The following is a 54,805-nucleotide window of genomic DNA, read 5'->3' as shown; positions in this document are numbered from 1 at the left end:
TCGGTCCAGTGGGTTCGGTGGTCGCCCGCGCACTCGACACAGATGTGAAGCAGTCGGTCGCGAACCTGGCTGCATTGAAGTGAGGGCATCTCAGGATTCCTGAAGTAGCTGTCGGACAATCTCTTCCAGCCCCGCACCGTGTTCTCGGTGCGGGGCTGGTGTGTTTGTGTGGGGTTAGGCGATGTGGGGGCCTGCTCGGGCGTGGGATTGTCGGGGTTGTCGGTAGGGGTCGACGGTGGCCGGGGGTACGAACCAGGGGTGCTGGTCGGCGGCGATGAATACTTCCCAGTCGCTGTGGTGGAGGAGTCGGTGGTGGAATCCGCAGAGGAGGACGAGGTTGTTCATGTCGGTGGGGCCGCCGTCGGCCCAGTGCCAGATGTGGTGGCCTTCGGTCCAGGCGGCGGGTTTGCCGCAGCCGGGGAAGGCGCAGCCGTGATCGCGGGCGGTCAGTGCGCGTTTCTGTTTCGCGGTGACGGTGCGTGCGGTGCGGGCGAGGTTGAGTGGGTTGCCGTTCTCGTCCATGACGATGGCGGTGAGTAGACAGTCGCAGGCCAGTTGGCGGGAGGTGTTGCGGGAGAGGGGCCCCATCCACGGTAGCCATCCGGCAGTGGTGCTGTCACCGAACAGGTCGCGATACGCGCCACGGTCGGCGGCCGGGCTATCTGGGTCGCCCTGGAAATCGGACTCGGCCGTGTCGGGGTGGATCGGGTTTCCGGTGTCGATGTCGACCAGATCGCCGCCGCCACCGTCGGCGTTGGCGTCGTCGTTGTCGGATTGTTCGGCGGCGCGGGTGGTTTCGTCGTCGGTGATGTCGTCTTCGTCGCCGTGGCTCTGGAGGTCGGTGAGGTCCTGCAACCGGATGTGCAGGTTGACGTGTGGCTTTTCGCCGCCTTCGGTGGGCCTGTTGCTGGAGGCGAGGTAGCGGTCGAGGATGTGCCCGAAGGCGTCGGCTCTGCGCTTGGCGGGGCTGCGGTCGTCTCCGGCTCTTAGTGTCTCGGTGCCGTCGGCGGCGGGGTGGGGTTCGGTGAGCGGGGAGAGTGCGGTGAGGAGTTTCTCTCCGGTGGTCGCGTCGAAGTCGCCTTTGAGCACCAGCCGCCCGTTCAGGGTTGTGGAGGCGAAGAGTTCGTTGCGGTCGGTGTCCTCGGCGGGTGGTTTGTCGTTGCCGAAGCTGTCCTGCAACCTGGTGATCGCTGCACGAATCCGGCTGGTGCGCGCTTCGGGTCCGGTGGCGGCGGCGATCAGAGCTTTACGTGCGACATCGCGACCCTCTTCCGACAGGTTCTTCGGCGGGGTTTCGGCGAAGGTGAGGATCAGGGCGGCGTGGTCGACGGACATGACGCCGGTGTTCACGGCGTCGGCGATGTCGGGGAAGTTCTTCATGCCGCGGGCGAGGGCGACGATCTTGGTGGCTTTGGACGGTGAGAGCAGGGTGGTGGAGGTCAGCCAGCCGGCGGGTCCGGGGAACCCGAGCTTCTCTCGGCTGACGCGGGTGTCGATGTCGGCGACCAGGGCAATCCGGCGGGCCTCCAACAACTGGATCTTGTGGGAGACATCAGCAGCGTCGGCGAGAAGTTCGCTCTCGCTCAGTTGCCAGATCTCCGTGGTCACGGGGATAAGTGTATCGAACGGGTGTTCGATGCGCAATGATGGTGCAATCGAAAACTATTGCTGTGCAGAAGGATTCGGGATACGGAACCTGTCGGTTGCCCGTGATAAGGCCGCAACGTCAGTCGAGTGAGGATCGCCCGGGACCGCTGAACTCGAACGTGGCGGCGCGCAGTGGCCTCGATGTAGGGGTCGGCCGGCAGTGCAGGTGAACATCCATTAAGCAGATGCTGCGTCGCCGCCACAGAGGTGCGTCGACACCTGACACAGTTGCGCGAGATGTAGAGCAGACCCTTACTGCTGTCGTGTCTTTCGCAGCCACCACAGTCCTGCGATGGGTAGCACCACCGGGATGAAGACGTAACCGGATCCGAAGTGCGACCACACCGTCGGTTCCGGGAAGTCCTGGGGCTGGATGTAGCTGAGGGTGCCGATGCCGAGGACTCCGATGAGTTCGATGATGCAGGAGACCGTCACTACTCGTCGTGATGCCTCGGTTGCTCGTGCCAGTCCGACCGTCGCGATGATGTAGACCACCGCTGCAAATGCCGAGAGCAGGTACGCGACCGGGGCGTTGTCGAATCGGGTGGTGAGTTGCACGATCGACCGCGATGTCGCGGCCACGGCGAACACGGCGTAGACGGCGATGAGGAAGCGTCCGAATCCGGTGCGCGTGGCTTGCTGAAGTTTGTCAGGCATATCCGGCCCAAATCTGGCTCAGTCGCAACACCATGGCTGCGAGGGTGAGGACGGCTACGAGGAGTACCGCGGTACCGCCGCGGGAACGGTCGCCCAAAGACCACCACGTTCCGAGTGGGAGCAGGAACAACAGTCCGACGAGGTACGACCCGAACGTGAGCCGGTGAATGTCGCGATCGGAGGCGAACATCATCACGAACCCGATCACTGCCTGCAGTGCAACGACGCCTTCGGTAGCCGCGATCGTCCAGAACAGCGCGCGGTCGGCCTTGTTCTTCAGTAGAACGGGCCTGTTGGTGGCGAGCTTCACGAGCACCCAGATCCCCACTACCAGGGACAACACGTACAACAAGCCGGTGACGGCGCCGATCATCGAGTTCCTCGTCATGCTGCGGTGGGTGGATGGACTTCCCTTCACAGTAACCGCGTAACACCACGTCAACACTGTGAGGCCCTTGAAACACGACGTTGTTCCGAGCGTGACCAATCGGAAATCGACGAGGCCTGTACTTGTTCCATGGCCGCAGAGGATCTGCCCTCTCGTCGGACATGACGGTTTTCTCGGGTGGACATCGGTGTCCACCGCATCCAGCCCGCTCTGCGAACCTCAGGAGACGCACGTGTCAGATCTCGACCAGTCCATCGCCGAGAACATCAAGAAGTCCCTCGAGGAGATTCCGCATCCCTCACTTCCCAAGGGCAGCAACATCTACGGCTCCACCAAGATCTTCCCCGACTACAAGGCGGAGAACGGCGAAAGCTACTTCACGCTGGTGCACGGCATCGCCCACGAGTCTTCGGTATCGTTCGTCGCGGTACTCCAGGCGACGCGCGCCCTGCGCAAGGGTTTCGAATCGGCCATGTACTTCTACGGCCCCGGTGCCATCAATTGCCTTGCTACACGCGGTTTCCCGACCACCGGAGACTCGGGCTTCCCGGGTGAGCAGAACATCAACGACTCCCTCGCGACGTTCATCGCCGAGGGCGGCACCGTGTTCTGCTGCCGCTTCGGACTGGCCCTGCACGGGGGTCGTGAAGAAGATCTCATCGAGGGCGTCATCCCGGCCCACCCCCTGGACGTGCAGGACGCATTGATCCATTACGCGCGCAAGGGTGCCATCATCAACTCGACCTACATGGTCTAGGAGACGACTATGTCCATCTCTACACGCGTGGACCTGGCGTTGCTCGGAATCCGAGGAGCAACGCCGGTGTCCAGAACTGCCGGTGCCGGCCCGAGTGACGATGGACATGTCCGCATCGATGGTCTCGGCGCTGCCATCCCACGTAACCCGCTCAGTCCGTACGTACTCGAAGAGGGACGGGTTCTGTTCGACGGCAACGACATCGGTCTCGATGTCCGAGCTGTCGACCGCCCGAAGTTCTACGACCTCTCCACCTCCGACGGCATCGCGTACGAGAAGATCGCTAAACTGCACGGAACCAGTGTTCTGGCCACGACCGTCGTCCAGACGTGCATCCGCTACGACGCCGATCAACGATGCCGCTTCTGTTCCATCGAAGCGTCTCTGGACGCGGGCGACACCATCGCCGTCAAGACGCCCGCGCAGCTTGCCGAGGTGGCGGAGGCAGCGGTCCGGCTGGACGGGGTGACCCAGATGGTCATGACGACGGGCACCTCGGCCGCGAAGGATCGCGGTGCCCGTCATCTGGCCCGTTGTGTGCGTGCCATCAAGGCTGTGGTCCCGGAACTACCCATTCAGGTTCAGTGCGAACCGCCCGGGGACTTGCAGACCATCCAGGATCTGTACGACGCCGGAGCCGAATCCATCGGCATTCACGTCGAATCGCTCGACGACGACGTGCGCCGTAGATGGATGCCGGGCAAGGCATCGGTCTCGATGGACGAGTACCGCGCGGCATGGAAAGAAGCGGTGCGGGTCTTCGGGCGCAACCAGGTCTCGACGTACATCCTGGTCGGTCTCGGCGAGGATCCCGATGAATTGGTCTCGGGTGCAGCAGAACTGATCGAGATGGGTGTGTATCCCTTCGTCGTTCCGTTTCGGCCGCTGGCAGGCACGTTGGCGGTGGACGTCGACCGGGCGACTGCTCCCGCTGCCGACGTCCTCGAAAGCGTCACTCGACGCGTCGCCAAGGAACTTCAGGCAGCGGCGATGCTCGGGTCCGATCAGAAGGCAGGCTGTGCGGCCTGTGGTGCGTGCAGCGTTCTGCAGAACGCGGGAGGGTGACATGTACAGCGTCGTAGAGGGTACCGATCTCGCCGGATTGTCGGGTGCTGCAGTCACTGTCGTGCAACCGGAGTTCATTGTCCAGCCGTGCAGCGGCACAGCAGAACTGAACGCGTATCGGACCCTGCGTAGGGAGACGTTCGTCTCCGAGCAGGGCTTGTTCGCTGGTACCGATCACGACGACGTCGACGACGATCCCCGCTGCGTCGTTCTCGTGGCCACCGATCGAGACGGCACCGTGCTCGGCGGGGTGCGCCTGGCACCCTGCACGGCAACGGATCTGGGGTGGTGGGCCGGCAGTCGTCTGGTGGTCGCCGCGTCGGCACGCACATCCGGTGTGGGTCCAGCGCTGGTGCGTGCGGCCTGTGCTCATGCCGAAAGTCGCGGCGTGCTGCGCTTCGACGCGACGGTGCAGAAGCGCAACGAGACACTGTTCACCCGTCTGGGCTGGATCAGGCGCGGAGACGTCGAGGTGGCCAACGCCCCACACGTGGCGATGTACTGGCCCATCGACCGAATCGAACGGCTGGTGTCGTCGACCAAGGCGATGCTGGCCGGTGTCCTTGCGCCACTGAAAGCGCAGCCACTCGGGCTCGGTGCCAAAGGATTTCGAGGCGACGACGGGGTGCCGGTACCGGGGAGCGACATGATCGCCGCCTGCGATGCGATCATTCCCTCGATGGTCGACCGCGACCCGGAGTGGGCCGGCTGGTGTGCGGCCCTGGTCAACCTCAACGACCTCTCGGCGATGGGTGCCTACGCAGTCGGCATGCTCGACTCCGTCGGTGCACCGACCCAGTCTCGACTGACCCGCATCATCCGCGGCCTCGCCAATGCGTCTGCGGCCTGGCAGGTTCCGGTGCTCGGCGGTCACACCCAGGCCGGGGTCCCGTCATCGCTGTCGGTCACCGCGCTGGGTCGCACGGCGAACCCGGTTCGGGCCGGTGGCGGCAACGTCGGCGATCGGTTGACCCTGACGGTCGACGTCGAGGGTGGTTGGCGTCGTGGATACCAGGGCCAGCAATGGGATTCGACGTCTCGGCGCAACTCCGCCGAACTGACGACCATGGCATCGTTCGTTGCCCGTACCGCACCCAAGGCCGCCAAGGACGTCTCGATGGCGGGACTGGCCGGGACCACCGGAATGCTCGCCGAGGCAAGCGGAACCGGTGCCGTATTGGACATCTCCTCGATCCCGAAGCCCGACTCGGCGTCGATGGGCGAATGGATCACGTGTTTTCCCGGGTTCGCGATGATCACCGCGGACCGTCCCGGTGCACTTACTGCACCGTCCGGACCTGCACTGTCCGCAGAATGCGGAGAGCTCAACGATATTCCGGGCGTCGCCTTGCGATGGCCCGACGGAATCACCACGCGCGCGGTCACTTCGACGGTGACCGGATTGGGAGAAGCATGAACGACATCACGATCTCCGTGGCCGCAGCCGAATTCGGCCGCGACATGGAACAGGGCTACGCCACCATCGCCGCACTGCTCGAGGAATCGCGTAATCGCGGTAGCCAACTTCTGGTGCTACCGGAAGCGTGCTTGGGTGGGTACCTGCCCAGCCTCGGTGGCGGCGACGAGACCGAGGAATCGCGACAGCGTCGACTGAAGGCGCTTCCACCCGCTCTGGAACTCGACGGCCCCGAGATCAAGCGGGTCATCGACATGGCAGGCGATACCGTCGTCACGTTCGGATTCTGCGAGAAGGACGGCGATACCCGCTACAACGCTGCCGTGACGGTCGACGGCAGCGGCATCCTCGGCTCGTACCGAAAGGTGCATCAGCCACTCGGCGAAAACCTCTGCTACGCAGCGGGAGACAGCTACTCCGCATTCGACACTCCGGTCGGCCGGATGGGCATGCAGATCTGCTACGACAAGGGATTCCCCGAGGCAGCCCGGGAACTCGCGCTCGACGGAGCCGAGATCGTCGCGTCCATCTCCGCATGGCCCACGGCACGTACCGCGACGACCCCGAACATGGAAGAAGACCGGTGGAAGCAGCGCTTCGACATCTACGATCGCGCTCGCGCACTGGAGAATCAGATCATCTGGGTCGCGGCGAATCAGGCCGGCACGTTCGGGTCTCTGAGGTTCGTCTGCAGCGCCAAGATCGTCGGGCCCGGTGGTGAGATCCTCGCGGGCACAGGCGTCGAGCCGGGTTTGGCCACAGCCACCGTCGATGTCGAGGCGCTCATCGGTGCCGCACGTGGCGGCGGCATGTACAACCTCCGCGATCGACGGCCCGCGGTCTATCGCACCATCACCAAGGAGACCGTTCATGCCTGAGATGTCGTTCGTGGTGCGGTGGCCCGACGGACGCGAACAGTCCTGCTACTCGCCCTCTTTGGTGATGCACGACTATCTGACGCCAGGCCAGGAATACCCGGTGGCCGAGTTCGTTCAGCGAACGTCGGAGGCGCTGACCGTAGCGAGCGATCGAGTTCTCGCCAAGTTCGGTATGCGGTGCACATCGGCCGCGCAGCAAATGGAAGAGATTCACGGTGTCAGCGCGTCGTATCAGGCCGGTGCCGTTCGCATACTGAGTATGTCGGGAGCTGAATTGCTATGACCGAGCACCACAGCGCAGTAGAACACCACAGCGCAGTAGAACACCACAGCGCAGTAGAACACCACTCCGTGATCGTCATCGGCGGCGGGCAAGCGGGCCTGTCCATCAGCTGGCACCTGACGCAACGCGGTATCGAACACGTCGTCCTCGAACGAGACACCATCGCGCACGAATGGAAGGACTCGCGCTGGGACAACTTCACCCTCGTCACCCCCAACTGGCAGTGCGCGCTTCCCGGATACTCGTACGACGGTGACGATCCCGACGGGTTCATGCAGCGCGACGAGGTATACGCCTTCGTTCGACGCTACGCCGAGAGCTTCGATGCGCCCGTCCGAGAGCATGTTTCGGTGGAACACACGCTTCAGGGCTCGAACGGCGGCTTCGATCTACAGACTTCCGCCGGCCCCATGCACGCCGATCAGATCGTCGTTGCCGTCGGCGGCTACCACATCCCGACCATTCCCCGTTTCGCCGAGAAGCTTCCCCGTGACATCGTCCAGATCCACTCCTCGGAATACCGCGGCTCCCATCAGTTCCCGGAGGGAGATGTTCTGGTCGTCGGTACCGGTCAGTCCGGTGCGCAGATCGCCGAGGATCTGCACCTCGACGGTCGGCGCGTTCACCTGGTCGCCGGCACCGCACCTCGCGTCGCACGCTTCTATCGGGGGCGAGACTGTGTCGCTTGGCTGCACGACATGGGCGTCTACGATGTCTCCATCGAAGATCAACCCGGTGGCGTCGGCAAACGCGAGAACACGAACCACTACGTCACCGGCCGTGACGGTGGTCGAGACATCGACCTGCGCGCGTTCGCGACCGAGGGCATGCAGCTGTACGGCCGTCTGCTGGGCGTCGAGGACGGGGTCCTGCAGTTCGCACCGACCCTCGAAGCGTCCCTCGACGCTGCCGATCGGGTGGCCGAGAGCATCAAGGACAACATCGACGCGTACATCGAGCGCGAGGGCATCAGCGCGCCCACCGAGGAGCGCTACGTACCGGTGTGGCGTCCGGAGTCCGAGACGACCGAACTCGATCTCGCTACCACCGACATCACCGCTGCCGTGTGGTCGGTCGGGTTCCGTACCGACTACCGCTGGCTGAAGGTCGGGGCGTTCGACGGCGAGGGCCACCCGACGCACAACCGCGGCGTCACGTCCGTTCCCGGCTTGTACTTCCTGGGCCTGCCGTGGCAGCACACCTGGGGTTCGGGGCGCTTCGCCTCGGTGGCCCGGGATGCTGCGTTCCTGGCGGATCAGATCGGCCTCGAGATCAGTGCCGTACAACCGCAGAGTCAGATGGTCTGACTCGACGTGGCCCCCATCAAGATCGGTGCATTGGCAGCACATTTCGGAAAGGATGTCGATCGGGCCGTACTGAAGATCACGACGATCATCTCCAGTGCGGCCCGAGAGGGCATCGACCTCTTGGTGCTGCCCGACGCATCCCTCGGGGGTTACATCAACAGCCTGAGCAATCCGGACCCGTCCGAGTTGCCGCCCACTCTCGATCCGGACGGTCCGGAGCTGGCCGCGATCATCGCAGCAGCGGGTGCGATGACGGTGTGCATCGGGTACACCGAACTGTCGAAGGGGCTGCGGTACAACGCTGCTGCGTGCCTGACGGGTGACGGGATTCTCGGCAGTCACCGGAAGGTGCATCAGCCGCTAGGAGAATCCTTGGCCTACGCTGCCGGAGATCGGTTCGAGGCCTTCGATACACCGGTCGGACGGATGGGCATGCTGATCGACTACGACAAGACGTTCCCGGAGTCGGCCCGCACGCTTGCCTTGGACGGCGCGAGAATCATTGCGGCGCTGTCGGCGTGGCCGGCCAGCGTCACCGATCGCGCGTCGTCGCTACCCAACGACCGGCAGTCGCGACTGTTCGATCTGTACGACGCTGCACGCGCTGCAGAGAACCAGGTGGTGCTCGTCTCGTCCAACCAGACCGGGGTGATGGGATCCTTGCGCTTCCTCGGCCAGGCGAAAATTGTCGGGCCCGGTGGAGATGTGCTGGCCAAGACGTGGTCCAAAGGCGGTTTGGCGGTGCACGAGATCGACGTCGATGCCGAGGTGGATCGGGCTCGGAGGGGTCTGCATCACCTGGCCGAGCGACGCGTCGACGCCTACCCGAACTTGTTGCAGGAGAAGCCGGATCGATGAAGATCGCCCTGTTGACCTACTCGTCCAAACCGCGCGGCGGCGTAGTGCATACATTGGCTCTGGCCGAAGCGCTGGCCCGCGCCGGCCAGGATGTATCGGTGTGGTCGCTGGGCCGCGGCGGCGACAGTGAGTTCTTTCGTACGGTCGACCCGGCCGTCACCGTGCGGATGGTGCCATTTCCTCAGCAGGAAGATGAGCCTCAGCGGGAGAACGAGAGTGTCGGTCAGCGAATACTGCGGTCGATAGACGTTCTGCAACAGGCGTTCACACCGGACAACTACGATATCGTCCACGCTCAGGACTGCATTTCCGCCAACGCCGTCGGTCGCTGTATCAGGACCATCCATCATCTCGACGAGTTCACCACGCCCGAGCTCGCGGCATGCCACGAACGAGCGATCACCGCGCCCTACGCGCGAATCTGTGTATCGGCAGCGGTGGCGAGCGACGTTCATCAAGGATGGGGACTCGAACCCACGGTCATCCCCAACGGAGTCGCAGCCGAGAGATTCACTGCTGCAGCGCAGTCCGGTCGAACTCACTGGCGTGACGAACTCGGCCGATACGTGCTGGCCGTCGGCGGTATCGAACCACGCAAGGGCAGTCTCGATCTGCTCGACGCATTCGCAGGTCTGCCCGAGCGCAACGTGAAACTGGTGTTCGCGGGCGGCGAGACGCTGTTCGACTATCGCGATTATCGGACCGAATTCGATCGTCGCGCAGCAGAACTCGGTATCGAGCCGGTGATACTCGGAACCGTCGACGACGACGAGCTGCCGCACCTCGTGGCGCAGGCCGCTGTGCTGCCGTTCTTCTCCACGAAGGAGGGCTTCGGCCTCGCTGCCATGGAGGCGCTGGCCGCGTCGATTCCGGTGGTGGCGCGTGATCTGCCGGTACTGCGAGAAGTGTTCGGAGACAGCGTCACCTACGCGTCGTCCGTGGCGGCCATGTCGAGCGAACTGGAACGTGCCCTGCACGAGCCGCGGGATCCACTACCGGGACTGGCGCTGGCGCACAGCCTCACCTGGGACGAGGCTGCGCGTCGGCACATCGAGTTCTATTCCTCGCTCTTGTGACGGCCCCGTTTGTTGCGTTCGAGCCGATGAGGCTTGAGCTTGTGAAAACCCTTGACCCTCAGTGAGCGAACCGACTTCAGGTAGAACTCGGAATCGGGACGCAGCTCCTCCGTCATGACCGTGTCGACCAGCGTCGTTCCGGGATAGGCAGAACTGGTCAGCCGCGCGGCCATGTTGACCACCGAGCCGTACAGGTCACCGTACCGGGCCAGAACCGGGCCCCAGGCCAGCCCGACCCGCAGGTCCGGCATGTCTTCCTGCTCGTTGAACGCGTCCTGGAGGTCGAGAGCGATGTGGGCGGCGTCCTCGGGTGTCTGCGCGCTGAACATCACCTCGTCGCCGACGTTCTTGATCACCGAACCACGTCCGCGCGCAATGATATTGGTGGCCAGAGACTCGAACTCCTCGAGCAGCGTCGTCAACTCGCCGATGTCGAGCCGACGTGTCAGGCTGGTGTAGCCCACCATGTCGGCGAACCCGACCGCCATCGTAGGGCTTTCGGTGGAGTCGTCGGGCGCGGCGATGGATCGACCGGCGGCAGCGGCGAGGTGTCGTCGCCAGGTGTATCCCTGGAGAGCTTCGAGGGTGGGGACGGTTTCTGCTGCGATCGCTCGGGCATTGCGCCGGATCGCATCGATGTCGTTCCGGTCGTCGTCGCTATCTATGATTCGCTCGAGTATGTGAGAGTTCACAACGCCCACTTGCCATTCCGCGAGCCTGGACATGGATTGGCCGAGCGTCCGTGCGATCGCGACCTCCATCTCGGGCTTGATCACCTTCTGCGCGGTGAGTGCAGTGATCAGCGTCAGAGCTTCCAGATCGGCGTCGGTGTAGACGAGTGCCTCGGTGTCCGTTTGGACGGGAAAACCCATGCCGATCCACAGGGCGATGACCCGCTCGAGTGGAATGCCGGACTTCTCGACGATGTCCGCACGGGTGTATTTGGGCTCGCCGCCCAGAAGATTCCGTTCGATCTCCGTCTGTACCACCGAGTTGATCTGGTTCTCAGGCATATCCCAACGTTCTGTCGAAATAGGAACGAACATCGTCCACGTACTCGTCGATCTTGTCGGGCTCCCAGTCCGTGGTGGGGATGGGCTCGCCGACGGTGACCTTGACCGTACCGGAGTGGACGGTGAAATCCTTTTTCCACATCACGTCACCCGCATTGTGGATGACGATGGGCACGATGGGCACACCCGCCTGCATAGCCAGGTGGAAGCCGCCCTTCTTGAATCGGCCGAGACGTGACGTCGGCATACGCGTCCCCTCGGGGGCGATGGCGACGGAGATGCCGCTGTGGAGTTTGTCGATTGCGGGACGCATCGCCTCGCGCGCTTGTGAGGGATCACCACGATCGACGTAGGCGACGTCGAAGATCCTGCCCAGCAGCGCAAATCGTGGGTCGCGCTCGAGCTCGCGCTTCGCCACAGCGGTGATGTCTCGCCGCAGGATCGACGTGACAATGATCGAGTCGGCGGTGCTCTGGTGGTTGAACATGAAGACGGCCGGTCGGGCCGACCACGCATTTTCGGTACCGGTGACGTCGAGCTTCACGCCGGCGATGGTCAGTGCGATATCCGGAGCGATGGTGCTGGTGATATTGGCACCGTTGCGCCTGCTCCGGGTCAGAATGCCCAGCCCGAGTCCGATGGACGCGCTCGCCAGTACCGAACCCAGAGCGGCAGTGCTCCGGACGGCCGACGTGAGGTCCGTGCCGCGCTTGGGCTGGTCCAACGTCAGCGACGGCCATTTCTTCTTGGCGGCATAGCGCGCGAGATCGGGATCGGGGTTGAGGGCGACGGGACGGCCGACGGCCTCGAGCAGCGGCACGTCCTCACCGCCGTTCGAGTAGGCGAAACAGCCTGTCAGAGCGATGCCTTCACGTTCGGCGTAGTCGATGGCCGCCTGTGCCTTGCGGGGTCCCCACAATGAATCGCCGACGAGCTCACCGGTGAGTATTCCGTCGGTGACCACCGGAGTCGTGCACAGTAATTCCTCGAACATCATGTCCTGTTGCACCGGCAGTGCCTGGTACGGCGTGGCCGAGGTGGCCATCACCAAGCGATGCCCGGCGTGCCGGTGAGCTTCGACGAGAGCACGGGCCTGTGGGTAGATCATCGGCGCGATCTCGTTGCGGAACAGGGTGTATGCCTGTTCCATCAAGTCCTCTTCGCGACGTCCTTCGAGGCCGCGGACGGCCTTTCCCATCAGGTTGTCGACGGGGGAGTTACGCATCCGCATCTCGACGACGGCGCTCGAAATCTCCCACAGTTCCTTGACCGTGACGTCGAGGGTCTTGAGTCGTTCGAGAAACACTGCGCGAGCAGAGAATCCGTTGATGAGCGTGCCGTCGAGATCGAAGAAGGCGATGGTGTCTCGGCCGGGTGGGGCAGCGGCGATCGCTATCAGTCGATCGTCGAAGTCGGTCATGGATTGTTCTCCTCGGGGGCAGAGATGGGTTCCACCTCGCGGAGCATTCGGTGCGCCATGTCCCGGATGGTACGTACCTTGCGGGCCCATTCGTCGATCTCCAGCGCGAAGGCCCTGCGGCGGCGGGCGATGCCGTCCGACGTGGAATCGATGAGGTCGCGGTTCTCGGCCAGTTGCAGTGCAGTGTCGAACAATTCGCCGGAGATGGACTCACTGTGATCGAGCTGCTGGCGCAGTCGCCTGGCCTGAGCAGCGCCGAGGCATTCCGAGACGAACTTCGGTTTGTCGAATTCTCCGCTCTGCGGCAGGAGCATCAGCTGGTCGGCCACTACTTGGTAGGCCTCGAAGATCGGCTGCAGCACGCGGTGCGCCAGGTGTAGATCCTGCGATTGGAGCTGTCGCGCAGCATAATCGGGGTCGCTGATGCTTGTGCGCCAGTCCGGATCGATGAGATCGACCTCGGATTCGAGACGCTCCCCGAAGTCCTTCTTGTCGCCGAAGAAGAACTCGAACTTGAGCAGATCTCGCAGTTGGAGCGCCGACGTCCACAGCGTTTCCTGAGTCAGCGGCGTCGAGTCACCCTCGGTCGGTAGCACCACCAGTTCTCCGATGGCGCGCATCACGAAGAAGTGAATGGCGTTGTTGCGGAAGAACGCTGCCACCAGGTGCTTGTCCTGCGCCAGGTAGAACAGCGGCTCGGGGCCGTCGTCGAACCGCTTGACTACGTTGGCGTTGACCTGAGCGATGACGGCCGAACGGACCACGTCGACGTCCGCGATGTCGACCCCGCCCGCAGTGGGTAGGTTTCTGCGTTTGATGTAGCGGGCGAGCGGGGCGATGATGGCCCACATCTCGTTGACGTTGAGTGCGCGATCCTCGATTCCCAGCAATGCCATCGTGACCAAGGCCGCCGGAGTCACCGGTGTGGCGTCGTTGATCGCGTGGGAGACGCCGAGCGCGATCTTCTGGACCGCGACTCGCTTGTCGGTGTTCTCGGCGACGATCGACGCCACCGACATCGGCTCGCCGAAGTTCAGATACACGTTGCCGCGCAACGTGCCCTGAGCGCGGATGTACCCGATGGCCATGCGAATGCCCTCGGCTTGCTTCTTCGCCCCGTGCGATTCTTCGGCCATCGCACCGACCTCGTGCAGACGGTCGTAGGTAATGGACGTCGGAATCAGATAGACGTCCTCCGCGTCGCTCGATTCGAGGGCGTCGACGAGGTAGGTCAGCAGGCCGAAGCGCGGTGGGCGGAGCTTCCCGGTGCGGCTGCGTCCACCTTCGATGTACCACTCGAGGTTGAACCGCTTGCTGAGCAGAAAGCTCATGTACTGACGCAGCGTCCATTTGTAGATCGCGTCGGAGAACTTGCGCTGAATGAGCACGACGCCACTGCGTTTGGCGATCGGGCCCAGCGGCCAGAAGCCGACGTTGATGCCGCCCATGACGTGATTGAGCGGCAGGCCCTCGGCCAACAGCGCCGGACGCAGCACGAGCGGGTCGAGGTAGGAACGGTGATTGGGCAGGAACACCAACGGATAGTTCTTGTTGAGTTCGCGGACCTTCTGCAGCTGATCGCGATCGACGTCGACCTTGTACGCCCGTGAGAAGTACGCGCCGAGGGTGCCCCACATCTCTACTGCCCGGCGGGTCTCGGTTGCGACCATCTCGCCGAGGATGTCGTTGACGCGCTTGTCGACTGCGTCGCGGTCCTGACCGACCTCGTCCGCAAGTGCGGTGATGCCGTCCCGGAACTTCTTCTGCTCCGTCATATCCTCGACGACGAACCGCGGAATCTTGTACTCCGAGCCGATGACTCCGCGTTCGGCCTTGTCCAGTGCGAGACTCGCCTGCCGCAGGATGAACGACGACAACGACGTGCCGCCGCCGCGCTCGAACCGGTCCTGCAGATCGCTCAGGGTGGCGGGTTCGCCGACCAGCACTGCGGAGTGATCGGGATCGTCGTTGGCCACCCACCGCTGCCACACCCGTGTCGGCTTCGAGCGGCCTCTCGGGGCGAAAATGCGGTGCAGAATGCCGGTGCTGCGATCGGTCAACGTGACCCGCAGCGGAATGAGCAGCGGATCGTCGGCGTAGCCGCGGACGGTGTCCGACAGTGATGTCCTGGCCTCGCCGGAAAGAACGACCGACGGGGGCCGAGGTTCTCCGTCCGGGGTGGTGGCGTCGATCCACTGATTCAGGGCCTGAACCTCGAGAGTGCTCGTGGCATCGAGCAAGTACACGTGCGGACCGTCGCTGAGCGATTGCTGATCCGCGTCGAGGTGGTACATCGAAGCTCCTGTTCCGTACCTGCGCAAGAAGGTACGCCGTCAGGCTACGCGGGAGAATCCCGGCGCGAGGGCGGTTCGGCGAGGTGGTCGACGGCACTCGACGGGCGATCGAACTGCCGGTCGGTTACAGTCGTGTCATCGGCCGAGTCCGGCCAAACCACCTTTGTGTCAATTGAAGTAACTGTTACTTATGGTTACAGTTACTTTGAGTTACACATACTTGTGTTCGGCGACATCTATGCCACCAAAACTCGATGCCGTGCCGTCTGCGCACGCGAATCTGTGCGACAGTATTCGCAAACACTTTCGAGAAAGGCCGGTAGTCGATGCCACCCCGTGGGCGCGCCGTGAACGATTCGCTGACTCCCGAGAACCTGACGACGCTGGCAGCTGCACTCGCCGAGGGACGTCGCGCCACTGTATATCTGCGCGAGCCGAATCCGAGCCTCGGCCTGCCCGACGGTACGTCGGCAAAGGTGGTGTCCATCGACGGCAACACCGTCACCATCAGCCCGAAGGGCGTCAACGACGAACTGCCCTACGAGGCCGAGGAACTGCGCATCACCCGCAACCCGGCGACCCCACCCGCGCCGGCCAAGCGCATCCCCGCGAAGAAGACGGCATCGACCGCGCCGGTATCGAAGCCGGCCGTTGCCCCGAAATCGAGCCCTTCTTCTACACAGACCACGGCTTCTGCACCGACCACGCCTTCTGCATCGACCACGGCGTCGACATCGAGCGCTGCTCCCACGTCGGTACCGGTGACCGCCGCTGCTGCCAAGCCCGCCGCTGCGGGGGCTGCGTCGACCGGCTCGGCCCCACGCCGGCCGAAGAAAGCACCGGGTGGAGTGAGCGTGACCATTCATGCCGGTGCCGACAACGATTGGTCGGTCACCGTCACGCAGGGCGCGAAGAGGCCCAGCAAGGCGCAGCCGGTGAGTCCGGAATCTGTCAGTCGGGCCGTCCGTGAACTGGGCGACGTCACCGCCCGCGATGCCGTCGAGGCTGTTATCTCCCATGCACGTGAAGAAGCGGCACGCCGCGTCGCAGAACTGAGTCGTCAACTCGAGGAAGCTCGGACAACTCTTGCGGCCCTCGAGCAGGACGTATGAGTGACTAGCTCGTGTTACGACACATTCTGTTGCTAGGGTTCTGCCGACACCGCTGAGAGGGAGTACATGTTCAAGAAATTCATGCTCGTCGTCGTGGGGGCGGCTGCAATCGTAGCCAGCGTCGGCGTGGGGACCGCATCCGCGGCCGCTCCTGCAGCTCTCGGCGGTGGGTCCGGAATCATCGTCGGAGGCCAGGCGGAGTGCACGCTGACGACGATCGGCAACGACCGCAACGGAAATCTCGTGGGATTCACCGCCGGTCACTGTGGCCAAGCGGGCGCCTCCATCGTCCCGGAGTACGACACCTCCCTCGGTGAGGTGGGCCGCATCGCATTCTCCAACCCGGAGTACGACTACGCCCTCATCGAATTTCAGCGTGACAAGGTTGCCCCGATCAGCCGCGTGGGCAACGTGACCATCTCTCAGGTCGGCCCGCCGACGGCGTTCCCGAACATCGTCTGCAAGGAAGGCCGCACGACCGGCAACACCTGCGGCCTCGCGTACGGAGACGTTCTGCAGTCGCAGGAAACCTGGGCGCAGCTGTGCGTCGTCGAAGGCGACTCGGGCAGCCCGGTCGTCGTCGGCAACACGCTCGTCGGCATGGTGAACGCGTACCTCGGTGTGGCCTGCTTCGGCCCCGAGGTCGGCACCAACTTCGATGCGATCCTTCGCAACGTCGATCAGGGCAACGGACTCGGTGCAGGGTTCGTACCTGCTCCCTGACCCGCACTCGTAGACCGATGTCCCGTCGGCGCAATCACATTGCGCAGGCGGGATATTCGTCGTTTAAGGGATAGGCTACGGCCGGTGCGTCTGCCGCACGGACGCCGTTGACGATGCGTTCGGCTTCGTCCGGTGCGATTCCGAGCAAGACCAGACTCGACGTGGTGGCCACCCCCGCAGGGTCGGTGAGCAGCCCGGCATTCGTGGCTTCCAAGATCGACAGCGCAATGGCTTCGATGTTCAGGATCAGCACCTCGGCCGGTAGATAGGTGGAGAACACACCCTCGCGCTGTCCACGTCGAATGACAGCCGCAGCCGACTCCCGCATCGGTCCCAGCAGGTCGTGAAGACCGTTGTGTCCCAGGTCGCTACGTGCAACCGCAAGAAGTAAGCGGTACTGATCTCCGACGCGCGCCAATGCCAGCGTCTGTCGCACGAACACGGTGACGGCAGATTCGTCGACGGCCGGGCCGCGGTCGAGCGCGGCCGAGATGCGTTCTGCGGCTTCGAGTGCGATGCCGTCGATCAGAGCCTCACGAGAAGCGAAGTGCGAGTAAACCGTTCGCCGGACCACCCCGGCTGCGGCCGCCACGTCGTTGATGGTCGCGTCCGGGTTGTTCGCCAACACGCCCTGCGCAACATCGAGAATTCGCGCTCTGTTCGAGCGGGCGTCACTTCGCTGCACGGGCGATCGGGCTGTCCGTGCGCTCGGTCTCGACTCCGTCGTCTTCGGCACACGTCCACTTCTAGCACGATCGCGTGGACGCAGTGTGGTTGCCGCCACAAAAGATTGCCGATCTTAGCTGGAAGTTCTTAAGCTGCACAGCACTGTGCAAGGTGTGTCGCACTTTGCCAACGGGGGGAACACATGACACTGCTTGCGATGACACCTGTCCAAGAAATGCACAAACCCTATGCTCGACGCTGGTCGGCGTTGGTGGTGTTGTGCCTGAGCCTGCTGATCGTGGTCATGGCGAACACGTCATTGCTCGTCGCCGCGCCGTCGATGACGATGGATCTGGGCTTGACCAGCAGTGATCTTCAATGGGTGATCGACGGATACACCGTCCCGTACGCGTCGTTGATGCTGTTGTGCGGAGTGATCGGCGACCGCTACAGCAGGCGCGGCGCGCTGATCATCGGTTTGATCATATTCGTGGCGGGGTCGGTGGCGGGGGCGTTGACCGATGCCACGCTCGGCGTGATCCTCGCTCGAATCGTCATGGGTGTCGCAGCCGCGATCGTCATGCCCGCGACGCTGTCTCTACTTGTTGCCACGTTCCCCAAGCGTGAGCGGGCCACCGCCGTCACCGTGTGGGCGGCGACGTCCGGCCTCGCCATCGCCGCCGGACCGCTACTGGCCGGGTGGCTACTCGAAAGCTTCACCTGGAGTTCGACGTTCCTGATCAACGTCCCGATTGCGCTGGCCGCCATAGCCGGAGCCGTCGTACTCGTCCCGCCGTCGAGAGCCGTCGATGCCGGGGCGATCGACTGGATCGGCGGGTTGCTCTCGGTACTGGCTGTCTCGACCGTCGTCTACTCCATCATCGAGGGCATGCACTTCGGCTGGACCGTCGGACCGCTGTACTTCGGCCTCGTCGGACTGCTGTCGGTGTTGGGTTTCGTGGGCTGGGAACTACGACACCCCAATCCGTTGCTGGACGTCCGGATGTTCTCTTCCCGTGTTCTCGGTGGTGCCACCCTCGCGGTACTGGTGTTCTTCCTGGTGACGTTCGGGGCGATCTACCTCGTGGCGCAGTACCTGCAGTTCGCTCTCGGGTACGGCCCGGTCTCCACCGGCGTGCATCTGCTGCCGCTGGCCGGTGCAGTGTTCGTCGGCTCGGGAATCACGATGTGGCTGACCCCCAAGATGGGGCCGCGTGTCACCGTCACCGCGGGCATGATCGTGGGCACGCTGTCGGTCGTCTCCCTCGTCGGAATCGATTCGGCAGCAACGTATGTCGACTTCCTGCCTGTGCTGACGCTACTCGGGCTCGCCATCGGACTGTCCGTCTCGCCCTGCACCGACGCCATCATGGGTGAGTTCCCGGACGACAAGCTCGGCGTCGGCGGCGGACTGAACGACACCGCACTCGAACTGGGCGGGTCTCTCGGTATCGCAGTATTGGGTTCGGTTCTGGCGGCGTCGTATCGGCAGGGAATCGAGGGTTTCCTGCAGACCTTCCCCGGTAAGCAACCCAATGGCCAGTACACCGGCCAGGCCGCAGAAGGGCTTGCGGCTTCGCAGGATTCGCTGGCCGGTGCGGTGATCGTCTCGGACATCATTCGGGCGCAGAACGCGTTTCTGAGCGGCTTCGCAGACAATCTCGAAGCAAATGCCGTCTCTGCCTTCGGCAGTGCCGTCGTGCACACCAGTGTCGTTGCGGCCGTGGTGTTCGGAACCGGAACCGTGATCGTCGCGTTCCTCATCCCGGCCAAGAACAAGGCGCTCGCGTCGTCGTCGGAGATGATCGCATTCGAGCCGATCGTGCCGTTCATTGCGCCGCCGGCCGCGCGCGCAGAGGCTGTCCGTGAGGTCGCCGAGCTCGAGCAGCTACTCGAACGGCCGTCGGCGGCCAAGCCCGAACCAGGTACGCCGCGTGCGTCCCGCAAAGTGAAGCCGCTCAACGCTGCCGCGTCGGCACTGGTCGACGCCGAACTCGAACGCCCCAGCATCTACCAATTGGCGCTCGAACTCGGCGAACTGCCCGTCGCACCGACACCGCCGGACGTGGAGCCGACCGAACCGTTGCAGACGTTCTACCAACGAGCCAGCCGACAACACGCGACGTGCACCGAGATGAACGAACGCTCGAGCCCTATCTGGGCCATGCCGCTGTAGACCTCCCGAACGCGTCGATGGACCACTGCACCGCCGCCGGGTTGGGATCAATGCGCCTTTGTTGCAGTCCAACTGACTGAAACCCACATTGATCCCAACCGAGGGGCTAGGGCGACGGGTGAGGGTGGTCGGCTAGATCAGCACCGCACCGTTCGATGCCGAACCGACCAGCTTCGAGTACTTGGCCAGCACGCCACGGGTGTAGCGCGGAGGCAGCGGTGCCCAACCCTCCTGGCGTGCTTGCATTTCGGCTGCGTCGACGAGAACGTCGAGGGTGCCCTTGCCGACGTCGAGTCGGATCTGGTCGCCGTCGTGAACGAAGGCGATGGGTCCGCCGTCGACTGCCTCGGGTGCCACGTGTCCGACGCAGAGGCCGGTGGTTCCGCCGGAGAATCGTCCGTCGGTGAGCAGCAGGACGTCCTTGCCCAGGCCTGCGCCCTTGATGGCTCCGGTGATCGCGAGCATTTCGCGCATTCCGGGTCCGCCCTTGGGTCCCTCGTAGCGGATGACGACGACGTCGCCCGCCGCGATGGTGCCGTCTTCGAGAGCATCCATGGCCGCGCGTTCACGCTCGAAAACTCGTGCGGTACCGACGAATACGTCGGAATCGAAACCGGCGGACTTGACGACGGCTCCGCCCGGGGCGAGTGATCCTTCGAGAATGGTGATGCCGCCGGTCGGGTGGATCGGCTTGTCCAGTGCGCGCAGCACTTTGCCGTCGGGGTCCGGGGGAGCGATGTGAGCGAGGTTCTCCGCCACGGTCTTTCCGGTGACAGTCATGCAGTCGCCGTGCATGAGGCCCGCGTCGAGCAGAGCCTTCATGACTACGGGAACGCCGCCGATGGCGTCGACGTCGGTCATGACGTGCTTGCCGAAGGGCTTGACGTCGGCGAGGTGCGGAACTTTCGCTCCGACGCGGGTGAAGTCGGCGAGGGTCAGTTCGACCTGAGCTTCGTGCGCGATGGCCAACAGGTGCAGCACGGCGTTGGTGGATCCACCGAAGGCCATGACGACGGCGATCGCGTTCTCTAACGCTTCCTTGGTGAGGATGTCGCTGGTGCGGATGCCGCGGCGCAGCAATTCGACGACGGCCTCGCCGCTGGCGTGTGCGAAGCCGTCCCGACGGCGGTCCGGTGCCGGCGGAGAAGCGCTGCCGGGCAACGACATTCCCATGGCCTCGGCGGCGCTGGCCATGGTGTTCGCGGTGTACATGCCGCCGCAGGCACCTTCGCCGGGGCAGATGGCGCGTTCGATGGTGTCGACGTCGGCGCGCGACATCAGTCCACGTGAGCAGGCACCGACGGCCTCGAAGGCGTCGATGATCGTCACCTGGTGCTCGCTGCCGTCGGACAGGGTGGCGAAACCGGGCAGGGTGGATCCGGCGTAGAGGAAGACGCTGGCGAGGTCGAGACGCGCGGCAGCCATCAACATTCCGGGCAGCGACTTGTCGCAGCCGGCGAGCAGCACGGAGCCGTCGAGACGTTCGGCGCTGATGACGGTTTCGACGCTGTCGGCGATGACCTCACGGGAGACCAACGAGAAGTGCATGCCCTCGTGGCCCATCGAGATGCCGTCGGACACCGAGATGGTGCCGAATTCCAACGGATACCCGCCGGCCGCGTGGACGCCCTTCTTGACTTCCTTCGCCAGTCGTTCGAGCGAGAGGTTGCAGGGAGTGATCTCGTTCCACGACGACGCGACGCCGATCTGAGACTTGACCCAGTCGTCGTCGCCCATCCCGACGGCGCGGAGCATGCCGCGGGCGGCAGTCTTCTCCAGCCCGTCGGTGACGTCCCGGCTGCGTGGCTTGACGTCGACTTCGGGTGGATTCTGCGGGGTCGTCATGACACTCCTGAACGGTCGGCGATGGTGGCTCCTCGGTCGCGTTCTCAGGTTCCGCCCCGAGTCGCATTCACCGTCAACACTAAACCTGTGGCGCCGCGCTCTTTCGGCATGCACCGGAATGCCCTCCATCGAGTGACGAACGGCCCTGTCGAGCACCGCGACCTCGGGACGACAGTGGGGGCGATCCACCGCATCGCGGTGGGAGGTCGAGGAGAGACGATGAGCGATCAGCCGGATACGGCCGTGGTGGAAATGCTGGTGGAGCTCGCGTGTCGCGCGCCGTCGGTGCACAACAGCCAGCCGTGGAGGTGGACCTACTCCGAACACGGGCTCGATCTGTACACCGACACCTCCCGCGTGCTCGGGGTGATCGACCCGACCGAACGGCAGATGGTGATGAGCTGCGGGGCTGCGTTGGACCATCTCGAGAAGGCTGCCGCGGCGTTTCGGTGGAAGACCGAGATAGACCTGTTGCCCACCCCGGGCACGCCGGATCATCTTGCTCGTATCCGCCTCGTGCACGACGCGCATCCTCGGTCCCGTGAGTTCGATCTGTTGAGTGCGATCAATCGCCGGCACTCGGATCGGCGGGCGTTCGGACCGGTCCCGAGTAATCGAGTTCTGACGCGGTACTTCGGTCTACAACACCTCGGCACCGAGATGACCGTCTTGTCGGCAGAGTCGAAACAGACATTGGCGAGGGCCTCGACGCTGAGTGCGGGCATCCGGAAGTACGACGCGACGTACCAGGCCGAGATCAGATGGTGGGCCGGGCATTCGTTCCGCTCCGGAGGAATTCCGCCCGAGGCGCTGACGACCCGCGCGGACTCGTCGAGGGTCCAGGTGGGGCGAGCATTCCCCGAACCGCACCGCGTCGGCACGGTGGTTCCGCGGGAGCCGGTCGAAGACGAATCCTCGGTGGTGCTGCTCGGCACACCGTCGGACGAACGACTGGATTGGCTGAACTGTGGCCGGGCCATGTCGTCGTTTCTCTTGGCAGCGACCGCGGACGGCTTGGCGACGTGCCCGTTGACTCACATGACCGAGCAGGCCGGGAGCAGGCGTCTCGTCCAGTCGCTGGCACCGCACATCGGCATGGCACAGGTGCTCATTCGAGTCGGTACACCGATGATCGGCAGCCCCGCACCTCGAACCCCACGACATGCGGTGGCGTCGGTGCTGTCTGCTCCCGCACGCGCAACGAACAGGAGACGATCGTGATTCTCGCAGCACATCAGAAAATCGTGGTGGGGGTGGATGGTTCGGCCGGCAGTATCGGCGCTGCGCTCTGGGCGGCGACACTGGCAGAAAGGGTGGACTCTCCCCTGCTCATCGCCACTGCAGTACAGCAGCCTGTGATCTACATGGGCGAGCCCGCATATGTTGTGCCGAGGGAGGTGTGGGACGAGCAGCGTCGAGCGTCCGAACACATGGTGACCGACGTCGCTGCCGCAGTGCTGGCCCGTCATCCCGACCTCGCCGTCTCCACCTCGGTGGAGGAGGCGACGGCATGCACGATGATGGTCGAACTCTCCTCCACCGCGCGGATGCTCGTCGTCGGCAATTCGGGTTCCGGTCCCATCGTGTCCGCATTGTTCGGCAGTACGGCGCAGGAGACCTCGAATGCGGCCCTGTGTCCGGTGATCGTGTGGCGGGAGGGCGACGCCGGCTTCGACGCGCCGGTCCTCGTCGGAATCGACGGCAGTGCGACGAGTGAGGCGGCTGTCGAGCAGGCCTTCGATCTGGCCTCGTTGTTCGGTGTACCGATGATCGCAGCGCTCGCCTGGAACTCGTGGTCCCACGGCGTGGCGCTCTCCCCGCCGGGGCCGCATGACAGCACCGAGGTCGAGCGTGAGCAGCAGATGCTGCTCACCGAATGTCTGGCCGGATGGGCCGAGAAATATCCGGATGTCAGTGTCGAACATGCGGTGCGACAGGGCAATCCAGCGCATCTCCTTGTCGACCTGTCCAAGCGAGCCGGCCTCGTGGTGGTCGGCAGTCACGGGCGAGGAGTGGTTGCCCGAGCACTGTTCGGATCGACCAGTAGCAACCTCACCCGCCACGCCCACTGCCCGGTGATGATCTGCAGAGACCGATGACCTATCGCACCGTACCGAATCGTGTGCGCGGGAGTGATGATCGACGACGAGTTCTGGACTCCAACAACGCTCATCGGCTTGCGCGACGAGCGACCGTCGCGCGGCTGATCGGCCACGACCACTTCGGGCCCACCATCGACCCGGTCTCCATCGTGTGGAGCGGTAGTCGGGTGTATTTCTACGCCCAGGGGCGGTCGCGGTTGGGGTGGAGTGCGCTCGATTCCTCGGTCGTCCTGGAAGTGGACGCCGAGGACGACGCTCATCTGACCGTATCGACTGTCGTGATTCACGGAATCGCCCGCGCGGTCGTGGATGCTCGACTCGAAGTCCTCGAACAGCTATTGCCCCGGCCTCATTCGGACGGCCCGCCGATGCACCGACTCGTCGAAGTGACCCCGACGTCGGTGTCGGGGGTCGAGCTGATGCGTGGACCGGCTGCGGGCAAGACGGACTCACGAGGCTGAGGGCCGGGCCTCATGGCGGCAGTATCGGGACTTTCGACCCTGCCGTCGGCATCGGGAATTCGGCAATGTCGGTTCTACCGATTCGTCGACTTCGAGGAGTTCGAGATGAAGCAGCAAGTACACGACGGACACGACGGGCAGGCCGTGTTGGCCGAGGCCGAAAATGTCCTCGCCGAAGTGCTACTGGTGTGTGCCGTCGCCGCGGTGGGCCTTTTCTTGACGTTGCTCGCGTCCGGTGTGACCGGCTGAGCTGCGGTCTGCGGAGGTGCGGCAGCAGCGATGTTCGTGATGGCCGCAGTGAGCCTTCGTGCAGGGCAGCACGCCGCGCAAAGGTCGCATGCGCCTTCGGGTTCCGATTCTGTGGCGGGGTCGATGTGACGCCGACTTCCGGCGGACGTGAGCCCGCGAGAGCAGGAACAACGAGGACGACCGACAGTGAAAGGCCGCAGGTGCCGGGCTCGATGCGGGTCGATTCCGACTCCATAGTCGTCGAGATCCCGACGCAATCGGTACCGATGGTGTTTCCGGTGACCACTGCATCGATCGACGGTGTCGTCCATTCGGTGGTGATCGCCGAGTACGGGCCTCTCGGCGGGGTCTCGCCCGACGGACACATCCTCAGAACAGCCGTGCTCGAACGGTGGCCGGACGCACGAGTGTTCGAGCGGCGCAGCACGGGTGAGCGAGGTGCGGACCCGCGCGGCTACGAGAGTTTCTACGTCGAATTGTAGCCGAGCGGTTGCCGAACCGACATCGATCTCGACGAGGTGTCCGCGCTCTTCGGCCGCTGACCGGACGCGAACGCGGACTGCCGATTCGACTGCACTGCAATTCATCACGTCATGGCGACTGTGCCGTGGCCGTCGACATCGAGACAGGAAGATCACATGAGTAATTCCACCGCCCGCACACTTCCCATTGTCGTGGGTATCGACGGATCGGCCGAGGCCGAGGCTGCAGCCCGATGGGCCGGTACCTACGCGGACAAGGTCCACGCGACCGTACGTCTCGTTCATGCAGTCCCCGTCGGGGATTGGTACGGGTCGGCGGCATTCGTCGACGGTGGCGCGCTGGAGAGGGATCTTCGCGCCATGGGCCGCAAACACCTCGTCCGAGCAGAGGCAGAAGTACGCGTCGCCGCACCCGGGGTGTCCGTGGACACCGTCAGTGTGGACGGCACCATAGCGTCGTACGTGGCCGACGTGGGAGCAGACATGGTCGTGCTGGGATCCAGGAAGTCGAGCGCGATCCGCGACCTGACCCTCGGTAGCAACACGCTGCGCGTCATGACGCACGCCCAGTGTCCGGTGTTGTTGCTCCGCAACGAAAACGACAAGGCCGACGTGGTCCGTCCGATAGTGGTCGGGATCGACGGCAGCGAACAGTCCGATCGAGCGCTGGGTGCCGCGCTCGAGATGGCCGACAACCTGGGCGCACCCGTGATCGCGGTCAACTACTGGGGGTTCGCGGCTCAGGCCGGCATCGGGATGAGCGCCGGCTACATCGACTGGCAGGCGGTGCAGGAAGACGAGAAGCGTTGGCTGGAAACGCATGTGGAGAAGATGCACGAGAAGTATCCGGCTGTGCAGCTCACGACCGTGAGTGCCCAATCCAGCCCGACGCGAGGCTTGCGAGCGCTGTCTGCGTCGGCATCGATGCTCGTGGTCGGGTGCCGAGGTAGAGGTGCCCTCCGCGGTGCGATCCTGGGGTCGGTCAGTCAGAACCTCGTGCACCATGCCGAATGCTCGGTGTTGATCGTGCGGTGAGCAGTCAGTCGACGCTGCGTCTGTCGACCGGTGGGGCACCCAGATCGCAGTGCGGTGGGCAGTCGGAGGTGTCGCCAGTGCTCCTGATCAGCGCAGCCGCGATGACTGCGCCGAGTACCAAGAGCCCGGCGCACATCAGCATCGCCGAGTGGAAACCGGCCGAGAACACCTGCGGCGCAGAGTAATCGGACCCCGCAATGCCGGCCAACGCGGGCAGCGCAGCAACGGCGAGCAGTTGACTGGTTCTGGCGACCGCATTGTTGACGCCCGATGCGATTCCGGCGCGGTCGTCCGGTGCTGCGCTCAGGACGGCTCCGGTCAGCGGGGCCACCAGCGCGGACAGGCCGAGGCCGAACACGACGACGGCGGGGAGAACATCGGCGACATAGGTGGATCCGGGCCCGATGCGCAGCATCAGGAGCAGGCCCGTCGCCGACAGTAGCGGCCCGACCGTCATCGGGATGCGCGGGCCGATGCGCCCCGCGAGCCGGCCCGCACGGGCCGACAGTACGAGCATCAGCACGGTGATCGGAATGGTGGCCAATCCGGCTGCGACAGGGGAGAACCCGACCGCGAACTGCAGCTGCAACACCAGCAGGAAGAACACCCCGCCGAGCGCCGCATACACGGCGAAGGTCACGAGATTGGCCGCCAGGAACACACGCGACGCGAACAGCGACGGCGGTACCAGTGGATCGTGGGTGCGACGTTCGATCACCACGAACGCCCCGACCGCGACGACTCCCAACGCCAGTGCGAGAACGTGGGACTCGATCAGACCGTACGTGAGCAGCCCGAGTGCGGCGGCGACCGTCACCGCGCCCGGGACGTCGAGGCGACCGGCAGCGTGTGGATCACGGCTTTCCGGAACATGTTTCATCGCCACCCACACGACCACCACGGCCAGCGGAACATTGATCAGGAACACCGCGCGCCAGCCGACGGCGTCGACGAGCCAGCCGCCGAGCAGTGGACCGATCGCCGACGCCACTCCGCCCAACCCCGACCACAGCCCGATCGCGGCTCCGCGATCGTCGGATCTGATGGACGCCGAGATCAGCGCGAGCGAACCCGGGGTCAGCAATGCCGCGCCGATGCCTTGGAGCAGCCGCGCGGCGATCAACACCTCGATGCTGGGGGCAAGACCGCACAGAACCGAGGCGGCCGTGAACCAGACGGTGCCCCAGACGAACACCCGCCTGCGTCCGAGCCGGTCACCGAGCGAGCCGCCGAGCAGGATCAGCGACGCCAGCGCCAACGTGTAACCGCTGAGCGTCCACTGCAGCCCGGTGACACCCGATCCCAGATCCCGACCGATCGCCGGTAGCGCGATGTTGACCACGGTGGCGTCGAGCATCGCCAGAGAAGACCCGAGCACGGTGGCTGCGACGATCCATCGGCCCCGCGCACTCGACAGGGAAATGGCTACATCGGACCGCTCTGCAGGATGCTCGGTCACAACTTCTCGACGCAGACGACGAAGTTGCGGGAGTCCTTCTCGAATCCGTACAACGCGGGGTCGGGGCAGTCGTCGACCGACGTGGTGCCCTGCAGGATGGTCACCACCCGGCGGGTGTCGGCACCCGGGGTCGCGCAGTCGACGCGTTGCGCGAACTCGCCCACCAGGTCCATGCAGCCGCCGACGATCCAGTCGATGTCGAGGCACAGGGCCCCTTGTTCGATGTCGAAGTACGTCTCGTAGTAGTACTGATCGGCGTCGGGCGGGCATTCGGCCGAGGTCGGCGTCTTGGCGAACACGACGTAGTTGGACTGCGGGGATCCGCAGGTCGCATTGGCCACGGTGGCGTTCTCGACCGTCCCACCGAGTTCGACGCACTGGCCGATCTCGACGTCGATGTCGACGCTGCCGCCCTCGTCGATGTCGGGCGTCGGGGAACTGGTGGTGGTGCGAGGCGGTGTCGTAGTGGTGGGAATGCTGGCACCGGAGATGGCGACGGCGGTCCCGGATACCTCCGCGGCGCATCCGCCGAGTAGCACCGCCGCGCAGGCGGACAGAGCGACGACGAAAGCGCGGACCGAACGAGTGGGTGACGCCATGGTGAGTCCTGCTCTCGACGAAAGAAGCGTGCTGGGTGCATCGAACGTGTGTGTAGAAAATATCGGACTCGGTTGTCGGCCGCATGAGGCAGGATGAACTGCGTGGATCTTCCTCTCGCCGTTCCGGTTGCGCCGATGCTCGCCAAAGCCGCGAAAGTGGTGCCTCCTCAGCCCGAGGACGGGCCGCCGGCGTGGTCGTACGAGCCCAAATGGGACGGGTTTCGCGCGATCGTGTTCCGCGACGGCGACGAGGTGGTGCTGGGATCGCGCGGCGGCAAGGACCTCGCTCGCTACTTTCCCGAGCTCGTCGAGGCGGTCAAGGCCGAACTACCCGAGAAGATCGTGATCGACGGAGAGATCGTGGTGCCGCGCGAGAAGAACGGTTCCACGCGCCTGGACTGGGAGTCGTTGTCCGAGCGCATCCATCCCGCGGCTAGCCGAGTGACGATGCTGGCGGAGAAGACACCGGCGCAGTTCATCGGCTTCGATCTGTTGGCCGTCGGCGACGAGGACCTGACGGGTGAGCCGTTCTCGACGCGGCGGGCACGATTGCTCGACGCGGTGGGCACGGGCGGGCCGAGTTGCTTCGTCACGTCCGCTACCGACGATGCGGCGGTGGCGGAGGACTGGTTCGAGCGGTTCGAGGGAGCGGGCCTCGACGGTGTCGTAGCGAAGAAGCTCGACGGGCCGTATCTGCCCAACAAGCGCGAGATGATCAAGATCAAGCATGCCCGTACCGCCGACTGTGTGTTGATCGGCTATCGAATTCACAAGTCCGGCAACGGTATCGGATCCCTGCTGCTCGGCTTGTACGACGGCGAGGATCTGCGCATGATCGGCGGAGCGTCGGCGTTCACCGACAAGCGGCGGCTGGAGTTGCTCGAAGAACTCGAACCGCTCCGGCTCGGTGACGACGTCACCTACGACGGCGAGGCGACGCGTTGGAATTCGTCCAACGATCGAAATTGGATTCCGGTGCGCATCGAGCGAGTCATCGAAGTGGCCTACGACCAGATGGAAGGTGCTCGGCTGCGGCACGTGGCCAGGTTCCTGCGGTGGCGACCGGATCGCGATCCGCGCTCCTGTGCGTACGACCAGCTCGAGGTGCCGGTGCGCTACGACGTCGCCGATGTGATTGCTGGAGGACGATAGACATGGCCGCGAAAACACCACCGGCGTTCGTGCAGGCGGGCGAGCGCGAAGTACGAGTGTCGAGTCCCGACCGCGTGATCTACGAAGCGACCGAACGCACCCCGGAGATCACCAAACTCCAGGTGTGCGAGTACTTCGCCGCCGTCGGCGAACCATTGATGCGGGCGATCGGCGACCGCCCGACCGCGATGGAGAGGTGGCCCGACGGCTACCGCGAGGGCATGCGATTGGCGCTCGGCCCCCAGGACAAGGAGGGCGACGGTTTTTACCAGAAGCGGTTGCCCAAGGGTGCGCCCGAGTGGATCGAGACGGTGAAGATCGCGTTCCCCAGCAAGCGCACTGCCGAGGAACTGTGCCCCTCCGAAACTGCATCTCTGGTGTGGGCAGCGCAGATGGGCACCCTGACCTTTCATCCGTGGCCGGTACGACGACCGGACGTCGACCATCCCGACGAGCTGCGGCTCGATCTCGATCCGCAGCCCGGAACGACATTCGCCGACGCGCTTCGCGTCGCCGACGTGACGCGAGAGTTGTTGGAGGAGTTGGGCTTACACGGCTACCCCAAGACCAGCGGCAATCGCGGCATTCACATCTACGTGCGCATCGAGCCCGAGTACACGTTCGAGCAGGTGCGCCATGCAGCCATCGGCCTGGGCCGAGAACTCGAACGTCGCGACGACGGGGTGACCACCAACTGGTGGAAAGAGGAACGCGGCGAACGCATCTTCATCGATTACAACCAGAACAATCGTGACCGCACCATCGCCAGCGCGTGGAGTCTGCGGGCCCGGCCCGGAGCGACGGTCAGTACGCCGATGACGTGGTCGCAGTTGGCGGACGTCACCGATCCGCGTGACTTCAACCTCGTCACCGTGCCGGAACTGGTGCAGGACGGCGACCCGTGGGCCGACATGGACAAGAAGGCATATTCACTGGAACCGCTTCTGCACCTGTGGGAAACACTGCCGGGTGGTGAGCTGAACTTCCCACCCGACTATCCCAAGATGCCGGGCGAGCCACCTCGAGTGCAGCCGTCGAAGAAAGTCGCCGAGCACTGGGATGCGGAGGGAAACCGCACCGAGAGCTGACGGAGACGGGCAAGGTTGCACACTACGAAGCCCAATCGACGGGATTCGGTCGCTCGAGCCGTGTTCTGCGCAACCCGGCCCGCGCTCACATCGATTCGAGTTCCCGGATCAACGTCGCCGCGTCGTACGGCCCCACGTGGCGGGTGAGGTTCTTGTCGCCGCGACCCAGGTAGAACGTCGGAGTGCCGCCCACATCGGAGGAGGTGGCGTCGAGTTCGTCGTCCTCGACGCGTACGACGTAGTCGCCGGTGCGGATGTCGTCCTCGAATCTGTCCATGTCGAGGCCGAGTTCGCGTGCGTACCCGTCGATGTCGTCGGGTTCGAGGGCGTCACTGTTGCGGAACAACACGTCGGCCATCTCCCAGAACTTGCCCTGCGCTGCGGCGGCCTCGCTGGCGTACGCGGCGTAGCGGGCATGGGGGTGGTAGTCGTCGAGCGGCAGGTGTCGGTAGACGTACCGGAGGTCGTCGCCGAAGTGCTTGCGAACCTCGGCGACGCTGCCGGTTGCCTTGCTGCAGAAGGGGCATTCGAAGTCGGCGTATTCGACGATCGTCAGCGGAGCGTCGACGGGCCCGCGGATGTGATCGCGCTTGGCGCTGACCGGACGCAGAATGCGCAGCGATGCTTCGGCTTTCGGCGGGTGGATCTTCGCGTCGATGCGGAACAGAATCCAGCCGAGCAGGGCGGCGATGACCGAGGCGGCCAGCACACCGACGCGGGCCTCGTCGGCCAGCAGCGGATCGTCGAGCGCGAGATCGATGATGAACAGCGAGATCGTGAACCCGATTCCGGACATCGCCGCACCACCCGCGATGTGCGACATGGTCAGCCCGGGAGCCAGAGCCGAGGGCCGCAACTTTGCGAAAATGGCCGAGGCCCCGGTGATTCCGATGAGCTTGCCGAGCACCAGGCCTGCGATGATGCCCCAGGTGAGAGTCGACGTGGAGGCAGCCTTCAGGGTGTCCGAGCTGAGCACCACCCCGGCATTGGCGAGCGCGAAGATCGGCACGATGATGAACGCGGTGTACGGCTGATACAGGCGCATCAGTCTCTCGTTGACCGAGACAGCTTGATCCAGGCCGAGTCTCGCGGCTCGGGCGTATTCGGGATTCGGTGATTGACGGAAGGCGCGGGTGAGGTCCGATGCTCGTTCCACCTCGGAGCGGCGCGGCGGGTACACCGGAAGAATCAGAGCGATCATCACGCCGGCGAGGGTGGGGTGTACGCCCGACTCGTACATCGCGACCCACGTGAACAGTGCGACGACGAAGTACCCGACACCGCGCCACACCTCGAGCCGACGCAGTAGGAAGATCAGTCCGAGCCCGATGAACGCCAACACCAACGGAACCACGTCGAGATCGTCGGTGTAGAAGAACGCGATGATCGCCAGCGCGCCCACGTCGTCGGCCACGGCCAGCGTCAACAGGAAGATCCGCAGCCGCGCTGCCTTCTTCGGGCCGAGTACCGCAAGGGCACCGAGCAGGAACGCGGTATCGGTGGAGATGACCACGCCCCAGGCCTGAGCGGCCGGGCCGGAGGGGTTGAAGGCGAGGAACAGCAACGCCGGTGCGGCCAGCCCGGCGAGTGCAGCCACGATGGGAATTGCTGCGCGCGATCTGTCGGTGAGCTCACCCATCGCGAATTCACGTTTGACCTCGAGACCGACGACGAAGAAGAACAGTGCCATCAGCCCGTCGTTGACCCAGTGGGCGAAGTCCAGGGAGATGCCGTGCTCACCCACGGTGATAGACAGCTCGGTATGCCAGAACGACTGATACGTGTCACCGAGTGGTGAGTTCGCCCAGATCAGGGCGATCAACGTGGCAGCCAGCAGGAAGCCTGCGGCCAAGGTTTCGCTGTTCTTCTCGCCGCGAGCCCGCGAGATCCGTTCGACGAATCGTGCCATCGGCCGGTCCGTCGGCGTGATCTGATCTGCCATCTGCAGCCCGGGTCCTTCCTCGGAGGTGTTGTGAAGCAGTCTGTACCAACACGGCGGTCGACGCTTTACTTCCACGCAGGTCAGTACTGTGGATGGTTCTCTTGCCGGGAGGCGTTGTCGAAGAGATGTGCACGACATATTCGGCGAACGGCATTAGTCCGCCGAAAATCGGGAATACGAGCCCGACTCACCCCTGCCACTAAGGAACATCCATGCGTGATTTCATCTGCCGCAAGTGCGGACAGAAGCTGTCGTTCGAGAACTCACTGTGTCTGAGCTGCTCGAGCGCACTCGGCTTCCATCTGCCGAGCAGAGCCCTCCTGGTGCTCCCGGACAAGGAGGACGGCATCGCCGAGGCCGAGGTGGATGGTGCGACCTGGAAGACGTGCGCCAACCTGAACACCGCGCGCTGCAACTGGCTGGTCGACGCATCCGATTCCGACGACCTCTGCCTGTCCTGCCGGCTGACGCGGACGCGCCCGGCCGACGACGACCTGGACGCGATGGCCGCCTACGCGGACGCGGAGACGAACAAGCGTCGCGTCATCCTCGAGCTCACCGAGCTGGGCCTGCCCATCGTCGGCCGGGACGAGGACGCGTCGACGGGTCTGGTGTTCGATCTGCTCTCCAGTGCCAACCAGCAGGTGATGACCGGCCACGACAACGGTCTGATCACCCTCGACCTCGCCGAGGGCGACGACGTGCACCGCGAGCAGCTCCGCGTGGCGATGTCGGAGCCCTACCGCACGCTGGTCGGACACTTCCGTCACGAGATCGGCCATTACTACCAGATGGTGCTGGTCGGCAACGGCGAGCACCGCGCGGAGTTCGAGGAACTGTTCGGCGATCCGGATTCGAGCTACCAGGACGCACTCGATCGCCACTACAGCGAAGGTGCACCGGACGGCTGGGAAGACAACTACGTCTCGTCCTACGCCACCATGCACCCCGCCGAGGACTGGGCAGAGACCTTCGCCCACTACCTGCACATCCGCGACACCCTCGACACGGCCGCGGCCTTCGGTATGGCACCGGCCGGATCGACCCTCGAAAGCCCGCTGCCCGGCGAGGTCGGCTTCGATCAGATCATCGACTGGTGGCTGCCGTTGTCGTGGGCGCTCAATCAGATCAACCGATCGATGGGTCACCAGGACCTGTACCCGTTCGTATTGCCTGCGACCGTCGTGAAGAAGATCGGCTTCGTGCACTCTCTGGTGGCACCGAGCTCGCTGTGAGCCTGGCTCACGGTCGTTGAGCTCAGCGCCCAGGGGCGTATCCTGTGTTGTCGGCAGCCGCCGATACCGGGTACGCCCCTGTGCAGTAGTGGGCAGAGTGCAGCAGTAGGACGAGGTGACCACCATCAGCGAGCAGACACTGAACGCGTCGGGCGCCATCCCGCGGGTTACCGACTTCCAGCTGAGCCGACGGCTGGCCGAGGTCGCCGAGAAGCTGCGCCGTCAGCATTCCGATCCGGATCGCGTACTGGCCATGATCACCGAGGCCGCGGTCGCTCAGGTTCCCAATGCCGAGTACGCGTCCATCACGACGGTCATGCAGGGCAAGTTCGTGCACAGCGCCGCTCTGTCGGGAGAAGTTGCCGGGCACTGCGACAAGATTCAGGAGCAGCTGGGCGAGGGGCCGTGCCTCGAGTCGGCGATCGAACAGACGACCATCCGTATCGACGACATGGACAGCGAGACCCGCTGGCCACAGTTCACCGATGCAGCGTCTGCGCTCGGGGTCAAGAGCATGATCTGCTTTCAGCTCTACGTCGAAGGGTTCAACTTCGGCGCACTCAACCTGCATTCGACGCGAACCCGCGCATTCTCGGCCGAAGCCGAATCCATCGGTTCGTTGTTCGCCGCACACGCGGCCATCGCGTTCTCCAGCGCCCGAGAAGAACAGCAGATCAGGGCTGCGCTGACGAGCCGGGATCTGATCGGGCAGGCCAAGGGCATGCTGATGGAACGCTACAACCTCAATTCGCAAGCAGCATTCGCGTTGCTGGCCAAGCTTTCTCAGGACACCAACGTCAAGTTGGCCGACCTCGCCGTGCAATTGGTCGACGACGCGGCGAAGTCCACCGAATAAGCGCCCGAGGCACCGGGCCTCATCGCACGTCGAGTCCATCGGTGCTGGCAACCGATACGGCGGGAAGGTCGGTGGCGATGAACACCTCGATCCGCACGTCCTCGTCCAGGTAGCGGCTCAGTGCAGCCAGTCCGGTTGTGGCAGCGATGATCTCGTGGACCCGATCGCCCGAGATGGGGTAGTCGTCCACGTCGTGACGCCAATGCGCGGCCACCAGTGTGCCTCCGGCCTCCAGCCGCCCGACGATGCGGCTCATGGCGGCCGCCAGGTCTGCGTCGTCGAGGTAGTAACCCACCTCGCTGACGACGATCAGATCGAACTTCTCGTGGGGGTTCGGCAACGCCGATACGTCGTCGGAGAGGGACCACAGTGCGAAATCGACTGCAGCACTCTCGCCTACGCGCGCGCGAGCCGTATCCAGTGCGCTCTGCACCACGTCTGTCGACACCAGATGCTCGCAGCGGGCAGCGAGCTGTTCGGTGAGCACACCGATGGAACAGCCGGGTTCGAGGCCGCGTCGATAGTGCGGCTTGGGCAGCGATGCCAGGGTGAGGGCATACTTGCGACGCTCGTACCACTTGCTGTCGAGCATGAACGGATCCTCGTGCGCGGCATACACATCGCGGAAGTATTCCGGACTCAAGCTCATGCGGACAGCCTACTCATGCGAAGACCACTTCGAACGGACGTCGGTACCGCGTCAGGATGTGCGGTGGCAACACTGCGCGATCCGCCGGGTGATCGGACAGTGGCCGAATCTGAGATTCGAATCGCTCGATCGACGCCCGTTTCGCCTCGACGGCATGTGCGGGCAGGTCGATACGGCGGCTGCGTGACCACGGCACAGCCGGATGCTCGGGAGTTGCCCAGTGCCACATCCAGATCGGGTACTCCACCACCGGTATCCCCACGACACCGGCCGCAGTGAGGCACGCACGCGCCGTGGCTTCGTGATCGGGATGACCGTCTCCGCGCCATGGCGTCAAGCACCAGGTACCCGGAGTGGCGTCCAGCAGCGGGACCAGTGCGCGGGCCAGAGCGTCCTCGTGCCGCTCGACCTCGCCGTCGGTGAACTGCAGACGCGTCGGCGGTCCGGCGATGCCCAATTCGGCGAGGGCACGCTCGGACTCGATGGGCCGCAGGGCGCGGAGATCCTCGGCCGTCACCGTCGGCGAACCCGGATGAGAACCGTCGCCGTCGGTGACCGCGACGACCCGTACATCGACGCCCGCGGCTGCGGCCAGCGACAGCAACCCCCCGACGCCCAGTACTTCGTCGTCGGGATGGGGTGCCACGACGACCATGGTGACGACATCGCTCCAGTTCAGAAGGGGAACGGACCAATCTGCGGACAGCCAGGCCGACTCGGCGGTACCGAGGTCGACTTCGGCGTCGAATGCGTTCTCTACCAAGGGTTGTCTTCCTGTGCGATGTCGTGTCCGAGGGCTTCGAGGTCGCGTTCGGCGTGGCTCTGTCGCAGATAGACGGTGAGGTCGGCAACGCGTCGAGCATGCTCTGCGTCTGCGCACAGCGGGCCGGCACCGAGCGCACGCCCGACGCGGTCGATGCACTGCGTCGCGGCATCCTCGACGACGGCGCGCACGATGCGAGCACGGATCCGAGCGCGGCCTGAACGGTCGAACGGATCCGCGTCGACCTCGGCCGCCGCGGTGGTCAGGGCACTCGACGCGGCTCCGAGAGCCGAGGCGATGGCACCGAGGTGAGCAGCGCGATGTGGGTCGGGACGCGCGCGCACGGCCGCATACAGGGTGTCGGCCACCGCGCAGGCGCTACCGAACCAGACGGCCGACACTCCGATCGCGCCATGCCAGAAGCCCGGCCTGGTCAGGTACTCCGTCGGCCCACCGACCACGACCGCGGGGACGCGATCGAATGCGACCGAGCCCGAGTCGCTCTCGCGCATTCCCACGGCATGCCACGTGTTCGGCACCGGAGCAGCACCCGGATGAGTCAGGTCCACTGCGAACAATCGCGGCTCGCCGTCGACGCGAGCGGTCACGAGAGCGTGGGTGCAGACGGACGCCCCCGAACACCACGGCTTGGTCCCGGACAGGAGCCACCCCGAATCGCCGCGTACCGCTTCGAGAATCGGTGCCGGGGGTTCCGCAGCCCACACGCCCCAGATCTGGCCACGCTCGGGCGTCGGGCCGTCGAGCTCGTGCAGAATCGCGATCGCGTCGGTATGTGCCTCGGCCCAGCGGCCCAGAACGGTGTCGTGCCGACCCAGCGCAGCCAGCGACTGCCACCGATGGTCCGTGTTTCCCGAGCCGGGGAGAGCCAGATCCAACCGCCCGTCCGCCTCGAACGCGAGAAACTGCGCGCGCAATGCCGACTCGAGATCGGTGGTGCGATCGGGGGGGTCGACGAATCCGGTGTCGGTCATGCAGAAGGCTCCAGAGAACGAAGGAAGCCGGCCATACCGTCGGGTGCTCTGCCACGCAGGCGGCCCGATGTATCGACCGGAATGTCACACACTCGGCGGCACACGGTGCCGCCGAGCTCCAGACGACGGACCAGGTCGTGGTCCTCGCCGGTGGCCAGCGGCGCGAAACCGCCGACGGCCCAGTAGTCCGTCGCCCGTACACCCAGATTGGCACCGTGGACGTGGGGATGACCCGACTCGTTCACGTACTGAGCGTCATAGGAGGAGCGGAGTGCTTCGTCGTCGACGATGCGGTCCTCGAATCGCACCGAGACCGTCCCGACCACAGCCCGGGCACCCTCGGCGGCGTGCCGCAGATGCCCGACCAGCCACTGCTCGCCCACCGTCGAGTCGGCGTCGGTGGTGGCGTACCACGTGTCGGCGTGGCTCAGACCGCCGTTCAGGTCCTGTGCGAATCCGGCCGCCCGCGCGGCTCCCACGTTGCGATGGGCCACCGGCACGACCGAGACCGACGGGTGACGCGCCGCGATACGCGCCGATCCGTCGGTACACGCGTCGAGAACGACAATCGTCGACACCGTCACCGGGGCGACCTCGACGACGCGGCGTTCGGCCGTCGCCAGGGCCGTCAGGCAGGCGTCGAGCAGGTCCTGTTCGTCGTGTGCGGGCACGACGACGACGATGCGATGGACTGGAGTGCTGGTATCGACAGTCACGAGCCACCCTTTCGGACACCGGACCTTCGAGCCCGTTGCGGAACCGCCGGTGGCTGGACGGAGTACGTTGCATGCGACATACCCGTTACCGGACGATCGACACATATGGCTCGAACAGGGTGTCGGGTGGCGGGAAACTACTCGTATCCGTGAATTCCGACATCGTTTTCGGCAATATCCGATTAGCAAATGTCCGGGCGGTATGTGTTAATGGGCGTTGCCCCGCGGCAGCACTGCTACTGGGCATCACGACGCAGTACGAAGGATGGTCGGGTCACATGGCAACACAGGTTCGCGCTCGCAGGTTCGCCCGTATCGGAGCGATTTTCGCAGGTACGGCGCTCGCCGCCTCTGCAGCATTCGGATCCGCCCAGGCGGCTCCACTGTGGCCGGGCGGCCCCGACGTGTCGATCCCCGGCTTGCCCGGATCCTCGGATCCGGCGGCACCCGCACCCGCCCCGCAGCAGCGGGTGGCACCGTTGGCACCGGCGAACTTCGCCGATCCCAGCATCAGCCCGTCCGGCGGCGAGGTCGTCGGAGTGGCGCAACCCATCGCGATCCGCTTCGACGAGGCCATCGGGGATCGCGACGCCGCACTGCGCGCCATCCGCGTCACCACGAACCCGTCCGTGGACGGCCACTTCTACTGGATCAACGACACCCAGGTGCGGTGGCTGCCCAACGAGTTCTACCCGGCGCACACCCAGGTGACCGTCGAAGCAGGCGGAGCGAAAGCCGAGTTCTCCACCGGCGACTCGATCATCACCACCGCCGACGACAACACCAAGCAGATCACCGTGACCCGCAACGGCGAGGTCGTTCGTACGATGCCCACCTCCATGGGCAAGGTCGGCCACGAAACCCCGAACGGCACCTACATCGTCGGCGAGCGCTTCCGCGACATGTACATGGACTCCTCCACCTACGGTGTTCCGGTGGACTCCGAAGAGGGCTACCGCACGTACGTCGAGTACGCCACGCGCATCTCCTACAGCGGCATCTTCGTCCACGCCGCACCGTGGTCCGAGTCGCAGCAGGGCTACTCCAACTCCTCGCACGGCTGCCTCAACGTCAGCACCGAAGACGGCAAGTGGTTCTTCGAGAACGCCCAGAAGGGTGACCCCGTCATCGTCGTCAACACCGACGGCGGCACCCTCAGCGGATCCGACGGCCTCGGAGACTGGAACCGCTAGTGCCTGCGGCAGTGGTGTGGTTATGAGCCCTCCGCGGCACATAACCACACCACTGCGCAGCATTTGGTTTGCGTGACGGCACCAGTTGGGGCCGCGTTCACCATTCGTTAGCCGCGAGTGAGCACAGTCCTCGCGGTGAGTGCAACAACCGAACGAGTGCTGCCCACGGCAGGCAAGAAGAGCATTTTCTCGCGGCCGTGGACCGATTACGCACTGTTCCTGATTCTCGTGGGCCCCAACCTGGTTCTGTTGGCGGTCTTCACGTACCGCCCGTTGGTCGAGAACTTCCAGTTCTCGTTCTTCGACTGGAACCTGTCCTCGCCCACGTCCACGTTCGTCGGATTCGAGAACTACCGCGAGTGGGCCTCCCGCGACGACACCTGGCAGATCGTCGGCAACACCGTCGTGTTCACCGTGGCCGCCGTCGTCGGCTCGTTGGTGCTCGGCCTGATACTCGCGCTGCTGCTCGATCGTAAACTGCGGGGCCGCAACTTCGTTCGCTCCGCGGTGTTCGCGCCGTACGTGATCTCCGGTGCCGCGATCGGTATCGCATTCCAGTTCGTCTTCGATCCCAACTTTGGGCTCGTCCAGGACTTGATGCACAGATTCGGCCTCGGTGCGGTCCCCGATTTCTATCAGGACCCCAAATGGGCGATGGTCATGATCACCGTCACCTACCTGTGGAAGAACCTGGGCTACACCTTCGTCATCTATCTCGCGGCGCTGCAGGGTGTGCGCAAGGAATTGATGGAAGCGGCCGAGATCGACCAGGCGAGCCGCTGGACCACGTTCCGCAAAGTGCTGCTGCCGCAACTGCGTCCGACGACGTTCTTCCTCTCGATCACGGTGCTGCTCAACTCTCTTCAGGTCTTCGACATCATCAACGTCATGACGCGCGGTGGCCCACTGGCCACCGGAACCACCACGATGGTCTACCAGGTCTACGAGGAGACGTTCCGCAACTTCCGGGCCGGCTACGGCGCGACCGTCGCGACGATCCTGTTCCTCGTGCTGTTGATCGTCACTCTCGTACAGGTACGAATCATGGATCGGGACGATCAGCGATGACCTTGGTGAGCAAGCCCGATGCCGCAGTGCCGGAGAAGCCCTCGCACAGTCGCGACCCGCAGCGCACGCGCCGAAGCGCGAACATCCTCGGCTACGCAGCCATGGTTGCTGTCCTGCTGATGATCGGCCTGCCGCTGTTCTGGATCCTGATCACCTCGTTCAAGGACCGACCCGACATCTATGTTCAGCCGGTCACATGGTGGCCCAGCACCTTTCACCCGCAGAACTACAACGAGGCGACGACGGCGGTGCCGTTCTTCACGTACCTGCGCAACTCGATCGTCATCACCACGGCGGTCGCGTCGATCAAGTTCGTCCTCGGTGTGCTCAGTGCGTACGGCCTGGTCTTTCTGCGATTCCCGGGCAAGAACATCGTCTTCCTCGTCATCATCGCCGCTCTGATGGTGCCCAACCAGATCACCGTCATCTCCAACTACTCGCTGATCTCCGAGTTGGGCTGGCGGAACTCTTTCCAGGGCATCATCATTCCGCTGGCCGGCGTCGCCTTCGGTACCTTTCTGATGCGTAATCACTTTCTGTCGCTGCCGCCGGAGATCATCGAAGCCGCGCGGATGGACGGTGCGGGCCCGGTGCGGCTGATGTTCCGGGTCATCCTGCCGCTGTCGGGCCCGACCATGGTGGCCTTTGCCATCATCACGATCGTCACCGAATGGAACGAATATCTCTGGCCGTTCCTGATGTCCGACGACTCGTCGGTCGCGCCGCTCCCGGTCGGCTTGACGCTGCTGCAGAACAGTGAGGGCTACACCAACTGGGGAGCGGTCATGGCCGCGACAGTGCTGACCATTCTGCCGATTCTTCTCGTCTTTCTCGTCCTGCAGCGCCACATGATCAAGGGCCTCACCTCCGGTGCGGTCAAGGGCTGATCCACCTCACTATCAGGAGTCGAACACCATGGCACACATCATCAATCGGCGTGGCTTCCTCACGCTCACCGGTGCGGCTGCGGCCGCCGCAGCCCTCGCGGCATGCAGCGGCCCCGGATCGGGCTCGTCCGGCGGCGGCGGTGTCGAAGGCGATGCGAACACCATCAACTTCTGGTCGAATCACCCGGGCAAGTCCCAGGAGTTCGAGAAGGAACTGATCTCGCGGTTCCAGGCACAGAACCCCGGTCTGACGGTCAATCTCATCGACGGCGGCAAGAACTACGAGGAGGTGTCGCAGAAGTTCAACGCGGCGCTCTCGGGCAACGATGTGCCCGACGTCGTCGTGCTCTCGGATGTCTGGTGGTTCAACTACGCACTCACCGGTGCGATCGAGCCCCTCGACAAGCACTTCTCCGCGGCCGGGGTCGACCAGTCCGACTACGTGGATTCGCTTCTTGCAGATTACAACTGGAACGGTAGCCACTGGGCTCTGCCGTACGCACGCTCGACTCCGCTGTTCTACTACAACAAAGCCGTCTGGTCGGCAGCCGGCCTGCCCGATCGCGGACCGGCCACGTGGCAAGAATTCGACGAATGGGGCCCGCGCATCCAGGCCGTCGTCGGAAACGGCAAGCTCGCCCACGGCTGGGGTAATGCCGTCGACTACCTCGGGTGGACGTTCGAAGGACCGATCTGGACGTTCGGCGGATCGTACTCCGATCAGTTCGAGCTGAAGTTCGACGACCCCAATACCATTGCGGCAGGCAAGTTCCTGCAAGACATGATCCACACCAAGAAGTACGCGGCGGTCTCCAACGACATCGCCAACGACTTCGCCGCGGGCATCCTCGCCTCCACGATCGCCTCCACCGGAGACCTGTCCACCATCACCAAGGGTGCCGCATTCGAGTTCGGTACGGCCTTCCTGCCGGCCACCGACGGCGCGCCGGGATGCCCCACCGGCGGCGCGGGTCTGGCCATCCCGGCCAAAATCTCCGACGAGCGAAAGGTGAACGCGCTCAAGTTCATCGACTTCGTCACCAACGGTGCCAACACCGCGTACTTCTCGCAGAACACCGGGTACATGCCGGTCCGCAAGTCGGCGCAGCAGGACCCGTCGGAGATCGCGTTCCTCGAGGCCAATCCGAATGCGAAGACGGCCGTCGACCAGTTGGCGCGTACCCGCTCCCAGGACGCTGCCCGGGTGTTCGTTCCCGGCGGAGACAAGATCATCGGTAGCGGACTCGAGCAGATCGCATTGCAGAATGCGGATGTCGCAACGACATTCGCGTCCATCTCCGATCAGTTGCAGCAGATCATCGACCGCCAGATCACCCCGAAGCTGCCGAAGTAATGGCGACCGTTCACTATGCGGGTGTCTCGCACAGGTACCCGGGCGCGGACTCTCTCGCTGTCGACACGCTCGAACTCGACATAGCGGACGGCGAGTTCATCGTGCTGGTGGGACCGTCCGGGTGTGGGAAGTCGACGAGCCTACGGATGTTGGCCGGCCTCGAATCCGTCGAGAGCGGCCACATCGACATCGGCGGAGTGGACGTCACCTCGCTCGCCCCACGGGCGAGGGACGTCGCAATGGTGTTCCAGAACTACGCGCTGTACCCCAACATGACCGTCGGCGACAACATGGGCTTCGCGCTGCGTAATGCGGGAATGAGCAAGGCCGACACAGCGGCTCGCGTACTGGACGCCGCGAGGATGCTCGAACTCGAGCCGCTGCTGGGTCGCAAGCCGGGCAAGCTCTCCGGTGGGCAGCGGCAGCGAGTAGCCATGGGGCGAGCCATCGTTCGGCAACCCAAGGTGTTCTGCATGGACGAGCCGCTGTCCAATCTCGATGCCAAGCTGCGAGTGTCGACGAGGGCCCAGATCGCCGGACTGCAGAAGCGATTGGGTACCACCACCGTGTACGTCACCCATGATCAGGTCGAGGCGATGACGATGGGTGACCGGGTTGCGGTGTTGCGGGACGGCAAGTTACAGCAGATCGCCGCTCCGCGGGAGCTGTACGACAATCCCGTCAACACCTTCGTCGCCGGGTTCATCGGGTCTCCCGGCATGAACCTCGTCGACGCTCCCGTGTACGAGGGCGCTGCGGTCCTCGGCGACGTTCGGATCCCTGTTCCGTCGTCGGTGGGCGAACGCGTCGTCGTGGGGATTCGGCCGGAATCGTGGGAGCTCGTCGGCGAACATGCGGGTGGACTCCGGCTCACCGTCGAACTGATCGAGGAGCTGGGTGCGGAGTCGTTCGTCTACGCCTCCGCGCCCAACACCGACGATCAGTGGACGACGCCCTCCGGACGTATCTCGGTGAGGGTGGATCGAAAGCTCTCGGTCGCTCTCGCCGAGACCGTCCGGTTGAAGCCCGTGCTCGACGAACTGTTCTTCTTCGACTCCGTTACCGGCCTGCGGTTGTCCTGACGGGCTCGCCCAGATCCACCGGAAGTGTTGCCCACCCGTGCAGTACGCGCGTGTCGCGACGGGTTCCCTCGCCTGCCGAACGTAGGTGGGGGAACCTGTCGAACAACGTCTTCAGACCCACCTCGGACTCTGCTTTGGCCAGCGCTGCGCCCAGGCAGTAGTGGCGTCCGCCGGAGAACGACAGGTGCTTGCCCGCGTTGGCGCGGGTGACGTCGAACCGATCGGGATCCTCGAACACCAGCGGGTCGCGGTTGGCACCGGCGAGCACCAGGATGACCAGTGAGTCCTTCCTGATCGGCACGCCCTCCACGACGACGTCGTGCTTGGCTGCCCGAGCCGTCAGCTGAACGGGAGATTCCATCCGCAGCATCTCGTCGATCGCGGTGGGCCAGTGCGACGGATCCTGTTGCAGCACAGCCAGTTGATCCGGATGATCGAGCAGGAGCTGGATGCCGCTGCCGAGGAGATTGACTGTCGTCTCGAATCCGGCTGCCAACACCAATCCTGCGGTGGCTCTGAGCTCTTCGTCGTTCAGGCCGATGCCCTCGTCCTCGGCGGCGATGAGTTGGCTCATCAGGTCGTTGCCGGGGTTCCGGCGAAGCTCGGCGATGTGCTGCGAGAGCCACGCGTCGAAACCGATGAGGCCCCGCTCCACCTGCTTGAACTGGCTCCACGAGATACCGATGTCGAGGCTGGGTGCCGCCATTTCGCCGAATTCGAGTACGCGCTGATTGTCCTTCTCCGGAACGCCGAGGATGCGGCCGATGACTGCGACGGGAAGGCGGGCGCAGTATCGGTCGACGATGTCGACGACAGGGCTGCCGTCGGTCAGTTCGTCGAGAAGCGCGTCCGCAGTTTCCTGCACCTGATCTCGCATCTGCGCGACGGCCCGGGCGGTGAACACCGAGGACACCAGCTTGCGGTAGCGGGTGTGATCGGGCGGCTCGACCGACAGCAGGGACGGCGGGAGAATCGGATGCAGGGCACCGGACCGGGTGTGGCGTTCCACCCACTGCAGCGGTGCCGGCAACGTGCCGCCCAGTTGGGTGACTCGAAAATCGTCGGAGCGCAGCAGGGCGAACGCCACCCGGTGATGCACGGTTATGTTGGAAATTCGGGTCTTCACCAGCGGTGCCGTCGCCCGCAGTTCCTCGTACACCGGCGTCGGATTCGCCCGCGTCGCCGGATCGGCGACCAGCATGGCCTGCCGGTCACCGGCGGCCGCAGCGCGCTTGGCCCCGAACCTGATGACCCCGTGCGCCGCGATCCACCGTACGAATTCCCTCATCCGACTGTCCTCCCCGTAGTCCCGCCCCATGTGAGTGGTTTCTCGTAGCAGACTACGAAGTTCCACTCACGTGCTACCAGATCTTGACGCGCTTCCCCGGGTCCAAGTACAGCGCATCGCCGGGCTTCACGTCGAACGCTTCGTGAAAACTGTCCAGATTGCGCACGACTCCGTTGCACCGGAACTCCGGCGGCGAATGCGGATCGACGGCGAGACGGCGAATTGCCTCGGCGTCACGAGCCTTCGTCCGCCACACCTGGGACCAGCCGAAGAACACCCGCTGCAGCCCGGTCAGACCGTCGAGCACCGGTGCGTCCTTGCCCTCGAGCGAGATCTCGTAGGCGGCGACGGCGATGGACAGGCCACCCAGATCGCCGATGTTCTCACCGATGGTGAATTCGCCGTTGACCTTGTGGCCGGGCAGCGCCTTCGGCTCGAACTCGTTGTACTGCTCGATCAGGGCGGTGGTGCGCTTACCGAATTCGGTGCGGTCGCTGTCGGTCCACCAATCGACCATGTTGCCGTCGCCGTCGTACTTGGCGCCCTGGTCGTCGAATCCGTGCCCGATCTCGTGACCGATGACGGCTCCGATTCCGCCGTAGTTGGCTGCGTCGTCGGCCTCGGCGTCGAAGAACGGCGGCTGCAGAATGGCTGCGGGGAAAACGATTTCGTTCATCCCGGGGTTGTAGTACGCGTTGACGGTCTGCGGCGTCATGAACCATTCGTCGCGATCGACCGGTCCGCCGAGCTTGTCGAGATCACGCTGGTAGTCGGCCTCGTAGCCGCGGCGGTAGTTGCCGAGCAGATCGTCGGCGGTGATGACGACGCTCGAGTAGTCGCGCCAGCGGTCGGGGTAGCCGATCTTGGGCGTGAACTTGTCCAGCTTGTCCAAGGCTTTGCGGCGCGTCTCCGGGCTCATCCATTCGAGCTCGGAGATGTTGCGGCGGTAGGCCTCGGTGAGGTTGTCGACGAGCACCTGCATGCGTGCCTTCGAGTCCGCCGGGAAGTGGCGTTCGACGTAGAGCTTGCCGACGGCCTCGCCGAGGACGTCCTGTACCAGCGAGACACCGCGCTTCCAGCGCTCGCGGTTCTCTTCCGTTCCGGTCAGCGTCGTTCCGTAGAACGCGAAGTTCTCGTCGACGAGTGCGCTGGTCAGGAACGGAGCCCGGGCATGTACGACGCGCCACGCGAGCCACGCCTTCCAGGTCTCGATGTCCTCCGACGTCCACAGGGACACGAACGTGGTGACGAACGGTGGCTGGCGAACGACGATCTCGGCGAACTGTTCGGTGGTGCCGCCGAGGCCGGAAATCCATGCGGTCCAATTGAATCCGGGCTCGTTCTGCACCAGAGTGTCGAACTGGACGAGGTTGTAGCTCTTCTCTGCGTCACGCCGGGCGACGACGTCCCAGTGGCCCGCGGCGATCTTGCGCTCGAGGTCGAACACCGTCTGCGCGTCGTACTCGACGCCGCTGAGCGCGAACATCTTCGCGATGTGCGCGATGTAGCTCGCGCGGATGTCGGCGTATTCGTCCTGGCGGTAGTACGACTCGTCGGGCAGGCCGATTCCGGACTGGCTGAAGTGCACCAGGTAGCGGTCGGATCGCTTGGCGTCGGTGTCGACGTAGTGAGCGATACCGCCGCCGACTCCGGTGCGTTGCAGAGAGCCGAGAACGCCTGCGAGCGTGACCAAGTCGGTCGCATCGGCAACGGCGGCGAGCTCGTCGGCGATCGGGGTGGTGCCGAGCTGTTCGGCCCGGTCGGCGTCCATGAAGCTCGAGAACAGGTCGCCGATCTTCTGTGCGTCGCTACCGGCGGGCGGATTCGCGGCCGCCGATTCTTCGATGATGGTCTGTACGTCGACCTCGGCGCGGTCGTACAACGTCCGGAACGCACCGTCGACGGCGCGGTCGGCGGGAATGCTGTAGTCCTCCAGCCATTTGCCGTTGACGTGCACGAAGAGGTCGTCCTGCGCGCGTGTGTTCTCGTCCTGGTAGCTGAGATCGATGCCCGAGTTCACTACTGAAGTCATGTATCCATCTTTACACTCTTGCGTTCGATTGAACGGGTGTTTAATGTGCTGTACATGCGTTCAGCATCGGAGGATCTGACCACCCGCGCGCGGATCCGCGACACCGCGATCGACGTCTTCGGCGTGCAGGGTTTCACCGCCGGTGTGCGGTCCATTGCCAGCGCCGCCGGCGTCTCACCCGGGCTGCTCAACCATCACTTCGGGTCCAAGGACGGACTTCGCGCGGCGTGCGACGAGTACGTCCTGCGCACGATCCGCGAATCCAAGGCCGCCTCGGCCGGTCCTACCGGGATGATGGAGCAGCTCGCCCGCATCGACGAGTACGCCCCGCTCGTCGCCTACATCGTGCGGAGCTTCTCCTCGGGCGGAGCGCTGGCCCGAGAGTTGTTCGAGCACATGGTCGACGACGCCGTCCGGTACCTCGACGACGGAGTGCGCGACGGCCGGTTCACACCCAGCCGCGACCCCGCGGCGCGCGCCCGGTTCCTGACGCGCCAGAACGTGGGCGGTCTGCTGTTGTACGTACAGATGGCCGGCCCGGACGTCGATTTCCGTGCGGCTCTGAGCGCCCTGGGCGACGAGGTCATGCTGCCGGCACTCGAGCTGTACACCGACGGATTGTTCACCGATTCCCGAATCTTGGACACCTATCTGGAGGCCGAGCAATGACCGACGCCATCGCAGTCGACGATCTGGTGAAGACGTTCGGTTCGGTCCGGGCCCTCGACGGCCTGAACCTGCACGTCGAGACCGGTGATGTGCACGGCTTTCTCGGCCCCAACGGGTCGGGTAAATCCACCACGATCCGCGTACTGCTCGGTCTCGTGCGCGCGACGTCGGGCACTGTTCGGTTGCTCGGCGGTGATCCGTGGGCCGACGGCGTCGCACTGCATCGACGGCTGGCCTACGTCCCCGGAGATGTGACGCTGTGGCCGTCGTTGACCGGCGGGGAGGTGATCGATCTGCTCGCCAGGATGCGCGGCGGTATCGACTCCGACCGCCGGGCCGAGCTGATCGAACGGTTCTCCCTCGACCCCGGGAAGCGGAGTCGCACCTACTCGAAAGGCAATCGCCAGAAGGTCGCTCTGATCTCGGCCCTGGCATCGAACGTGGAGCTGCTGCTCCTCGACGAGCCAACCTCCGGTCTCGATCCCCTGATGGAGCAGCAGTTCGCCGAATGCGTGAAAGATGCTGCGCGACGCGGAGTCACGGTGCTGCTGTCCTCGCACATCCTGTCCGAGGTGGATGCGTTGTGCAGTTCGGTGACCATCGTCCGGGACGGGCGCACGGTGGACACCGGGACCCTGGCGTCGATGCGGCACCTCACCCGCACGACGATGACCGTCACTGTGGATCGAGTACCCGACGATCTCGACAGGCTCACCGGGGTCAGTGGCGTGACCGTGGACGGTTTCACCATTACCTGCACGGTGGAGAACGAATCGCTCGCAGCGGTGATGCACGTCCTGGCCGACGCAGGCGTGCAGAGCATGATCAGCTCCGCGCCGACTCTCGAGGAGCTGTTCCTGAGGTACTACGCATGAACAGCCTGAGCGGCACAAGGGCATTGCTGCGGTTGTATCTGCGCCGCGACCGACTCGTGTTGCCGATCTGGGTCGTTCTGCTCGGAGCGCTCCCGCTGCTGTACGCGGTCAGTTTCGAGGGGCTGTATCCGACGGCGGCAGACCGTCGAGCGTTCTATCTCGGCACCGAGGCAGTGCCGGCGCAAGCGGCGCTCGTAGGGCCGATCTTCGGTAGCGACCTCGGTGCGCTGGTGTCGTGGCGCGCCGGACTGATGCTGACCCTCGTTCCGTTGGCGGCGATCCTCACTGTCGTTCGGCATACCCGCGGTGAGGAGGACGCGGGTCGTGTCGAGCTGGTCGGGTCGACTGCAGTGGGCAGATTCGCAGGGCTGACAGCGGCCGTGCTGCTGGCGGGCGGCGGCGTGGTGGCGACGGCAATGCTGTCGTTCGTCTCGCTGTGGGCATTCGGTCTGCCGGTGGCCGGGAGCGTCGCGTTCGGTGCCTCGATCGTCGTCGTCGGTGCCGTGTTCGTCGGCTGCGCGGGGCTGGCGGCACAGGTGGCGTCCGGGGCTCGCGCGGCTCGCGGCTATGCCCTCGGCGTGTTGGCCGCAGCGTTCGTTCTCAGAGCGATCGGCGACATCGGTTCGGGAACCCTGTCGTGGTTCTCGCCGATCGGGTGGTCGGCGCAGGTGCGACCGTTCGCCGACGAACGGTGGTGGCCGCTGTTGCTGTCGCTGGCGACCGCTACGGCGTTCGTCGCCGCAGCGTTCGTGGCAGCGAATCGACGCGATCTCGGCAGTGGACTGCGGGCCGAACGCCGCGGCCGCGTGGCTGCGGTTCCGTCACTGTCCGGTCCCGTCGCCCTCGCGTGGCGACTGTCCCGCGGAACCACTGTGGTCTGGACCGTAAGCCTCGCCCTGTTCGGTATCGCGATCGGCTCGTCCACGGACGGCATCGGCGATCAACTCGGCAGCAGCACCGCCATCAGCGACGCACTGGGAAAATTCGGCGGCACCACGATCGAACAGTCGTTCATCGCCGTCGTGCTGAGCATGGTCGGCATCATGGTGGCGGCCTACTCGGCGTCGGTCCTGTTGCGCCTACACAGCGAGGAAGCATCGGGTCTGGCCGAGATCGTGCTGGCCACCGGTATCTCGCGCAGTCGGTGGGCGGCAGGGTGTTTGCTCTTCGCCGTGCTCGGCCCGGCGTGGCTACTGCTGGTCGTCGGCGTCACCATCGGGCTGACGTATGGGTCGGCTACCGGCAATACTTGGGGCGAACTGCCGTCCGTCGTGGTCGGCGCTCTGGGTCAGCTCCCGGCCGTGTGGGTGGTGACGGCGATCGGCGTGGTGTTGTTCGGCGCTGTCCCTCGATTCGCGACCGTCCTGTGGGCGGTCCTGGGCGGCTTCGTTGCCCTGGGGCAGATCGGTGCGGTGGTCGGCGTGGACCAACGGCTTCTGGATCTGTCGCCGTTCACACACTCGCCGAAACTGCCCGGCGGCCCGATACCGGTTGTCGCACTACTGGTCCTCACTTCGATTGCTGTGGTGGGAACGGCAGTGGGCATCGATCGGTTGCGTCGACGTGACGTGCCGGGGTGACGTGAGCTGACACCGGAGCGCATTTGTGGCGAAGCGCCTGTCGCCACCGGTCCGATTCGATACAGTTACGGCCGGTCCGGCTGTCCTGGCTGGTCGGACGTCCATCGAGCGAACAATTTCGTCGGCTGATTCTGTGGTCGCGACGCGCTGGGGGGTACGGTGCAGTCGACGTTCACCAGCAAGTGGTGGAACCAGCCGCACGACTACGAGGCCACCGTCCGTGACTTCGAGAAATTCGGTGCGCTGCGCCCGTATCGACGGGCCGCCGCGTTCACCACGTTCGCCTACGGACTGAGCTCGCTGGCGCTGCTGCTGACCCGAACGCCGCCGACTTCCGTTGCGGCTCGAGTAATCATCGTGGGCGCAGGACTCAGCACTGTCGTGGTGGGTGTCGCCTGGTTGAAGGGTCCATGGCCGGGCAAACACATGGCGATGGCGTTCGGCGTGTTCGCCGATGTCGGTGTCGCCTCCGTTCTGCTCGCGTACGGAACTCCGCCGAGCGTTTTCCTGGCCTGCGCACTGTTCGCCACGAACGGGATTTTCATCCAACTGTTTCTCAGCCCCAGAATGCTGAGCCTGCACCTGGTGTGGTCAGGGGTCGCGGTGGTGTCGATGTTCGTGTTGGTCCTGTGCACGCCCGGTGCAGACCGCGCGCTGGCGCTCGTCCAGCTCCTCGTGCTGCTCCCGGTCACGTTCATGGGTCCCACATTTCTTCAGTATCTGCTGCTGCGGCTTCAGGTTCAGGCAGCCGGAGCAAACGTCGACCCGTTGACCGCCCTTCGCAACCGCCGCGGACTCGACGAGGAGCTGACGAGCTATTTGGCAGGTGCCGTCCAGGTGTCGGTCATGGTCATCGACGTCGATCGGTTCAAGTCGATCAACGACCGATTCGGCCACCATGCCGGCGATTCGGCGCTCGAGCTGACCGCGCGACGCCTGTCCGTCGACGGCGTCCTGGTCGCGCGGACCGGCGGCGAAGAGTTCGCGGTGGTCGCCAGACTCGGGGGCGGCGATGCGGTCGCGTTGGCAGAGCAGCTCAGGACACGCGTCCATTCGTCGGACGACCGAGCACCCCTCACCGTGAGCATCGGCGTGGTACACGGCCGGTGTGACGTCACGGGCTGGGGTTCGGAAGACGTCATCGTCGAAGTCGGCCGCCTGCTACGAAGTGCCGACGTGGCGATGTACGACGCCAAACGACGGGGTGGCGACCAGGTCGTCGTGGCGGACGGACATCGGATTCGGCCGAATGCAGTGCTGGGAAAGACCGCCATCGACGCGAACGCCGGCCCGCCCGACGTACTCGGACGCGAATGATTCAGCCCCAACTCAGTTGGGTGTCGAGTCGCCGTACTGGTTCTCGACGTTCTGCTGGAATTCGTCGGCACACTGCTGTTGCGCTGCAGAATCGCTGCCTGCGTTGGTCATGCAGTCGGTGAAGTCCTGTCCTCCGACTGCGTTGAACAGGCCGACGCCGACAACGACGAGAACGATCGACAGGGCCGCCGCCACGAAACCGAGAATGATCGCGACGAGTGACACGGTGCCGTTGGTGGCAGTGCGTTTCTTGTACCTGGACCGACCGATGAAGCCGAGGACAACAGCGATCAGGCCGAGAACAATGCCGCCGACGATGGTCCAGGAGAACAACACACCGAGAATCGCGAGAACCAGAGCCACGGTGCCGACGGTGTTCTTCGGTGTCACCGGCTGTTGCTCGTATCCACCCTGCTGATACCCGCCCTGCTGGGGGTACTCACCAGGTGACGGATAGTTTCCGGGCGGGGGATAGTCGTTCGACACGTCTGGCACCTCCGAGATGGGCGATCATGAACGCTCGGAGTGTATGCAGATGTCTACGGTGCGCACAGACGCCGCGCGCCCCCGTGATCAACTTGTCATCGAACGTACATGTCAACCGCCGAGTCGCGAGTGCATCTCCCAGACCAGGATCTCGGCCGGTTCCGAAGCCGTGATTCTTTGTCCCCCAGTGGAACTCATACGGACCGCGTCGCCCTCGTACAGTTCTCCGACACCTTCCATCGAGACGGTACCGCGGACCACGAACACGTGGACGAACGGTGCGTCGGGGACGGTCACGGTCGAGTCCGGTGTCAATCGCGCAGCGTGCAACGCGGCAGATTTCTGGCCGATGCCGATTGCCGCCCGACCGCGGTGTCGGTCCATGCCCGACGCGACGGTGACGAGTCCTCCGCGCAGCAGTTCGTCGTCGATCTCGAGTTGTTCGTAGTCCGGTGCGGTGCCGGGACTGTCGGGCATCACCCACATCTGTACGAAGCGGACGGGTTCGGTGTGCCGACTGCCGTCGATGCTCCAGGAGTCGTTCTTCTCCGAGTGCATGATGCCTTTGCCCGCGCTCATCCGTTGCGCCAGTCCGGGATAGATGATGCCGGAGTGCCCGATCGAATCCTGATGCACCAGAGAGCCCTGCACCACCCATGTCACGATCTCCATATCGCGGTGCGGATGCGTCTCGAATCCCTGCCCGGCGGTGACGATGTCGTCGTTGTTCACCAACAACAGGCCGTGGTGGGTGTTCTCGGGGTCGTAGTGCTGACCGAAAGAGAACGAGTGCTTCGAGTCGAGCCAGGACACACGGGTTTTCAGTCGATCACCGGCACGATGCACGTCGATGTGGGCGGTCAGTGGAGCGGGCATGTCACCACTGTACGAGCATGTCGATGCACCGGCGTACGACCTGCATAACGTTCGGGTGTCTTTGCTGCCGGGGTGTGGCGGCGGTCCCGAGTGGGTAGGTTCGGAGACGGTACGGTCACACGCTCTGCAACTCCCCGAAGGCGGCGAGAGATACTCATGGTCGGTTCCAGCTCGAGCGCGGCACACGCTGTTCGACACCTGCTCGAGGACGCACTGGTGTCGTGGTTGCCAGGTCAACGATGGTTCGGCGCAAAGGGTTCGACGGTGGGTGCCGTACGGATCGTCGCTCGGGACGTACTGCACGACGAGCCGCATTTCGCGGCCGAGCATTTGCTCGTCGAGGTCGATCTGATCCAGGACGGCACGTCGGTGACCCAGACCTATCAGGTGCCCCTCGGTTTCCGCACCGAGGTGGCCGAGGAACTACGCCCGTGGCTGTTGCCTGTACCCGGTGAGGTGGCAGTGTTCGACGGGTTACGTGATCCGGAGATCATCGCCCTGTACGGTGACGCGTTCTCTGATGAGAACCCTACGGGCAGTATCGAATTCAAGGTCGTCGACGGTTCGAGCGTGCCGCAGGGCATGCGCGGTCGGGTTCTGGGTGCAGAGCAGTCCAATACGTCGGTGATCATCGGCGATCTGCTGCTGCTCAAGCTGTTTCGTCAGGTACCGCCCGGAATCAGTCCGGACGTCGAGTTGCACCGCGCGCTGGCGGAGGCCGGCAGCGTCAACGTGGCACCGCTGCGAGGGTGGCTCGAAGCGCAGGTCGGCGGTGAGACCACCACGCTGGGAATGATCCAGGACTTCGCCGCGAATTCTGCCGAGGGATGGACCACTGCACTGGCGAGCGTGCGCGAGGTGTTCGATTCCCCCGCCACGCCGATCGAGGATTTGTCCGCCGACTTCGCTCCCCACGCGCATCGACTCGGCGCGGCCGTCGCGCAGGTGCACCACGATCTCGCCTCGGTCCTGGGTACCGCCGAACGTTCCGTGGAATCGACGGCCGTCGAAGAGATCCTCGAGCGCATCTCCGGAGTAGCGCGAGTGGTTCCGGAGATCGCCCAGTACATCCCCGCCGCGACGGCCCTGATCTCACGGGCCGAGGCGTCGAGCAATACCACCGTTCAACGGATTCACGGCGATCTGCATCTCGGGCAGGTGTTGGGGACCCCCGAGCGGTGGTTGCTCATCGATTTCGAGGGAGAGCCGGCCAAGACGTTGGACGAGCGCAGACAGCTGGACAGTGCTTTGCGCGATGTCGCGGGGATGCTGCGGTCGTTCGACTATGCCGCCAACCACCTGCTCGTCGATCTGCCGGAGGATCCGGCCCTGCGGGAACGCGCCGAGCAGTGGGCTGCGCGAAGCATCACGGCCTTCTTCGACGGGTACACATCGGTGGCCGGCCACGATCCACGCGACGAAGCCGATCTGCTGCGCGCGTACGAACTGGACAAAGCCGTCTACGAGGTTCTGTACGAAGCGCGCAATCGGCCGACCTGGTTGTCTCTGCCGATGCGTGCAGTCGAACGCTTGGTGAGCTGAAGGCCATGGACCGAGCTACAGGGGCGGGCGTGGACCGGCCCGTCTACGACAAGTACCGTATTGCCTGACACGGGAGGCAGGACATGAACGGTATCTTGGCAATTTTCGGCATCGCGGTGGTAGTCGTCACCGTCGTCGTGGTGGTCGTGCTCGTCGCGGTGTTGTTCGTCGCGTCGATCAAGCCCGACAAGCTCAACATCGACCTCGGTCGCAAGAAGCGTGAACGGGAAGAAAGTTCCTCGAAAGTCTGAGATCTCGGTCACCCCTGGCACCGATTCGCGGGTAAGCGGAGTTGTATCGATTCGAAGCGTCGGACGACGCTTCCGGTTCTACAACTGGAGACCTCGTGAGCACAGCACTGTCAGCGCCTACGGAGCCCGACTGCAGGGCACGCCTGTTCGGTGAGACTGTGCCTGCCCAGTTCGCTCGTTTCGTGATCGTCGGGGTGTCGAGCAACGGCGTCTATGCACTGCTGTTCGTTGCCCTCGCGTCGTTCGGATCTTTCCCCGCCAATCTGGCGGGAGTGTCTGCGAGCACCGTTCTCGCCAACGAGTTGCACCGCCGCCACACCTTCCATGCCGCCGACCGCGTCGGCTGGTTCCAGACTCAGTGGGAAGCGGGAGGGCTCGCCCTGATCGGGTTGGGCCTGAGTACTGCCGCGCTGGCTGCCGTGCACCTCCTCGTTCCCGCCGCGGCCACGTACGTTCAAGTTCTGGCCGTGATCGCGGTCAGCGGACTGGTCGGAGCCGCTCGGTTCCTCGCCCTGCGCGGATGGGTGTTCCGCTCGCCGAGCCTGCCCGGGATGGAAGCGGCTCACTCGTGACGCTGTGACAGAGCACCACCGGTCTCGAAGATCGGTTGCTACCTGTAACAGAGTTTCGGCGAGGCTTCCTGATAGTCGGCCGCATCGACCTAGGCTCGTGAGCTGACGTCAATGCGAGGAGGCATGTCGAATGGCCAGGGATCTGACACAGCTCGAGCTTCTGCAGGAGCTGGTGCCCACTGCCGAGGACAATGTGAACCGTCACATTTCGATGGCGCGCGAGTGGCACCCCCACGACTACGTCCCGTGGGACGAGGGCCGCAACTTCGCCGCCCTCGGCGGCAAGGACTACGACCCGGAGCAGTCCAAACTCTCCGACGTCGCGCAGGCCGCGATGATCACCAACCTGCTCACCGAGGACAACCTGCCGT

53 protein-coding genes are annotated in these 54,805 nt (G+C 64.6%); 34 read left to right on the top strand and 19 right to left on the bottom strand.

Annotated elements, in window-relative coordinates; genetic code table 11:
• Positions 1-174: 174 nt before the first annotated feature.
• From E4P29_RS25155 to E4P29_RS25145, 3 genes are all read right to left on the bottom strand, one after another.
• Entirely contained in the window at positions 175-1,608 is a 1,434-nt protein-coding gene (locus E4P29_RS25155; RefSeq protein WP_135047892.1) for an HNH endonuclease signature motif containing protein, read from the bottom strand.
• A 291-nt stretch (positions 1,609-1,899) separates the two neighbouring features.
• Entirely contained in the window at positions 1,900-2,304 is a 405-nt protein-coding gene (locus E4P29_RS25150; protein WP_135047890.1) for a hypothetical protein, read from the bottom strand.
• On the bottom strand, positions 2,297-2,692 hold the full coding sequence (locus E4P29_RS25145) for a hypothetical protein (protein WP_230074147.1): 396 nt from the start codon (positions 2,690-2,692) through the stop codon (positions 2,297-2,299). Before E4P29_RS25145 ends, E4P29_RS25150 begins: the two co-directional genes overlap by 8 nt.
• 232 nt (positions 2,693-2,924) lie before the next feature.
• On the opposite strand from E4P29_RS25145, the gene E4P29_RS25140 reads away from it, so the two are divergent.
• The 8 genes from E4P29_RS25140 to E4P29_RS25105 are packed head-to-tail and all read left to right on the top strand — an operon-like array spanning position 2,925 to position 10,333.
• Positions 2,925-3,449 (top strand): MSMEG_0572/Sll0783 family nitrogen starvation response protein, encoded by a 525-nt coding sequence (locus tag E4P29_RS25140; RefSeq protein ID WP_027495238.1) that lies wholly within the window; start codon positions 2,925-2,927, stop codon positions 3,447-3,449.
• 9 nt (positions 3,450-3,458) lie between these two features.
• A complete protein-coding gene (locus E4P29_RS25135; RefSeq protein ID WP_135047888.1) occupies positions 3,459-4,514 on the top strand; it encodes an MSMEG_0568 family radical SAM protein in 1,056 nt (351 codons plus the stop codon).
• A gap of 1 nt (position 4,515) precedes the next feature.
• The gene (locus E4P29_RS25130; RefSeq protein WP_135047886.1) at positions 4,516-5,931 is read left to right on the top strand and encodes an MSMEG_0567/sll0787 family protein; all 1,416 of its coding nucleotides are present in this window, start codon (positions 4,516-4,518) and stop codon (positions 5,929-5,931) included.
• Positions 5,928-6,809, top strand: a complete 882-nt coding sequence (locus tag E4P29_RS25125) for a carbon-nitrogen hydrolase family protein (RefSeq protein WP_135047884.1) — start codon at positions 5,928-5,930, stop codon at positions 6,807-6,809. Before E4P29_RS25130 ends, E4P29_RS25125 begins: the two co-directional genes overlap by 4 nt.
• The gene (locus tag E4P29_RS25120; protein ID WP_135047882.1) at positions 6,802-7,092 is read left to right on the top strand and encodes an MSMEG_0570 family nitrogen starvation response protein; all 291 of its coding nucleotides are present in this window, start codon (positions 6,802-6,804) and stop codon (positions 7,090-7,092) included. Before E4P29_RS25125 ends, E4P29_RS25120 begins: the two co-directional genes overlap by 8 nt.
• On the top strand, positions 7,089-8,399 hold the full coding sequence (locus tag E4P29_RS25115) for an MSMEG_0569 family flavin-dependent oxidoreductase (protein ID WP_135047880.1): 1,311 nt from the start codon (positions 7,089-7,091) through the stop codon (positions 8,397-8,399). The genes E4P29_RS25120 and E4P29_RS25115 overlap by 4 nt, the downstream gene beginning before the upstream one ends.
• A 6-nt stretch (positions 8,400-8,405) precedes the next feature.
• Positions 8,406-9,257, top strand: a complete 852-nt coding sequence (locus E4P29_RS25110; RefSeq protein WP_135047879.1) for a carbon-nitrogen hydrolase family protein — start codon at positions 8,406-8,408, stop codon at positions 9,255-9,257.
• Complete coding sequence (locus E4P29_RS25105; protein WP_135047877.1) at positions 9,254-10,333, top strand: MSMEG_0565 family glycosyltransferase; 1,080 nt, start codon at positions 9,254-9,256, stop codon at positions 10,331-10,333. Before E4P29_RS25110 ends, E4P29_RS25105 begins: the two co-directional genes overlap by 4 nt.
• Here the strand turns inward: E4P29_RS25105 and E4P29_RS25100 are convergent.
• From E4P29_RS25100 to E4P29_RS25090, 3 genes are read right to left on the bottom strand one after another with little or no spacing between them, the layout of a single operon-like run.
• Positions 10,315-11,346 carry an adenylate/guanylate cyclase domain-containing protein gene (locus tag E4P29_RS25100; protein WP_135047875.1) on the bottom strand — a complete coding sequence of 344 codons (1,032 nt, stop codon included), beginning with the start codon at positions 11,344-11,346 and terminating at the stop codon, positions 10,315-10,317. The genes E4P29_RS25105 and E4P29_RS25100 overlap by 19 nt on opposite strands.
• On the bottom strand, positions 11,339-12,766 hold the full coding sequence (locus E4P29_RS25095) for an HAD-IB family hydrolase (RefSeq protein WP_135047873.1): 1,428 nt from the start codon (positions 12,764-12,766) through the stop codon (positions 11,339-11,341). Before E4P29_RS25095 ends, E4P29_RS25100 begins: the two co-directional genes overlap by 8 nt.
• Positions 12,763-15,060 (bottom strand): glycerol-3-phosphate 1-O-acyltransferase, encoded by a 2,298-nt coding sequence (locus E4P29_RS25090; RefSeq protein WP_135047871.1) that lies wholly within the window; start codon positions 15,058-15,060, stop codon positions 12,763-12,765. Before E4P29_RS25090 ends, E4P29_RS25095 begins: the two co-directional genes overlap by 4 nt.
• A gap of 326 nt (positions 15,061-15,386) precedes the next feature.
• Between E4P29_RS25090 and E4P29_RS25085 the strand changes: the two genes are divergently transcribed.
• Entirely contained in the window at positions 15,387-16,172 is a 786-nt protein-coding gene (locus E4P29_RS25085) for a translation initiation factor (RefSeq protein ID WP_135047869.1), read from the top strand.
• A 66-nt stretch (positions 16,173-16,238) separates the two neighbouring features.
• Complete coding sequence (locus E4P29_RS25080) at positions 16,239-16,895, top strand: hypothetical protein (protein ID WP_027495249.1); 657 nt, start codon at positions 16,239-16,241, stop codon at positions 16,893-16,895.
• A gap of 34 nt (positions 16,896-16,929) precedes the next feature.
• Here the strand turns inward: E4P29_RS25080 and E4P29_RS25075 are convergent, their stop codons facing one another.
• The gene (locus E4P29_RS25075; RefSeq protein ID WP_167735612.1) at positions 16,930-17,580 is read right to left on the bottom strand and encodes a TetR/AcrR family transcriptional regulator; all 651 of its coding nucleotides are present in this window, start codon (positions 17,578-17,580) and stop codon (positions 16,930-16,932) included.
• 198 nt (positions 17,581-17,778) lie between these two features.
• Here E4P29_RS25075 and E4P29_RS25070 point away from each other — a divergent pair, with 198 nt between their 5' ends.
• On the top strand, positions 17,779-19,737 hold the full coding sequence (locus tag E4P29_RS25070; RefSeq protein WP_245154491.1) for an MFS transporter: 1,959 nt from the start codon (positions 17,779-17,781) through the stop codon (positions 19,735-19,737).
• A 132-nt stretch (positions 19,738-19,869) separates the two neighbouring features.
• Here the strand turns inward: E4P29_RS25070 and ilvD are convergent, their stop codons facing one another.
• Entirely contained in the window at positions 19,870-21,582 is a 1,713-nt protein-coding gene (ilvD, locus tag E4P29_RS25065; protein ID WP_135047863.1) for a dihydroxy-acid dehydratase, read from the bottom strand.
• Between the two features lie 219 nt (positions 21,583-21,801).
• Between ilvD and E4P29_RS25060 the strand changes: the two genes are divergently transcribed.
• The 6 genes from E4P29_RS25060 (at position 21,802) to E4P29_RS25040 (ending at position 25,911) form a co-directional block, all read left to right on the top strand.
• The gene (locus tag E4P29_RS25060; RefSeq protein ID WP_135047901.1) at positions 21,802-22,803 is read left to right on the top strand and encodes a nitroreductase family protein; all 1,002 of its coding nucleotides are present in this window, start codon (positions 21,802-21,804) and stop codon (positions 22,801-22,803) included.
• The gene (locus E4P29_RS25055) at positions 22,800-23,681 is read left to right on the top strand and encodes a universal stress protein (RefSeq protein WP_167735611.1); all 882 of its coding nucleotides are present in this window, start codon (positions 22,800-22,802) and stop codon (positions 23,679-23,681) included. Before E4P29_RS25060 ends, E4P29_RS25055 begins: the two co-directional genes overlap by 4 nt.
• Complete coding sequence (locus E4P29_RS25050) at positions 23,678-24,145, top strand: pyridoxamine 5'-phosphate oxidase family protein (protein ID WP_135047859.1); 468 nt, start codon at positions 23,678-23,680, stop codon at positions 24,143-24,145. The genes E4P29_RS25055 and E4P29_RS25050 overlap by 4 nt, the downstream gene beginning before the upstream one ends.
• A gap of 105 nt (positions 24,146-24,250) precedes the next feature.
• Positions 24,251-24,394 (top strand): hypothetical protein, encoded by a 144-nt coding sequence (locus tag E4P29_RS26175; RefSeq protein WP_167735610.1) that lies wholly within the window; start codon positions 24,251-24,253, stop codon positions 24,392-24,394.
• 212 nt (positions 24,395-24,606) lie between these two features.
• Entirely contained in the window at positions 24,607-24,876 is a 270-nt protein-coding gene (locus tag E4P29_RS25045; protein WP_135047857.1) for a hypothetical protein, read from the top strand.
• A 156-nt stretch (positions 24,877-25,032) separates the two neighbouring features.
• The gene (locus tag E4P29_RS25040; protein ID WP_167735609.1) at positions 25,033-25,911 is read left to right on the top strand and encodes a universal stress protein; all 879 of its coding nucleotides are present in this window, start codon (positions 25,033-25,035) and stop codon (positions 25,909-25,911) included.
• A 4-nt stretch (positions 25,912-25,915) separates the two neighbouring features.
• On the opposite strand, the gene E4P29_RS25035 is transcribed toward E4P29_RS25040, so the two are convergent.
• Together E4P29_RS25035 and E4P29_RS25030 are read right to left on the bottom strand one after the other, a co-directional pair.
• Complete coding sequence (locus E4P29_RS25035) at positions 25,916-27,370, bottom strand: MFS transporter (protein WP_135047853.1); 1,455 nt, start codon at positions 27,368-27,370, stop codon at positions 25,916-25,918.
• Entirely contained in the window at positions 27,367-27,969 is a 603-nt protein-coding gene (locus tag E4P29_RS25030) for a hypothetical protein (RefSeq protein ID WP_135047851.1), read from the bottom strand. The genes E4P29_RS25035 and E4P29_RS25030 overlap by 4 nt, the downstream gene beginning before the upstream one ends.
• 102 nt (positions 27,970-28,071) lie before the next feature.
• Between E4P29_RS25030 and E4P29_RS25025 the strand changes: the two genes are divergently transcribed.
• Together E4P29_RS25025 and E4P29_RS25020 are read left to right on the top strand one after the other, a co-directional pair.
• Positions 28,072-29,121, top strand: coding sequence for an ATP-dependent DNA ligase (locus tag E4P29_RS25025; RefSeq protein WP_032382378.1), 1,050 nt, complete (start codon positions 28,072-28,074; stop codon positions 29,119-29,121).
• 2 nt (positions 29,122-29,123) lie between these two features.
• Positions 29,124-30,209 carry a DNA polymerase domain-containing protein gene (locus E4P29_RS25020; RefSeq protein WP_135047849.1) on the top strand — a complete coding sequence of 362 codons (1,086 nt, stop codon included), beginning with the start codon at positions 29,124-29,126 and terminating at the stop codon, positions 30,207-30,209.
• An 85-nt stretch (positions 30,210-30,294) separates the two neighbouring features.
• Here the strand turns inward: E4P29_RS25020 and nhaA are convergent, their stop codons facing one another.
• Positions 30,295-32,151: a Na+/H+ antiporter NhaA gene (gene nhaA, locus E4P29_RS25015; RefSeq protein WP_135047848.1), complete on the bottom strand. Its 1,857-nt coding sequence runs from the start codon at positions 32,149-32,151 to the stop codon at positions 30,295-30,297.
• A 212-nt stretch (positions 32,152-32,363) separates the two neighbouring features.
• Here nhaA and E4P29_RS25010 point away from each other — a divergent pair, with 212 nt between their 5' ends.
• Positions 32,364-33,386, top strand: a complete 1,023-nt coding sequence (locus E4P29_RS25010) for a putative zinc-binding metallopeptidase (RefSeq protein ID WP_135047846.1) — start codon at positions 32,364-32,366, stop codon at positions 33,384-33,386.
• Between the two features lie 115 nt (positions 33,387-33,501).
• Positions 33,502-34,242, top strand: coding sequence for a GAF and ANTAR domain-containing protein (locus E4P29_RS25005; protein WP_135047844.1), 741 nt, complete (start codon positions 33,502-33,504; stop codon positions 34,240-34,242).
• Between the two features lie 19 nt (positions 34,243-34,261).
• On the opposite strand, the gene E4P29_RS25000 is transcribed toward E4P29_RS25005, so the two are convergent.
• From E4P29_RS25000 to E4P29_RS24985, 4 genes are read right to left on the bottom strand one after another with little or no spacing between them, the layout of a single operon-like run.
• Entirely contained in the window at positions 34,262-34,891 is a 630-nt protein-coding gene (locus E4P29_RS25000) for an SAM-dependent methyltransferase (protein ID WP_135047842.1), read from the bottom strand.
• Between the two features lie 13 nt (positions 34,892-34,904).
• The gene (locus tag E4P29_RS24995) at positions 34,905-35,654 is read right to left on the bottom strand and encodes a PIG-L family deacetylase (protein WP_209205513.1); all 750 of its coding nucleotides are present in this window, start codon (positions 35,652-35,654) and stop codon (positions 34,905-34,907) included.
• Entirely contained in the window at positions 35,648-36,646 is a 999-nt protein-coding gene (locus E4P29_RS24990; protein ID WP_135047840.1) for an acyl-CoA dehydrogenase family protein, read from the bottom strand. Before E4P29_RS24990 ends, E4P29_RS24995 begins: the two co-directional genes overlap by 7 nt.
• Positions 36,643-37,362, bottom strand: a complete 720-nt coding sequence (locus tag E4P29_RS24985) for a glycosyltransferase family 2 protein (RefSeq protein ID WP_245154490.1) — start codon at positions 37,360-37,362, stop codon at positions 36,643-36,645. The genes E4P29_RS24990 and E4P29_RS24985 overlap by 4 nt, the downstream gene beginning before the upstream one ends.
• A gap of 278 nt (positions 37,363-37,640) precedes the next feature.
• Between E4P29_RS24985 and E4P29_RS24980 the strand changes: the two genes are divergently transcribed.
• From E4P29_RS24980 to ugpC, 5 genes are all read left to right on the top strand, one after another.
• A complete protein-coding gene (locus E4P29_RS24980; RefSeq protein WP_135047836.1) occupies positions 37,641-38,555 on the top strand; it encodes a L,D-transpeptidase in 915 nt (304 codons plus the stop codon).
• Between the two features lie 135 nt (positions 38,556-38,690).
• On the top strand, positions 38,691-39,623 hold the full coding sequence (locus E4P29_RS24975; protein ID WP_209205512.1) for a sugar ABC transporter permease: 933 nt from the start codon (positions 38,691-38,693) through the stop codon (positions 39,621-39,623).
• Entirely contained in the window at positions 39,620-40,510 is an 891-nt protein-coding gene (locus E4P29_RS24970; protein WP_135047834.1) for a carbohydrate ABC transporter permease, read from the top strand. The genes E4P29_RS24975 and E4P29_RS24970 overlap by 4 nt, the downstream gene beginning before the upstream one ends.
• Before the next feature lie 28 nt (positions 40,511-40,538).
• On the top strand, positions 40,539-41,864 hold the full coding sequence (locus E4P29_RS24965) for an ABC transporter substrate-binding protein (RefSeq protein WP_032382359.1): 1,326 nt from the start codon (positions 40,539-40,541) through the stop codon (positions 41,862-41,864).
• Positions 41,864-42,946, top strand: a complete 1,083-nt coding sequence (gene ugpC, locus E4P29_RS24960; protein WP_135047832.1) for a sn-glycerol-3-phosphate ABC transporter ATP-binding protein UgpC — start codon at positions 41,864-41,866, stop codon at positions 42,944-42,946. Before E4P29_RS24965 ends, ugpC begins: the two co-directional genes overlap by 1 nt.
• On the opposite strand, the gene E4P29_RS24955 is transcribed toward ugpC, so the two are convergent.
• Together E4P29_RS24955 and E4P29_RS24950 are read right to left on the bottom strand one after the other, a co-directional pair.
• Positions 42,924-44,234 (bottom strand): cytochrome P450, encoded by a 1,311-nt coding sequence (locus E4P29_RS24955; protein WP_135047830.1) that lies wholly within the window; start codon positions 44,232-44,234, stop codon positions 42,924-42,926. The two genes, ugpC and E4P29_RS24955, sit on opposite strands and share 23 nt — an antisense overlap.
• Positions 44,235-44,307: 73 nt before the next feature.
• Positions 44,308-46,266, bottom strand: coding sequence for a M13 family metallopeptidase (locus tag E4P29_RS24950; protein WP_135047828.1), 1,959 nt, complete (start codon positions 46,264-46,266; stop codon positions 44,308-44,310).
• 54 nt (positions 46,267-46,320) lie between these two features.
• On the opposite strand from E4P29_RS24950, the gene E4P29_RS24945 reads away from it, so the two are divergent.
• The 4 genes from E4P29_RS24945 (at position 46,321) to E4P29_RS24930 (ending at position 50,707) form a co-directional block, all read left to right on the top strand.
• Positions 46,321-46,935 (top strand): TetR family transcriptional regulator, encoded by a 615-nt coding sequence (locus E4P29_RS24945; RefSeq protein WP_135047826.1) that lies wholly within the window; start codon positions 46,321-46,323, stop codon positions 46,933-46,935.
• The gene (locus tag E4P29_RS24940) at positions 46,932-47,810 is read left to right on the top strand and encodes an ABC transporter ATP-binding protein (RefSeq protein WP_135047824.1); all 879 of its coding nucleotides are present in this window, start codon (positions 46,932-46,934) and stop codon (positions 47,808-47,810) included. Before E4P29_RS24945 ends, E4P29_RS24940 begins: the two co-directional genes overlap by 4 nt.
• On the top strand, positions 47,807-49,390 hold the full coding sequence (locus E4P29_RS24935; protein WP_245154489.1) for an ABC transporter permease: 1,584 nt from the start codon (positions 47,807-47,809) through the stop codon (positions 49,388-49,390). The genes E4P29_RS24940 and E4P29_RS24935 overlap by 4 nt, the downstream gene beginning before the upstream one ends.
• 159 nt (positions 49,391-49,549) lie before the next feature.
• On the top strand, positions 49,550-50,707 hold the full coding sequence (locus tag E4P29_RS24930; RefSeq protein WP_135047822.1) for a GGDEF domain-containing protein: 1,158 nt from the start codon (positions 49,550-49,552) through the stop codon (positions 50,705-50,707).
• Between the two features lie 12 nt (positions 50,708-50,719).
• Here the strand turns inward: E4P29_RS24930 and E4P29_RS24925 are convergent, their stop codons facing one another.
• On the bottom strand, positions 50,720-51,193 hold the full coding sequence (locus E4P29_RS24925; RefSeq protein ID WP_245154488.1) for a DUF4190 domain-containing protein: 474 nt from the start codon (positions 51,191-51,193) through the stop codon (positions 50,720-50,722).
• A 111-nt stretch (positions 51,194-51,304) separates the two neighbouring features.
• Positions 51,305-52,069 carry a pirin-like bicupin family protein gene (locus E4P29_RS24920; protein WP_135047820.1) on the bottom strand — a complete coding sequence of 255 codons (765 nt, stop codon included), beginning with the start codon at positions 52,067-52,069 and terminating at the stop codon, positions 51,305-51,307.
• Positions 52,070-52,225: 156 nt separating this feature from the next.
• Here E4P29_RS24920 and E4P29_RS24915 point away from each other — a divergent pair, with 156 nt between their 5' ends.
• From E4P29_RS24915 to E4P29_RS24905, 4 genes are all read left to right on the top strand, one after another.
• Positions 52,226-53,611, top strand: coding sequence for a hypothetical protein (locus tag E4P29_RS24915; RefSeq protein ID WP_135047818.1), 1,386 nt, complete (start codon positions 52,226-52,228; stop codon positions 53,609-53,611).
• 83 nt (positions 53,612-53,694) lie between these two features.
• Positions 53,695-53,862: a hypothetical protein gene (locus tag E4P29_RS26170; RefSeq protein WP_167735608.1), complete on the top strand. Its 168-nt coding sequence runs from the start codon at positions 53,695-53,697 to the stop codon at positions 53,860-53,862.
• Between the two features lie 107 nt (positions 53,863-53,969).
• Positions 53,970-54,434 carry a GtrA family protein gene (locus E4P29_RS24910; RefSeq protein ID WP_245154492.1) on the top strand — a complete coding sequence of 155 codons (465 nt, stop codon included), beginning with the start codon at positions 53,970-53,972 and terminating at the stop codon, positions 54,432-54,434.
• Positions 54,435-54,564: 130 nt separating this feature from the next.
• Positions 54,565-54,805: acyl-ACP desaturase (locus tag E4P29_RS24905; protein WP_167735607.1), on the top strand; the 241-nt coding region annotated here is incomplete at its 3' end.

Source organism: Rhodococcus sp. 1R11 (assembly GCF_004563845.1).
GTDB lineage: Bacteria > Actinomycetota > Actinomycetes > Mycobacteriales > Mycobacteriaceae > Rhodococcoides.
Note: the sequence above shows the minus strand (reverse complement) of the source record. Positions and strands in the feature narration are given on the sequence as shown.

Excerpts from the sequence above, each read along its gene's own strand:
- E4P29_RS25150 (WP_135047890.1), bottom strand. The coding sequence starts at position 2,304 with ATGCCTGACAAACTTCAGCAAGCCACGCGCACCGGATTCGGACGCTTC.
- E4P29_RS25145 (WP_230074147.1), bottom strand. The coding sequence starts at position 2,692 with ATGACGAGGAACTCGATGATCGGCGCCGTCACCGGCTTGTTGTACGTG.
- E4P29_RS25135 (WP_135047888.1), top strand. The coding sequence starts at position 3,459 with ATGTCCATCTCTACACGCGTGGACCTGGCGTTGCTCGGAATCCGAGGA.
- E4P29_RS25130 (WP_135047886.1), top strand. The coding sequence starts at position 4,516 with ATGTACAGCGTCGTAGAGGGTACCGATCTCGCCGGATTGTCGGGTGCT.
- E4P29_RS25125 (WP_135047884.1), top strand. The coding sequence starts at position 5,928 with ATGAACGACATCACGATCTCCGTGGCCGCAGCCGAATTCGGCCGCGAC.
- E4P29_RS25120 (WP_135047882.1), top strand. The coding sequence starts at position 6,802 with ATGCCTGAGATGTCGTTCGTGGTGCGGTGGCCCGACGGACGCGAACAG.
- E4P29_RS25115 (WP_135047880.1), top strand. The coding sequence starts at position 7,089 with ATGACCGAGCACCACAGCGCAGTAGAACACCACAGCGCAGTAGAACAC.
- E4P29_RS25105 (WP_135047877.1), top strand. The coding sequence starts at position 9,254 with ATGAAGATCGCCCTGTTGACCTACTCGTCCAAACCGCGCGGCGGCGTA.
- E4P29_RS25100 (WP_135047875.1), bottom strand. The coding sequence starts at position 11,346 with ATGCCTGAGAACCAGATCAACTCGGTGGTACAGACGGAGATCGAACGG.
- E4P29_RS25095 (WP_135047873.1), bottom strand. The coding sequence starts at position 12,766 with ATGACCGACTTCGACGATCGACTGATAGCGATCGCCGCTGCCCCACCC.
- E4P29_RS25090 (WP_135047871.1), bottom strand. The coding sequence starts at position 15,060 with ATGTACCACCTCGACGCGGATCAGCAATCGCTCAGCGACGGTCCGCAC.
- E4P29_RS25085 (WP_135047869.1), top strand. The coding sequence starts at position 15,387 with ATGCCACCCCGTGGGCGCGCCGTGAACGATTCGCTGACTCCCGAGAAC.
- E4P29_RS25080 (WP_027495249.1), top strand. The coding sequence starts at position 16,239 with ATGTTCAAGAAATTCATGCTCGTCGTCGTGGGGGCGGCTGCAATCGTA.
- E4P29_RS25070 (WP_245154491.1), top strand. The coding sequence starts at position 17,779 with ATGACACCTGTCCAAGAAATGCACAAACCCTATGCTCGACGCTGGTCG.
- ilvD (WP_135047863.1), bottom strand. The coding sequence starts at position 21,582 with ATGACGACCCCGCAGAATCCACCCGAAGTCGACGTCAAGCCACGCAGC.
- E4P29_RS25060 (WP_135047901.1), top strand. The coding sequence starts at position 21,802 with ATGAGCGATCAGCCGGATACGGCCGTGGTGGAAATGCTGGTGGAGCTC.
- E4P29_RS25050 (WP_135047859.1), top strand. The coding sequence starts at position 23,678 with ATGACCTATCGCACCGTACCGAATCGTGTGCGCGGGAGTGATGATCGA.
- E4P29_RS26175 (WP_167735610.1), top strand. The coding sequence starts at position 24,251 with ATGAAGCAGCAAGTACACGACGGACACGACGGGCAGGCCGTGTTGGCC.
- E4P29_RS25045 (WP_135047857.1), top strand. The coding sequence starts at position 24,607 with ATGCGGGTCGATTCCGACTCCATAGTCGTCGAGATCCCGACGCAATCG.
- E4P29_RS25040 (WP_167735609.1), top strand. The coding sequence starts at position 25,033 with ATGAGTAATTCCACCGCCCGCACACTTCCCATTGTCGTGGGTATCGAC.
- E4P29_RS25030 (WP_135047851.1), bottom strand. The coding sequence starts at position 27,969 with ATGGCGTCACCCACTCGTTCGGTCCGCGCTTTCGTCGTCGCTCTGTCC.
- E4P29_RS25020 (WP_135047849.1), top strand. The coding sequence starts at position 29,124 with ATGGCCGCGAAAACACCACCGGCGTTCGTGCAGGCGGGCGAGCGCGAA.
- nhaA (WP_135047848.1), bottom strand. The coding sequence starts at position 32,151 with ATGGCAGATCAGATCACGCCGACGGACCGGCCGATGGCACGATTCGTC.
- E4P29_RS25010 (WP_135047846.1), top strand. The coding sequence starts at position 32,364 with ATGCGTGATTTCATCTGCCGCAAGTGCGGACAGAAGCTGTCGTTCGAG.
- E4P29_RS25000 (WP_135047842.1), bottom strand. The coding sequence starts at position 34,891 with ATGAGCTTGAGTCCGGAATACTTCCGCGATGTGTATGCCGCGCACGAG.
- E4P29_RS24990 (WP_135047840.1), bottom strand. The coding sequence starts at position 36,646 with ATGACCGACACCGGATTCGTCGACCCCCCCGATCGCACCACCGATCTC.
- E4P29_RS24980 (WP_135047836.1), top strand. The coding sequence starts at position 37,641 with ATGGCAACACAGGTTCGCGCTCGCAGGTTCGCCCGTATCGGAGCGATT.
- E4P29_RS24970 (WP_135047834.1), top strand. The coding sequence starts at position 39,620 with ATGACCTTGGTGAGCAAGCCCGATGCCGCAGTGCCGGAGAAGCCCTCG.
- E4P29_RS24965 (WP_032382359.1), top strand. The coding sequence starts at position 40,539 with ATGGCACACATCATCAATCGGCGTGGCTTCCTCACGCTCACCGGTGCG.
- ugpC (WP_135047832.1), top strand. The coding sequence starts at position 41,864 with ATGGCGACCGTTCACTATGCGGGTGTCTCGCACAGGTACCCGGGCGCG.
- E4P29_RS24955 (WP_135047830.1), bottom strand. The coding sequence starts at position 44,234 with ATGAGGGAATTCGTACGGTGGATCGCGGCGCACGGGGTCATCAGGTTC.
- E4P29_RS24950 (WP_135047828.1), bottom strand. The coding sequence starts at position 46,266 with ATGACTTCAGTAGTGAACTCGGGCATCGATCTCAGCTACCAGGACGAG.
- E4P29_RS24945 (WP_135047826.1), top strand. The coding sequence starts at position 46,321 with ATGCGTTCAGCATCGGAGGATCTGACCACCCGCGCGCGGATCCGCGAC.
- E4P29_RS24940 (WP_135047824.1), top strand. The coding sequence starts at position 46,932 with ATGACCGACGCCATCGCAGTCGACGATCTGGTGAAGACGTTCGGTTCG.
- E4P29_RS24935 (WP_245154489.1), top strand. The coding sequence starts at position 47,807 with ATGAACAGCCTGAGCGGCACAAGGGCATTGCTGCGGTTGTATCTGCGC.
- E4P29_RS24920 (WP_135047820.1), bottom strand. The coding sequence starts at position 52,069 with ATGCCCGCTCCACTGACCGCCCACATCGACGTGCATCGTGCCGGTGAT.
- E4P29_RS24915 (WP_135047818.1), top strand. The coding sequence starts at position 52,226 with ATGGTCGGTTCCAGCTCGAGCGCGGCACACGCTGTTCGACACCTGCTC.
- E4P29_RS26170 (WP_167735608.1), top strand. The coding sequence starts at position 53,695 with ATGAACGGTATCTTGGCAATTTTCGGCATCGCGGTGGTAGTCGTCACC.